This is a genomic window from Pseudomonas lurida, assembly GCF_002563895.1.
Lineage (GTDB): Bacteria > Pseudomonadota > Gammaproteobacteria > Pseudomonadales > Pseudomonadaceae > Aquipseudomonas > Aquipseudomonas lurida.
The window spans coordinates 3,423,922-3,480,460 of sequence record NZ_PDJB01000001.1; the positions used below are offsets into that span (position 1 = coordinate 3,423,922).

The following is a 56,539-nucleotide window of genomic DNA, read 5'->3' on the forward strand; positions in this document are numbered from 1 at the left end:
CGGCCTTGAGTATCTGCGCGCCCCTGCCACTTGCCGGCTCGCTTTGCATCAAGTCGAAAAATCGGAACATCGACCAGGCTCCGCGATCTTTTTCGATCCCCACTGGCCGCTCTGTACCGCGTTCCAGTACCAGGCTGCTGCGACCGTTGTCTGCCTCGGCCGGCCATTGGAAGGTCATCGGCACGATCGGGCCATGCCGGTATTCCAATTGCTGACCGCCCAGCTGCAGCGTTGCCCGGCTGACAGCCTGATCCAGGCTGTAGGGCGCCAGTGTGAATCGAACGGCCCAATCGCCCTGGTCCTCGGCAAAAAAGCCCTGGCGAATGGTCTGGGCCTTGGTCAGTTGGTCCAACAACGAACGTGAGACTGGCAAGCTGCGCCCGTCCAGGGCACGCAAGCGATAGCGGTTGCCCTCGACACTGACAAACGGCCGCAGGTAACCGTCATAAAAACGCTCCATGCTCCCGTGTGGTTTAAAGAACGCCTGAAAGTCACCAAGCGCAACATCGCTGCCGGCATGGGCGGTGAATGGGTAGCGGTTCTGGATCGCCTTCACATAAAAGCCATGGATCTCGCTTTGATAACGCTGGTTGATATACCCGTACGCGCCATCAAGCAGATGGCGCCAGTTTTGCTCGGCGACCCCCTCGAACCAGCCCTTGAGCGGCTGCGGCAAGCGCGCCGCCGCATCACGCAAGTTGCCCAATAGCGGTTGCTGCCCATCTATCCGTTGCCTGGCGAGCTTGAACGCTGCCTGCTCAGGTGAACTGTCGCGGTTCAGTGTCGACACTTGCAGGTTCAGCTCATCGAGCAAGCGCACCACCTGCGTCAACTCGCCCCCAGGTTGCTGCTCTTCATCGAGCAATTGGTGCAAAGGCTCAAAGCGGCGCTGCAATGCGCGTCGGGCATTATCGGGCAATGCCTTGGCGAGCACGCTGGATGCTGTCGCGACCGTCTCGGGGATCTTCGGGCTCACCGTACCCAGCAGTTCATGGGCCGGCATCAGCCGTGTGTTTTCACGCACCTGCCGCAACAACTGCACCAACGTCGACTGCGTGGAAGTCAGGCTCGCGAGCTGCTCCGCGCTATTCCGCAGGCTGTCACTTTCCAGCAGCCTGACTCGACCCAGCGCATCACTCCAGGCATCGGCGTATTCACTGAAATAGCGCTGCTCCAGCGCCAACATCAGCTTGCGCAGCTCCAGTACGCCGAGGTCGGTGGTTTCCCCTAGCACCCAGTTATCCTGGGCAATGGCATTGACCAACCGAGGGCCTTGCGCTTCGAAATACTGCAGGTATTTTTTGCTGTAGAAACCCGGAATAGGTGGCTCAAGCCTGGAAAATGCCGGACCCTCGGCCAGGCGGTAAGGATCCAGGTTCCGCGCTTGTTCCCGCAGCGTCCGGTACACCACGTCTGCCAGTGACTCTGCGCGTAATGCCAGCCGAGCCTGGGCGACCAGCTCATCGTTCAACGGCATTACAAACCCTTGCCCGATAAGGCGTGCAAAGTGCTCGTTGAGGCGTTTACGCTCCCCAGGGTCGGCCACGGCCCCGAGCGCCCATTGCCCAGCCACCTGCTCTGCCAGCCAAGCTTTATCACGGCGCTCCGGCAAGTTGAGCATCAGGTAGGCCCGCAGGTTGTCCAGCAACCGTTCACGGTCACCCAGGCTCGCTCGTACCTGCTCCTCGAACAGCGTGGTCACGTAGGGCAGCAATTGCTGATGCAAGGCGTGTTCGTAGGCATTGGTCAACGTTGGATGAATTACCTCACCCTGATACAAACCCACCCGATCAATCCACCGCGCCTCTGCCGTCAGAGGAAATACTTTTGTGGCCGCCAACCGACTGTCCAGCAGCGCCAATAACGCAACGCGTGCGTCCGGAGGGACCGGCGTGGGCTTGACCAATTCCAATAGCTGAACCAGCCGCTGATGGTTGAACGAGTAGCCGTGCGTCCACAACGCTCCCGCGCAAGCGATGACAATGGCTGCGGTAAGCGCCATTAAGCCGTGGCGTCGACGTATGCGTTGTCGCTCCGTGGTATGCAAACCGGCCAGATCGGCCTGCGCAAACACCACTCGATTGAACAGGCCCTGGACAAAATGGGGACGTACATCAACGGTACTCGCACAGGTCAAGTAGAACCCGCGCAGACCATTGATACGCTGATGGCGATGGACCGAAAACGCCGTCTCGATAAACAGCCACAGACAATCGCCGAGGTGGGCGACTTGCTGAGGGAAATCCAGCATCCGGCCTCGTCGCTCAGGGTTGCGTTCTTGATGCAAACGGGGGATCAGCTCGGCCCCCAGGCGTTGCAGCAGGACCTCGAAGGTTTCACGTACCTCGGCGATAGGCGTACCGGTCGTGTCTGTGACCAGGCGCTCGCCCAGCACATCCTCGGCGCTGTCGCCCTGTTGCGCATCGAAGAACTCGGCAAACCCCACCAGTCGGTCCGCCTGGGTCAACACCAGGTAAACCGGCACATCCACATGCAGTGTCTGCTGGATTTCCTGCAGGCGGGTGCGTACATGACGCGCGTGGAGTTCCAGGTCATGTTCATTGCTGCGCAAAAGCGTATTGACCGACAGCGTCACCACTACGCCGTCGAGCGGCCGTGTCCTGCGCCTTGATTTGAGCAGGCCGAGCATTGTCGACCACCCTGCCGCATCCACAGAAGTGTGCGGTTGGTCCAGGTATCGGCCAGCCATCTCGACCATCACCGCTTCATCCGCAAAATACCAGTCACAGTAAGCGGTGGAGCCCGGAAGTGCGGATTCAGCCCGGTCGTGGGGAGACTGCAACCCGCAAGCGTTCAACAAGGAGGTCTTGCCACTGGCGCGCTCACCGATCAACAAGTACCAGGGCAACTCATTGCGCCAACGTTCACTATGCTCGCCGTAGCGACGCGAGGTCTTCAACATCTGCAGAGCCTCCTTGAAGCGCCCTTGCACGTGTCTCACTTCGTCGCTGATCAACGCCTGCCGCTGATGACGCTCGTGAGCCTCGGGCTGATCCGAACGAACGGCGCGGCGTGCGCCCACCACTACCATCGCCAGGCCCCACAGCAACAGCAACCCGCTGATGGTCAGCAAGCGGGCGGTCGGGCTTTGCCAGAAACGATAGTCATCCACCGCTAGCAAAGGTCCTGCGAACCACACCAGCAATGTACTGCCGAGCACCAATAACAGGCTCCAGACCCACGTCTTGCGCAGCACCGTGCCCGCGCCCTTGAAGAATGCGTTCATACATGACTCCCAGCGTTACAAGGGCGTGCGAGACGGGCCCGGCATCGAAGATTGAAAAGGTTGCAGCGCTGTCATGCGCTCCTGGCCCAGCAGCCAGGCAAACCCCGAATACATCACCAGCAAGCAACCGAGTACGCAAAGAGCAACCCAGGTCGTGGAGACCAGGCGTATTCGTGCCTGAGGCGCCCTGCCCGTTTCTGGCGAACGGCATAGGGGCAATCGCTCACCTCGCACATGCCTGATCTGGCGGTAGACAGCATCATGCAGGGTTTCAAGCTGCACTCGTCCCCGCTCCATGACGCGATATTTGCCTTCGAACCCCAGCGAAAGGCACACGTACATAAGCTCAAGCAAGGCCACATGCTTGACGGGATCTCGGGACAAACGCTCCAGCAGTTGGAAAAACTTTTCACCGCCGAAGGTTTCGTTGTGGAAGCGGCTTAACAGGCTCGTCTTCGACCAATCACTACGGCTGCCCCAAGACGTGGTGACCACAGCCTCATCAATGACACTGCACAACACGTAGCGCGCCGACATCACCTGACTGTTCTCTGCACCCTGGTGCAGGGCTCGCGCCTCGAACGCGTTGACACCCAACGAAAGCTGGTCATTGAGCGCTTGCAAGCCTTCCCGCCCTGGACCGGCCTTGAGCCGGACAACCTGTAGCAACAGCTCCCAGGCAGCGGTCAACAGGATGTTGGAGCCCAGGTTGAAACGCGCCGCGCCCTGCAGGTGGGCGCTATAGATCATGCGGTCCTCCAACTGCTCAAAACGTGGGGGTGATGGGCAATCGGTCATTGCCCCCCGTGCCGGCCCCAGCCCCTCGCGGTCAAGCAGGACGGTTTTTTCGTCCTGCGGGTAATCACTGTCCATAGTCATGGTAGTCAGTTCCTGATAGCCCAGAAGTTGAGTTCCAGCTCGGCGAACTCGCCACTGGCGTGGAAAGCGAAACCACCCGATTGCTCCAGCTGCGTGATGTCGCGGGGACTGAGTTCGAGCATGAAATAGGTCTTGCCGGCGTGGAAAGGAATCTGCCGCGGCGCGACCGGCAAGGGCGTGACCTTGATACCTGCGAGGTGCAGGTTGACCAGCTCGCGGATGCGCTCGACCGGGCCAATCTTGAGGTGCGCCGGCAGGCGATGGCGCAGTTCTTCCGAGTCGCACTGGGCAGTGGCCGCCAGAATGAACGTGGCTGCGCCGAGTAGTTTGAGATCGCTGACCGGGCAGACCAGCACACCATACTGGCGCTGCTGCAGCGTCAGCTCGATGGCATGCTGTTCCAGTACCAGCGACAGCACTGTGCGAAGACCTTCCATAAGCCCGCGAAAGCTCGCCCCTTGATCTGCATGCTGGAAGTGCACCACCAGTTGCGCACGTTTGTTGTCAGTGGCGAACGTCGACAGTTCACCAAGAATCGCCAGCAACTCCCGATATAACGCTTCCGGGCGAACCTGGGCCTGGTTGAGGTAATGACGCAAGATCAACTCCGCACGATTGATCAACTGCAGCATCAGGAAGTCGCCGACCTGGGCTCCCGCCGACGTGCCTGCTCCCTGGATGCGTGCGGCGATCGCATCGCCACGGGTCGCCAGCAAGCTGATCACTTCCTTGAGGCATGACGACACATACCCCGAGCCCTGGAGATAGATGAACGTCGGTACAAAATCCGCATCCAGCCTCACGCCACCTTCTTGGGCGGAATCCAGCACCTGGGCGACCTGGAGTTTCACGTAGAACGGATCACTGGGCTGTTCCCCCAGCACCAAGCGCAAATCCGGGCGTGCACAATGGACCTGGCAACGGGAGTCGACGCCGGCATTGGAGTCCCCGATCTCCGTCTCACAAGCAACGTAGCGTGCCAGGACATCACCTTGCTCCTTGCTGCGCACTTCAACCTGATTATCAGTCGCCAGCGGCAACGCCAGGTACACCGCTTGCCTGCCTGCGTTGGCAGGTACTTGCAACACCAGGGGTTCCATTGCGCCGCTCAGTTCAAACAGGCTGCCATCCGGCAACACACCGCTGGCCTGGTTGACAACTATCTTGCCCAGGTTGAGGTACTGCACGTCGACGTCCAAGGTCAGGAAACCCCAGGCATCATTGCTCAGCAAGCGAGTACGGTTGAGTTGCCAATGGTAGTAGCGATCGTTGTGCTGCAAGTGCTGTGGCCTCAGCAGCATGCCTTCTTGCCAGATAACGTTGTGGACCTGCATCTCAATCCTCCTTTGCGTCGGTTTGAGGCGCCGCCATCCGGACACCCGTCTGGTCCAGCACCACCGCGGCACGGGTCAATTGACCAGGGGCCAGAGGCAGCACCAGCCGCCATTGCACGTGGGGCAAGTCGCGGTAGGCCGCCAGCACGCCGACATAACGGCTGCGCGGCTCGACACTGAGCTTGAGCGCCAGCTGTTCGCCGGGACGCAGCTCCAACTCCTCGCTGCTGACCCAGTCCTTGGGCAGTGTCTGCTCGGCGCGGTCGTACAGGCTGAAGAAGTCGGCGTTTTCAAATGCCACGGGGTGCCGCAGTTCAAGCAGGTGCACCACCACAGGCGAAGGACGGCGGTGAAGGTCGGGGTTGACCTCGTCGCCGGCCGTCAACTTCAGGTCCAGCTTGGTCAGGGTCGAATAAGGCGACAGGGTGCTGCAACCGGCCAGTAGGCCCAGCGCTAGCAACGTCGATGTCACGGCGACACGAGACATGAGCATCATCCCGGGCACCCGACGTGCAGAATGGAGACCAGGCGCACCTGCTCCTCATAGGCGTTGGAAAAGTCATTGCGCAACAACTGCTCGCCCAAGGGGTCTTCGAGAGTCAGTCGTCGGTAGTGGTGTTGATATGCCCGCCAATGGGCGCCATCGGTGCGAAACCTGGTGGACTTGTGCTCGCGCTCGAAGCAAAGCAACAGCTGCGCGGGCGCAAACGCCGCCAATGCACCGCGTACGGCGGCTCGGCAGGCAACGACCAGGGCCAGTTGATGAACCTGCAAGTCTCGACAGGCCTGGGCGACTGCTTGCCCGGCAGAGCGTTGGCCCGGCCCTTCGGCGCCCAGCAGCGACTTCATGGCTGCCTGGGCGTCGGCGCAGTCGTTCAATGGGTTGTGGGTTTTGAGCACCGGGGCAGCCAATGCCCCGTTGATCTCACAGTTCAGCTCATGGCAAGTTCTCAGGTTCTGCTGCAACCCTTCGATGGTTTGCTTGAACAAGCCCGCCACTTTGATCGCCAGGGCTTCTCGCCCCTGCGTATCAAGCGCGTCGACCTGCATGCCTAATGCCAGTGCGAACTGCGACCAGAATGTGTCCGAAGCCGGCGGCGCGGCCGTGACGGGATCAGGCGCTATGGTTTCCCTCGCCGGCTCAGCCCACTTCGGTACAACCAAATGATCGCGGTCCACCGTCCCCTGACATAGCGATTGCCGAGATACCTGCGTCGATGTGTCCAAGGCGTCCAGCTCTGCGGCTGAATCGCCACGCCGTTGCTCGCGATCCAATGCGTAGACCGGGTCAAGGCCCAGGAAAGCATCGTCTGGAATCGTGTCATCCCGAGTAAACGGCTGATGGGCATGCGTTATCAGGCGGGCGCGGATATCCAGTGTCCCCAGTTGGTACACCTCACCATCGCTGATGGGCCGTGCCTGCCCCTTGCACAAGCGCTCCATGCTGCCTGAGACACCGATACCGTTGCTGCTGATATCCGTTAGAAAGTAGCGGTCTTCTCGATAACTGACCAAGCCGTGATGACTGGAAATCAGGCGATTGGCGTCAGGGATGATCCAGTCACAGCCTGCCCCTCGGCCGATCACGCCACCGACGCGATCAAATGTCTTGCGAACAGGCGGCACACCGCTTGCGTGACTACAGACTTCAAACATCAATTGCATCCTAGCGCTCCCCTGCTCATTACCCACGACGGGCCGCCTGGGGATCACCCAACGGACGGTAGTCGGCATCATCAAAGACGTAATTGGCGTTACAGCCGCTCAACAAACACAAGGCAAGCACTACCGCTTGCCACGGATGAAAAGGCATCAGGTATCTCCCATGAAAATAAGGCGCCCGCACGTCACCATTCAGCACTCCTCACGAACATCCCCTACGGGGATTTTCAGGCGCGCCAGACGGTAGAGCAGCGTGCGGCGTGCGACGCCCAGTTCACGTGCAGTACGGGTTCGATTGCCGCGGTTCTTGTGCAAGCAATCGATCAGGAATACACGCTCTACTCGCTCCAGGCGTTGGCGCAACGTCGCATCGACGGGCTCCTGGGCAGGTAAGGAAGGCAAGGACAGGTGCGCAGGCAGGATCACGCCGTCATCACAGAGCAGCACAGCACGCTCCACGAGGCATTTGAGTTCGCGGACATTGCCGGGAAAGGCGTGACTCGAGAGTTGATCCATGGCTGCGCTGGACCATCCCACCGGCGCACGGCCAAGCGCAGCAGACGCCTTCTGCGCGAATTCCCGCGCCAACAGCAGTACATCGCCGTCGCGCTCACGCAGGGGCGGCAGCTCGATGGGAAACTGCGCGAGCCTGTAGTAAAGGTCCTCGCGAAAACTGCCTTGGGCGACCATCGCGGCAAGGTCACGGTGGGTCGCGGCGATGATGCGCACATCGACCTTGTGGGCCACACTGGCACCCAACGGACGGACTTCACCTTCCTGCAAGACCCGTAGCAACTTGGCCTGCAGCGACAGCGGCATATCGCCAATTTCGTCCAGCAGCAGGGTGCCTCCGTGAGCGGCGTCAAACAGGCCCGTGTGATTGCGCTCAGCCCCCGTGAATGCACCTTTGCGGTAGCCAAACAATTCACTTTCAAGCAGCCCTTCGGGAAACGCCGCGCAGTTTTGCACCACGAACGCGTTGCCCTTGCGCGGCCCCGCGGAATGGATCGCCCGCGCCACCACCTCTTTACCCGTACCGGTCTCGCCACGCAGCAAAACGGTGTAAGGGGTATTCAAGACCTTGCCGATCAAGCGATACGTTTCATCCATGGCCGTGCTACTGCCGATCAACCCGAATGCCGCACGCGGTGTTGGGGTGCGATCATTGTGCTGAGCGACACCGCCTCCCGAACGTTTGCACCGCAGCAAAGCCAGTTGCATCAGGGTAAAGCTGCCGAGTTGGCTCAAGGATACGGATTGACCCTCTAGGTTTTTCTCGCGCTGGCTGGCACACACCAATACGCCGTTGATGACCTGCGCTCGGTTGAACAACGGCACGCACGACAACGCTCGCCAGGGGCTTGCAATCACTGGCAGGAACCCGCACTCATACACGCTGCCAGTGAGATCTTCCAGGCTAAGGGCGGTCTGGTGGTTGAGCACATAGTGCAACACCTGCTCATGCCGAAAGTCCTGGTTGCCGGCCGGATCGTCGGGGACAAACATTCCAGGCAAGTGCTGGGCAATCCGCTCAAGTCGGTTGTTGGACTCGTCAAGCCAGTACAACTGGCTGAGTTCGCACTGGCTCAGTTGCGCCACCGCCGCGACGCACAAGCCGGGTAACGTCGCTTCGTCACCCTCGATGCCCAGGCGGATGAACCAGCCAAGCAACGCGTCGGTATAAGCCAGAGGATGAGGTATCTGAGTGAGCCGGGTATCCCTCATTGGCTGAACTCACAGGTTGGAGTGCCATTCCCTGCCAGGCAGGCATGGACATGTGCGAGGGGTTCGCCCTGAGCCATGGCCTCCAGCAACCGATCCACCACCAGCGGCAACAAGTGGCGTTCGATCCACTGATCGATGTACCGGGCACCGCTGTCACCGTGGGTACACCGCTCAGACATGTGTGAAACCAGCCCTGGCGAATAGGTGAATGCCAGCTTGCGCAGACGCAGCCGCTCACCCAAACGTTCCAGCTTGAGTCTAACCAGGTCGTGCAGAACCTCACCCGTGACCGGGTAGTACGGCACCACGCGCATGCGTGCCAGTAATGCGGGCTTGAAGTGGTCGCGCAGCAGCGGGCGGATTGCCTCCTCCAGCGCTTGTGCATCGGGTCGCTGGCCACCTGCGCATAATTGGTCGATGCGCTGACTGCCCAGGTTGGACGTCATCAGGATCAGCGTATTGCGAAAGTCGATCTCCCGGCCTTCCCCGTCATTGGCCAGGCCCTTGTCAAAGATCTGGTAAAACAGGTTCAACACTTCCGGGTCGGCCTTCTCGACTTCATCGAGCAGCACGACTGAATACGGGCGTTGGCGCACGGCTTCTGTCAGCACCCCGCCCTCGCCAAAACCGACGTAACCGGGTGGTGCGCCGATCAATCGGGACAGCGAGTGCTTCTCCTGGAACTCCGACATGTTGAGGGTGGTGACAAAACGCTCGCCGCCATACAACAGGTCGCCAAGGGCCAGCGCAGTCTCGGTCTTGCCTACGCCACTTGGGCCGACCAGCAGGAATACACCGACCGGCGCATCGGCCTTGCTAAGCCCCGCCGCAACCGCGCGCAGGTTGCGGTCCAGCGCGTGCACCGCTTGCTCCTGCCCGAGAATGCGCAAGCGCAGTGCCTCGGCAAAGCCCAGTACGCGGTCGTTGTGTTCGAACGCCAGTTGTTCGACCGGGATACCTGTCCAGGCACTGATGACTTGAGCCACCAGGCGCGGACACACCTGCCGAGCGGTGCCTTGCTGTTCAAGCCAGTGTTGCTCCAAATGCTGGCGTTCGTAGCCTACCGCTTCCATGCGCAAGTCCAGATCGTGCAAGGCCTTTTCGTCCACAGCGAACCCTGCGTCCCTGTCACGCCGCAATGCCTGCTGCTGCCGCGCACCTTCCGCCTGTTCGGCGCATAGGCGTTGCAAGGTGTCCGGTGCCGTCTCTGGACAGGCACGCAAGCGGGCACAGGCCGTGTCCAGCACATCCACCGCCTTGTCGGGCAACTGCCGACCCGCCAGGTAACGAGCGCTCATCTGCGCCGCCGCGACAACTGCGTCGTCTCGCACGTAGACACCGTGGCTGCGCTCGTACACCGGAACCAACCCGCGCAGTATCGAAATGGCTTGCTCGACGCTGGGCTCGCCGACCTGTACAGGTTGGAAGCGCCGCGCCAATGCCGGGTCCTTTTCGATGTATTTCCTGTATTCCGTCCAGGTGGTGGCGGCGATGGTGCGCAACTCGCCACGCGCCAGTGCCGGCTTGAGCAGATTGGCGGCATCGGAAGCGCCTGCCTGGGCGCCCGCCCCTACCAGCGTATGCGCTTCATCGATGAACAGGATGACCGGCTTTGCCGAGGCATTGACTTCATCGATCACGCCCTTGAGGCGCCGTTCAAACTCGCCCTTGATACCGGCACCGGCCTGGAGCAGCCCCATGTCCAGGGTCAGCACTCGGACATCCTTGAGAGGGCCTGGCACCTGTGCCGTAGCGACGCGCAGTGCAAGACCTTCGACAACGGCCGTCTTGCCGACCCCGGCTTCACCGACCAGGATGGGATTGTTCTTGCGCCGGCGCAGGAGTATGTCGATCAACTGGCCGATCTCGGCGTCGCGACACAGGACCGGGTCGATACGTCCTTCATGGGCCTGGCGTGTCAGGTCCTGAGTGAAGCGCTCCAGCAATGATTCGCCTTTTGGCGCAGCATCAGCTTCAGGTGCCTGACTCAACACAAACCCTTGCACACGCTGCGCATCCAATCGGCTCAGAAAGGCTTGATAGGCGCTGCCTGCGTGCTGCAGCGGATGGCGCAATAGCCCCAGCAACAGCGCACCGTGATCGACTTCAGTCTGTCGCAGTTCCAGATGGGCAATCATCAACGCTTGTTGCAGCCATTGCACCAGTGCCTGGGCAAACACCGGATTGCACGAAGCACTCGCCTCACCCCTGGGTTGCAGGGTGGCTTGCAGCTCTCCAGCGTCGATCCCCGCATCCGCCAGCGCCCTTGCCAGAAGGCCATCGTGGTGCTCCAACAGGGTCAACAGCAGGTCCTCCACCAACACTTCCCTGCCGCCACGCGTGACACAGCGTTCGGCCGAGCGCTCCAAGTCTCGACGAGCCTGGGAAGTCAATGTCCGGATCAGTCGTTGCAGGTCCACATTCATCATGATGATTCATTCCTATGAGCGTCGCTCGGCACGATGACCACTCCGTCAGCGCACTCATGTGCCAGCCAACTGGTCCAGCCGAGCCGGCAGACGTTATGTTCGCCAATGTGCAACGGCCTGATCTCGTCCTTGGCCAGCACAAGGCGCAGGTCATATTCCAATGGATCCCGAGCCGTCAGGCGTACCAACGCACAGAGCAGCGGGAAGTCCGAGCCCGTGGGCAGAAATCCGTGGAATTGATGCCAGCCCAAACCCTGCAGGTGCACCCTGAACTTGCCACTGCGATCAGCGACCTGGCTCCCAAGCACGTGGTCATGCCCGAGCACGCTGTTCGCAATGCCGAGCCGATTGCGCTGGGAATCGACGACGACAACGCTGCGCTGCACCCATTGCTCTATGAACAGGCGGTTGTGCTTGAAGTAGTAGCGCAGGACCGTCTCGATCAAGGCTGCCGAATGCGCCCTCAGGCTGAGCAACCCCAGATAGGGCAACAGTCGCTTGCAGTTCAATTGCGCGGTTCTGCGAATCTGCCGCCCCCTCAACCCGATCAGTGCAAACATCTGCTCGGAAAAGGCGTCACGTGCACCGGCCTGGAAACACGCCCGATAACGATATTTACGCCAGATCGGCAGCATCAGGCGTTGCAGGCGGTGGTGAAACACGTCGAGGAAATCTCGGGTAGCGTTGCCACCCTCGCCATCGGCACACGCCTGCTCACCATAAAACGCGGGCAGCGGCGACCCCGCACCACACATGCCCAGCACATTGAGGCGCAGGCACGCACGCAACTGGCCATGCTCGACAAAAAAAGCCACCCGGTCGATATCGTGGCCGGGGAAACCCAAACCCGGGTTGGCTTGAAACTCCACCAAGTCGTACAGCGCGTCGTCATCCAGCAACGGATGGGCATCGCGCAGACGCTTGATAACCTGCAGAACCGCCTGGAACAGCGAGTACTCGCGGATAACCTGGGACAGTTGCGTCAAAACAGGGGCTGCTGCCCCATCCGTGGTGGCCATAGGTACACGTCTCCTTGTGTGCTGATGACTCTTAGTTCGTGGTAGGCATTGAGGCTGGCGTAGAGCGCGAAGAATTCGTTGAGCACCGACGCGAATACAAAGACCTCGCCATGGCCCAGGAAGCCCTGGGGATCGATCGTCAGATCAATGCGTACCCCGCGAAACGGCAAGCCACGGTGCAATCGGTCGACGGCTACATGACTGACAGAACGCATAGCGCCCAACCGTCTCTCGCTGGCCTTCTGGGCTCGTCGGTCGTGGTAGCGCGGCAAGTCATAGGTCTCGAGAATGACCTTCAAGGCGTTGATGTCGCTCAATGACAGGTAGTTGAGCGACAGATTGCTGATAAGCCTCCAGAGAAAGTCCTGGTCGAGTGGCGGCGAGAAACTGGCGGTCGGCGCGCAGATGTTCCGGAAAGACACCCCCTGCGGCGTTTGCTCGCACGGCTGATTGATGTCGCCTACCTGCAACTGGCGTGGCAGGTCGTGATTGGTGCACGTGAGCTCGATCGACAGTGTCTGCTGATCCGATTCCAGCCCGCCGCCAAACCCAAGCCAGGTCTCTAGCCCCGCATGTTGTGCCGATGGCCGTTGGCGAATGCTGTAGCTCGGAGGGCTCTGTGAGGGACGGGTATCGCCATCATGCTCGAACGATTCGAAGGGTACGAAGGCCTGGTATCCAAGCCCTCCGGGCTGCCAGCCCGTGACACTGTCCACGGAAAATACACTGGCGTTCTCTCGCGAATACTCACCGGGAATCAGCAGGTATTCATCCTGCTTGCCGTCCAGGCGAATAGGCACCGCATCATGCTTGAACAGGTTGACGATGGGTGTGCAGTACAGCTTCACGTTATCCAGCGTGGGCTGTTGGGGTTCACGCCACGGATTATCCAACTCGAAGCGCACTACCACACCATGCACCTGTTTGAGCAACTCATCGGGCAGTCCGCGCAGTACACCCAGCCCCTTTACGTCGACGAACAGGTACTTGTCAGGAAAGGCAAAGTATTCCTGGAGATGGCGATACCCGGGGAAGGTATTCGGCGGATACGGAATCAACGCCTGCTCATCGCTGAACCCCACTGGCTGCACCTGATCACCTCCCAGCCGCAGCGACAGTACCTGCCCATCGGCCCCACTTACCGGCAGGCCATCGCGGCCCAAAGGCAGCAATTCGATCCCGCCAAGATGCCGCAACAGACTCAGATAAAGCGCCTGACTGATGTAGCGGTCTCCCGCCAGGTGCAGGCGCAATGAATCGAAGAGGCACTCACCCAAATGACCTTCGGCGCTTATCTCCAGGCGCAGGCTCAACATGCTTCGCCCGGCCTGTGCGCTGAACTCCAGGGCGCTCAGATGCAGCGGTAGAATCTGCGTGGCGTAACAGGTACGGAAGCGGCACCGCTCGTCGTTGATCGCGACACTTTCGATCGGTGTATCCCGCGCCACCCACACACCTGCGCCTGAGTGCTTCAACGGATCAAACTGAAGGATGCTGAACGCAGGCATCGGTCGCATATAATTGGGCCAGAGCAGATGCATCAACGAATGCGTCAGTTCTGGAAGCTCGTCATCCAGTTTCTGGCGCAAGCGGCCGGTGAGAAAGGCAAAGCCCTCCAGCAATCGCTCGACATCCGGGTCCTGGCCGGACTCAGCTAGAAAGGGCGCAAGCGCCGGGTTGCGTTCAGAGAATCGCCGTCCGAGCTGCCGTAACGCACTGAGTTCGCTTTGGTAATAACGGTTAAAGGACATCCGGCAAGACCTCAACCCGACCGGTCTCACACAACCGCGCGGTAAACATCACAGCCCGCTGAGTCCCCTTGGCCACCAGTGTGGCTTCGATAGCGAACGCCAGTGCCAACGGATCATGATCCCCTGGCAATGTCGTGACACGCACATGCTTCAAGCGCGGCTCGTAGGCGCGGATAAACCGTTCGATTAGAAGCCGCGACTGACTCAATGATTCATGCAGGCTCTGATTCATATCATTAAGGTCAGGCAAGCCGTAGTCCGGCAATGTCTGCACACTGCCTGCACGGATGCTGAGCATTTTGCCCAGGTGGGTGGCGACAGATGTCACGCCACATGCTGGGTTAGTCGCCGGACGTTCGAGCCGCTCGAAAAGGCTTTGGTGGTCGGACATTCCCTGGACCCTGCTCATTCTTTGTCGAGCTTGCCAACCAGGGACAGCGTGAAATCCGCCCCCATGTATTTGAAGTGCGGCCGTACGCTCAGGTTGACGCGGTACCAGCCGGGCTCACCCTCGACATCGCTGACAACGATGCGGGCTGCACGCAAGGGGCGCCGCCCACGCACTTCGGCACTTGGGTTTTCCTGGTCGGCAACGTATTGGCGGATCCACTTATTGAGTTCCAGCTCCAGGTCGGTACGTTCCTTCCACGAACCCAGCTGCTCGCGCTGAAGAACCTTGAGGTAATGGGCCAGGCGGTTGACCACCATCATGTAGGGCAACTGCGTACCCAAACGGTAATTCAGCTCGGCTTCCCTGCCCTCCGGGCTTTGGCCAAAGTGTTTCGGTTTTTGTACCGAGCTGGCGGAGAAGAACGCCGCATTGTCACTGCCCTTGCGCATCGTCAAGGCAATAAAGCCCTCTTGCGCCAGCTCGTATTCACGACGATCGGAAACCAGCACTTCGGTTGGGATCTTGGTCTCGATTTCCCCCATGCTATGGAAGTGATGCAACGGCAGGTCTTCAACCGCACCGCCGCTTTGCGGTCCAATGATGTTCGGGCACCAGCGGAACCGCGCGAAACTGTCGGTGAGGCGCGTGGCAAATGCGTAAGCCGTATTGCCCCACAGGTAGTGCTCATGGCTGTTGACCACGTTTTCCTGGTAGACGAAGGTCTTGACCGGACATTCAAGGGGGTCGTAGGGCGTCCGGAGCAAGAAACGCGGCACAGTCAACCCGACATAACGCGCGTCTTCGCTCTGGCGGAAACTTTGCCATTTGGCAAATTGCGGGCCTTCGAAATGGTCCTTGAGATCTTTGAGGTCCGGTAGGCCGGTGAAGCTTTCCAGCCCGAAGAATGCCGGGCCGGCAGCAGCGATAAAAGGTGCATGGGCCATGCAGGCCACGCTGGAAGCGTATTGCATCAGCTTGACGTCCGGCGCACTGGGGGACAGGAAGTAATTGGCAATGATCGCGCCCACAGGCTGGCCGCCAAACTGGCCGTACTCAGCACTGTAGATATGCTTGTAAAGCCCGGACTGGGTCACTTCCGGTGAGTCTTCAAAGTCTTCCAGCAGGTCTTGCCGGGAGACGTTCAGTAGTTCGATCTTGATGTTTTCGCGAAAGTTGGTGCGATCCACCAGTAACTGCAGCCCCTTCCAGGAAGCTTCCAGCGCCTGGAATTCCGGATGGTGCAGGATCTCGTCCATTTGCAGGCTAAGCGTCCTGTCAATCTCGGCAATCATCCGGTCAACCAGGCGCTTTTTTACCGGTTCACCTCGGTTGTGTGGCTTGATCAACTCTTCGATAAACGCCGAGACACCCCGTTTGGCAATGCCATAGGCGTCGTCGTCCGTACTGAGTAGCGTCTGGGCAACGATGTTGTCGAGGATGCTGTATTGATCAGCGGTTTGTGCCGGTTGCGAATGTTGTTGTGTGGTCATTCGGTCAGTGTCCTTTTACTGAGAAATGTCAGGCGCCGGCGCTGCTCAGGCCCAACTCCGCCAAAATTCGGGTGCGAGACTCATCATCGGCGAGGGCCTGCTCGATGGCCTTGCGAAAGCTCGGGGTGTTACCCAGTGGACCTTTGAGCGCCATCAGTGCCTCGCGCAGCGCCATCAGCTTGTGCAACGCGGGAACCTGCTCGACAAGGTTCGCGGGGTTGAAGTCCTGCATGGCGTTAATGCGTACCTGAACGGTCAACTCCTCCACATCCGCCTGCTCCTGCAGGCGATTAGGCACGCTCAGCGTCAGGCTCAATGACTGCTTGGCCAACACGTCATCAAGCGTGTTCTTGTCGATCGCGATGGGCTTGCGATCTTCAAGCTTGCGCACGTCCTCACGCTGGGTGAAATCTCCCAGCACCAACAACTTCAATGGCAGCTCGACTTCCTCCTGCGCCCCGCCGATGGCGGGCTTGAAAGTGATGTTGATACGCTCCTTGGGGGCTACCGAACCTTCTTTGGCCATGGTGTCTCTCCTTTTTCAAGTGGCTCGAAAGCCTATTCAAGTACCGCTTCCAGATCGAAGAGGCACAGCCTGCGATGGGTGTCTTCCTTGCGCTCGCGCACGGCGTGGTTTTGCGGCAACAGGTCGCAGCAGCGGTACAGGAGTTGTGTCACCTGAAGAGCCAACGCCGGCTCCCATCGCTCCAGGCCTGCGCGTTGCATTTCGTGGTCCAGCTGTTCGAGCTGGATCTTCGCCAGCTCATGCTTCCCCGCCTGCATGCACAGTCGCGCCTGTGCCAACCGCCAATGGAAGCGCGCACGGTCACCGCGAGCGGCATACATGCCTTGCTTGAGATCCTGGATAGCCGCCTTGAGCCCGTCCTTGTGGAGTCGGGGTGCCAGTGCTTGCAGGGCGATCTCCCAAGGTGAGGCTTCGGCATCAACCACCACTGCGGTTGATTCAGGATTTTGCAGATGACGGGCAACCTGCAGCGTTATCCAGTCACACGTGGCAGCATCGGCAAAAGGCGCGCCGTCGTGAAAACGAAACCCCGGCAGGTCCGGCAGGCGTTGCAGCAACAGGGCGAAGGTCACCTCCAGCTCGGTCATGGCCTGGTCGGCCTGCAAGACCTCCAGGCATTGCCAAAGCATGCGCAGTCCGTCGAACCAGAACATCGCACCGGCGAGACTGGCCTCGAGTTCGGGCACGAGGTCGGCGTGATGGCCTTGGGCAAAACGCTCCTGATAACGGTTGAGCTTGTCGGGGGAAGGTCCGCGCAAAGCCGTGACCCGCTCGCTGTCGGCATCCGGATAGCTGGCGAGTGCCAGCCACGTCAATGTTCGGCTCAGGCGCAGGGCGCGCAGGTCGGTGGCGTTCTGGCGTAACCACCAGGCACACAGCGTACGGGCCTGTTCCTGCACGGTGCGCAGTAGCCTATGGGCGTCTTTTTCGTTGTCCACCCGTGTTTCAGGCTTGAGCAATTGGGTAGTCGCCTGCTTGGCCTGCGCAATGGCCCCGCCCAACCCCGCTGCTGGCGCGTGCTCCTGCGAGGCACGCTCCAGTCGCTGAGCCAATTGCCTGCGAATCGGCAACAATAACGGCGCGGCATCGCCCAAGTGCCCGGACCACACTTCGTCAAGACGCACCAAGTGCTCATGCACGACGCGGAACAAGGGCTGTTGGTTCTGGAGCGGCAGGTTTTGCGTAAAGAGGGCCTCGAGGCGCACGACCAACCACCGGAAGGCGGCGCCGCGGGTGCGCAGCTTCGCAGGATGGACCACCGCCCACTGATGCTCGCAGAGTTCGCGCAGCAACCCGAGCCCGGCCAACAACCCCGAGTAGGATTCGCGCTGGTGCAACGCCCAGGTCAACCAGACGGCGACCCGCAGGTCCTTGGACTGCTGGCGCAGCAGGGTCTCGCTGATGTCCAGGACCTTGCCCCAATCGGGTTGGCCACAGGCATGGATCGATTGTGCCTTGGCAAGCTCGGACTCCAGGACTTCATATTCACTCGAAAAGCGCATATCACTGCCGGCAAAATTCATTGGCGCGCAGGGTGACCGTGCAACTTCAAGGTAATAATCATACAGCTTGTCCGGATAATCCATTTGGCACCGCGCACAACTAAACTCGTTAGTAAAGGCCAACTAAGCACATGTAAATTGCGCATCAGAACGCCCTCTCAACTTCGCCATGAAACCTGCGAAGTTCACGAACCTTAGCCATGCCTAAAATATTCAGCAAGCGACGGGACGACACTTAATCCTTTTCCTACAAACCCCTAAATCTTCGGGGGTGCGCAGTATTTTGCGCAATAATCCGTGCCCACTCACACGACTTTTTGGATAACTTCAAGATTTGCTCACTTTTTCATATGAGCAACTAAGTGCGCACCACTGCGCAATCAAAAACTTAAAAAACCCACCCAGCACCACGTAATTTTCTGAAGTTTATAGCCTGCCCAGTACGACACCCCTTACTTCATTAAGCCTCACACTTTCAGGCACGTTTCTTGTTATAGGTATCGGCCCAGCTGATGCAATTGTCGGCTCGGACTACCTCATCAATCAGGCAAGGAAACCCGTCATGCCAACACCCGCGTATCTCTCCATCACCGGTGTCAAACAAGGTTTGATTACGGCAGGCACATTTACCCAGGACTCGGTAGGTAATATTTATCAGGAGGGCCATGAGGATCAGATTCTGGTCCAGGCTTTTTCTCATCAGGTGATCATTCCGCGTGACCCACAATCTGGCCAACCAACGGGCCAGAGGGTCCACAAGCCGTTGATGATCAGCAAGGTGTTCGATAAGTCGTCGCCCCTGCTGTTCAGCGCGTTGACCAGCGGCGAAGAGGTCAAGTGCAGGCTTGAATGGCTGCGCACCTCGTCGGCGGGCACCCAGGAGCATTACTTCACAATCGAACTGGAAGGAGCGACCATCGTGGACATCCAGTCACGCATGCCAAATTGCCAAGACCCGGACAATGCCCATTTCACTCACCTGGAAGATGTGTACTTCACCTATCGCAAAATCGTGTGGACCCACGAAGTGGCCGGCACGTCCGGGTCGGATGACTGGCGCAGCCCGGTAGCGGGTTAAACCGGACTCGCTCGGGAGCGGCGCCAAGGCGGCGCCGCTCCTGCCATTCGGTTACACCATCGCTAAAGGGTGCTTGCGCTTGGGTGCACCAAACACGCGGTCGATAGCGTCCAGGTCGTGCTCATCCAGCACCAGCTTGGCTGCTGCTGCGTTGAGTCGCACGTGCTCCGGTGTGACTGCCTTGGGTATTGCAATCACGCCGTCCTGGCGCAGCACCCAGGCGAGGGAAACCTGCGCGGGGGTCACTTCGTGGCGACGGGCGATCTGCTTGAGGGTGGGGCTGGACAGCAGTTCGCCGCCTTGGGCGATCGGGCAGTACGCCATCAAGGGCAAGTGATGCTGTTGCCACCAGGGCAGCAGGTCGAATTCGATGCCGCGTTCTTCGATGTTGTAGAGCACCTGGTTGGTAGCACACGCCGGGGACGCGAGTGCCTGCAGGTCGGCTACGTCGAAATTGGAGACGCCCCAGCGGCCGATCTTGCCAGCTTCGCGCAGGCGTTCGAACGCTTCGACGGTCTCTTCTAGGGGAACCTGGCCGCGCCAGTGCAACAGATAAAGATCAATATAGTCCGTGCCCAGGCGCTGGAGGCTGGCTTCACAGGCACGGGGCACGCCTTTGTGGCTGGCGTTATGCGGATACACCTTGCTCACCAGGAATACGTGGTCGCGCCTGCCGCGAATGGCGTCGCCGACGACCGTCTCGGCGCCACCCTCACCGTACATTTCGGCGGTATCGATCAGGGTCATGCCCTCGTCGATGCCCAGTTGCAACGCCGCGACTTCAGCGCGGTGCTGGTCCGGGTTTTCGCCCATGCGCCAGGTTCCCTGGCCGATGACAGGAACGGGAACGCCCGCCAGATCAATGGTACGCATGACTACCTCCTGATGAATTCGCGGATTAACAGTGTGGCATTGGCCGGACAAAAGGGTTCAATCGAAGTATGGTTAGCCTCTGCCAAGTCGCCAGGAAGGACCTGCAATGCTGTTTGTCGTCATGCTCGGGGGTAAGCACCCTCGGGCGAAAATTGAAGTTCACGATGTGGTGTTTGTTGTCGCGGACACGTTGGAAGCGACCTACCCGCAACTGCGCGAAGACTGGTTTGGCAGCCCAAAGGGCGTACATATCGATTCATGGATGGCAGTGGATGGCGTCGACGGTTGGAAAGTCGAGTTCAGCCCGCTGGCGCCTGCTGCGGGTGCCCATCACCTGTATTTCATCAACCTTGGCGGTTATGAAGCCAACAGCTTTGGCGAAGCCCACCACTACCTGCTGGTGGTAGCCCGCACGAAGCAGGAGGCTAAGAGCAAGGGTAAGCACCAAATGCTGCGCCACTGGTCTCAGGCCCACACCGACGGCGTGCTGGATGTCGATGATTGCCTGCCGATCGACCTGGTGGACGGGCGCTATGTTCACTTGGTACAAGGCCCACACCGCCCGATCCGCCAGCAGAACGACTACATCGTCCTGAGCTGACCCCCTACCCGAACGGGGTGCGCAGGCGGCACAAGCATGTGTCCACCCAGCGGACGACTTCATGCCGACTTCAACTTCAAGGGGTGGGTTTGGCCACAAGCCACCCTGGCGGTTTTACCAACTGCCCGACGCGCCGCCGCCACCGCTGGAGCCGCCGCCCCCGGATGAGCTGCTGGAACTGGAGCTGCTGGAGCTCGAGCTTGACCCACCGCCCGAACTCGACCCCGACCCGCCGCCGGTCTTGCCGAAGATGAACAGCGCCGCAAATGAAGCGATGGGGAACGCAAACAACCAGCCGTTACGCCCCAGTTCCATCAGAAAACCGGCCGCCACATAAACCGCTGCAGCGGCCACCAGCCGTGCGACGAAGCCCACCCGACTTTGCTTCCAGGCATCCTTCATGATCACGAACAGGATCAGGTACAACCCCAGCACCACCAGCGCGCCCACTGGAAACGCCAGCCAGTGGATGAAGTTGACGTCTGCGTACCAGTGATCCACAGCCACCAACCCCAGGATGTAGACCAACAACCCGACCACGCCGTAAAACACCGTCCGCGCCATCCACAACGCGCCGAACGTTGCGCCGCCGATCAGCAGGATCAGTGGCATCACCAGCAGGAACATCAGCCAGTCGCGGCCACCGCCAAAGATCGCCAGCAGTACCGTGGCAGCCACCGCCGCCATCAACGCGCGGCGCCAGTGCAATGTGCCGGCGGCGATCAGCACACCGCCCACGGCGCCGAGGATAAATGCCAGCAGGACCGCAATGATCTGGGGGTTGACGCCGGGCGCCGCGACGCTGGGCAAATCACCGCCGTCCACCAGCACGACCAGGTCATTCACGCCCTGGGCAACACCGCCCGCATAGTCGCCCTGGCGAAACGCCGGGGTGATGTGTTCTTCAATGATGCGGTGCGCCAACAGATCGGTGACGGTGCCTTCCAGGCCATAACCCACCTCGATGCGCACCTTGCGATCGTCCTTGGCTACCACCAGCAGGATGCCGTCGTTGACATCCTTGCGGCCCAGTTTCCAGGCGCGGAACAGTTGGTTGGCGTAATCCTCGATACTCGCACCGCCGGTGGTGGGCACCATCAGCACGGCGACTTGTGAGCCTTTGCGCTGTTCCAGGTCGGCGAGCTGGTTTTTCAGACGAGTGGCGGTGTCGGCATCCAGCGTGTCGGTGAGGTCGATCACCCGTTGGTCGAGGGCTACGCCGATGGGCGAAGTGTCCGCCTGGGCGGTGGCAAACACGCTGGCGAATACCAGCACCAGCAGACTCAAGACGGATTGCCGCACGCGCCGCATCATGGTTTGTTACCTGAAGTTTCTTCCTGAAGGCGCCGACTTTACCTTATCAACGCTATAACACGTGACCCCGCGCCGTTGACTATCTAAACTCGGCGCATTCATAGCTATACGCCATTATCGAGACGCCCATGGATTTACTCCTCCGTAACAATGTCAGCGTGATGGGCTGCGGGATCTCGACCCTGGTGTTTTCCCACGGGTTCGGGTGCAACCAGGCCATGTGGAACTACCTGGCGCCGCATTTCCTCGAACGCTTTCGCGTGGTGATGTACGACCTAGTGGGTGCGGGGCTCTCCGACCTGAGCGCCTTCGACAAGGCCAAGTACGGCGCACTGGATGGCTACGCCCGGGACCTCAATGAAATCGTCGATGCCTATGCCGTCGGTCCCGTGATCCTGGTCGGGCATTCGGTCAGTGCAATGATCGGCGCCCTCGCCGACCGCTTCACCCCCGGCCGTATTGCGGCTCACGTCATGATCGGCCCGTCGCCACGCTATATCGATACAGACGACTACGTCGGTGGCTTCAAGCCCGCCGATATCCAGGACCTGCTCGACACCCTCGACAGCAACTACCTCGGCTGGTCCAGCGCCATGGCCCCGGTGATCATGGGCGCGCCTGAACAACCGGAGCTGAGCGAAGCGTTGACCGACAGTTTCTGCCGCACTGAGCCCGAGATCGCCAAGCAATTCGCGCGCGTGACCTTCACCTCGGACAACCGCCAGGACGTGATCGGCCTGGCCACCCCGGTGTTGATCCTGCAATCGAGCGACGACCTGATCGCCCCCGTGCCCGTGGGCGAATACCTGCACGGCGTATTGCCCAATAGCACCTATTGCCTGGTGGACAATGTCGGGCATTGCCCACACATGAGCGCGCCGCACGCCTGCGCGGCGGCCATGGACAGCTTCCTGGCCCCCTGGGCGGCTACCCGTGCAAGCTGACCTGTTTGACAACGCCGCCTGCGCGCTGGCCGTCACCGCGGAAGATGGCATGATCCTGCAAGCCAATGCCCGTTTCAGCGAATGGCTGGGGTTCAGCACGGCCGAGCTGTGCGGCAAGCGTTTTCAGGACCTGCTGACCATGGGCGGGCGCATCTTCCACCAGACCCACCTGGCCCCGAGGTTGCGCATGCATGGCAGCGTCACCGAGGTGAAGCTCGACATGCTGCACCACGATGGCCACAAGATCACCGTGCTGCTCAACGGCATCCAGCGTGAGCAAGCCGGCGCCGTGGTATACGACCTGGCCCTCTTCGGCACCACCGACCGCGACAAGTACGAGCGCGAGTTGCTCAACGCGCGCAACCTGGCCGAAGCCCTTGTGCAGGAAAAAACCGCCACCGAACGGGCGCTGCAGCAAGCCCAGGCCGAGTTGCGTGAGGCCTATGCCATCTCGCAGCGCCGCGCGCTGTTCGCCGAACAGATGGTGGCGATCGTCAGCCATGACCTGAAGAACCCGCTCACCGCGATTCGCATGGCGTCGGATTTTCTCACGCGGGGCGAACGCACAGCCAGGGAACGCCAACTGTTGGGGCATATCGGCCAGTCATCCGAACGTGCCCAACGCATGATCGCCGACCTGCTGGATTTCACCCAGGCCCGGGTCGGCCAGGGCATCACCATCAAGGCCGCCGCATTGGACCTGCACAGCGTGATTCATCACGCCGTGGATGAACTGCGTGTGGCATTCCCCGAGGCGACGTTGGTGCATCACGCCGAAGGCCGTGGCGAGGCCTGCCTGGATGCCGACCGCGTGCAGCAGATCATCGGCAACCTGGTGGCCAACAGCGTGGCCTATGGTGACCTGCGACAACCGATCACGGTGACGTCACGGTTGGGCGATAGCGCCTGCGAAGTGTCCGTGCACAATTACGGCGAGGCGATTCCCGACGTCTTGCTGGCCGGGCTGTTCGAGCCCATGACCCGTGGCACCGACCAGGGCAGCGATGTGCGCAGCGTCGGCCTGGGCCTGTACATCGTGCGCGAATTGGCCAAGGTGCATGGCGGCGATGTGGCGGTGAGCTCCTGTGCCACTGGAGGCACCACCTTCACCGTGACGTTTCAGGGCAGGTAGGCGCTGCCTTGCAGCACCGGCTCCACACTGCCGGTCAGCACCACACCGCCCTCGCCCGCCCAGTGCACGGTCACCGTGCCACCGTCGCAGTGCACGTGCACCGTGGCATCGAGCAGCCCGCGCCGGATCCCGTTGACCACCGCCCCACAACAGCACGAACCCGAACCCAGCGGCACCCCGCCGCCGCGCTCCCAGATGCGCAAGCGGATATGACCGCGGTCGAGTACCTGGACGAAATGCACGTTGGTCCTGGCCGGGAACAACGGATGAACCTCCAGCGCCGGGCCCAGGGCTTCTACGTCGACAGCGGCAATGTCTTGCACGAAAAACGTGCAATGGGGGTTGCCCATGCTGCACGCCGCCGGGTGGCCTTCTATGGGCAAGGTCTGTGTGTCCATGGCTTTGGATAGGGGAACCGCCGCCCAATCCAACGACGGCTCGCCCATGTTCACGGCGACCTGCCGCCCCGCTGCGCGCACGCACGTGAGCAGGCCGCGCTCGGTACGCAACACAATCGAATCCATTCCGGTTTCATGCATCAAGCGGTCGGCCACGCCACGGGTGGCGCTACCGCAGGTGGCCAACGGCGTACCGTTGGGGTTCCAGAACTTGATACGCGCGGCGGCATCGTCACAGTCGAGCACCACGGCCAATTGGTTGAAGCCGATACCCGTGTGGCGATTGCCCAGCTGACAGGCGATTCGTGCGGTGATGGGATCGTCCAGGCCACGGCGATCGACGATGATGAAATCGTCGCCATGGGCGTGCATTTTCACGAACGGCAACAGCATCGGTTGTCCTGTGGTCGACCTGTGGGGGAACTGAAGGATACTCTGAACCGGCCCAACCTTATGAGACCCACCCATGCTAATTGTCTTCAGCGGACTGCCCGGCACTGGCAAGACGACAATCGCCCGCGAACTGGCGCGCCGGACCGGTGCGGTTTACCTGCGTATCGACGTGATCGAACAGGCGATCCGCGATGCCGATGTACTGGCGGGCGATGTCGCTGCCAGCGGGTACAGCGTGGCGAATGCGTTGGCGTTGAGTAACCTGCAGCTGGGCAACACCGTGGTGGCGGACTGCGTGAACCCGGTCAGGGAAAGCCGGGACGCGTGGAAGGCGGTGGCAACAATAGCAGAGGTTGAGCTGATCAATATTCGCGTGGTGTGCTCTGACCACCAGGCACATCAACGGCGGGTGGAAAGCCGCGTGGGGGATATTCCCGGCCTGACGCCCCCCACTTGGCACTCTGTATTGGCGCACGAATACGAGCCATGGGATGAGGCGTCGGTGACGATCGACACCGCGCTCCTGACCCCGGATCAAGCCGTCGCGATGGCTTTGAAGCGCCTCTCAGGTATGGAGTAGCAAGCCCCCCTGGCCAAGGCAAGGGTTTTTGCCCCTATGCCACAACCCGCAGCCTGGCTGCACAGTGAGTGTGGCCTCAAAGCACACTGCCCATCGCCTTCATCAACACCAGGTCGCGTGCGTAGATATCCGGCGCGTACACCAAGCCGCCCTCGCGGTCGACCTCGACCGTCCAGTAGCCCAACAGCACCGGCACCGGCGTGGCCAGCCTGAATTCATGGGTGACGCCGGTGGCCAGCAATTCATCGGTACGGGCGCGTTCGGCCGGGCTCACCAGCAGGTCCCGCAGCAACAAGGGTTGCTCGACCCTCACACAGCCCGAGCTGAACGCCCGCGGCCCCTTGGTGAACAGCGGCTGGCTCGGCGTGTCGTGCAGGTACACCGAGTACGGGTTGGGAAAGCGCATCACGATCTTGCCCAGCGGGTTGCGCGGGCCGGCTTCCTGGCGCAGCAGGATATTGCCGGGGCGCGCCCAGTCGACCTGTTCCGGCGCCAGCGGATGGCCCTCGGCGTCGAGCACTTGCAGGTTTTGCTGGCGCAGGTATTCGGGGTTGAGGCGGATGGCCGGGAGTTTGTCCTCGCGCATGATGGTGGGCGGGATGGTCCAGGTGGGGTTGAGCGTCAGCCGGGTGATGCGCGATTTGAGCAACGGCGTCTGGCGTTCGGCGCGGCCGACTTGCAGGCGGGTTTGCCACACGGGGATGCCGCTCTGGTACACGCTCAGTTGCGCAGCGGCAACGTTGACCAGCACGCCTTCGGGTTCCAGGTCCTGGGCCAGCCAGCGGAAACGTTCAAGGTTGATGCGCAGTTGCTCGCGGCGAACCGCCGGGCTGATATTGAGCTCGGCCACCGTGCCGGCACCGATCACGCCGTCGGCTTGCAGTGAATGGCTGAGCTGGAACGCCTTGACCGCCTTGACCAGTTCATCGCGGTATTGCTTGCCGCTGGGCGCCTTGGCCAGGTAACCACCACTGATCAGCCGCCGCGCCAGTTCAGGGACGCGCGGGTCTTCCATGCCGGGGCGCAACAGAGGGCCGGTGGCGACCGGGTCCCAATGGGGCAGCGGCTGTTGGCGCACAGTGGAGTAGGCATTGCGCAGGCTACGGTATAAATCGGCGCTGGGGCGTGCCTGGTCGAACGCCTGGGCCATGTCTTGCAAGCCGGTGGCGGCAAAGGCCAGCACTTCAACGTTGGGGTCGCGGGTGGGCGGCTGGGAATGCCACAGCGGTTCGAAGCGCGATTGCTGCAGGCGCCCATAGTGCAAGTCCTGCAGGGCTTGCAGGTAGTGCTGGCTGGTGTCGATATCGCTGCACAGCACGTTGGCCGTGGCATCCACCGCCGGCAGGCTATAGTGGGTGGGGTCCAGGCCGTCATCGGCGAGCAGCAGCAACTGAGCGTGCAGGGCTTGGCGGCGCTCATCGCCAGACCACAGGGGCGTGTTGCCCTGTTGCTGGTAGAAGGCTTGCAGGCGCGACAGGGCGGCCGCATCGATCAGCGGTGCCAGGCTGGGGCACACGCTGGGGAGTTGCGCCAGCGCCTGTTGTACCGGTGCCAGTTCAACCGGAGCCGGGGTTGTCACCGGCAACGGCTCGACCGGCAGCGCATCGGCTGTCGCGACCAATGGTGCAACGAGCAGGCAAATGCTCAAGTAACATGCGTGTTTTTTGAACAATTGGCTTTGCTCCAATCCACAGTGGGGGGATGTACTGTAGATGCTGACTTTTATGTGCCGCCTCGGGATGACTACCCTGGGCTTGATCACCGTGAGCCTGGCCGCTCTGAGCAATACTGCGCTCGCTGCCAATGGCACCCCTCCTTCCTTGTATAGCAGCCTGGCGCGCTCGGCTCCAGAACTCAATCCCACTGTGCTCAAAAGCGCCCTGAACGCCGTGCAGTGCGCGGTCAATAACGGCGAGGAACGATCCGAGCGCCTAGCGGTTATTGACTACTCGCAGCCTTCGACCGCCCGTCGGCTGTGGATCTTCGATTTACGCAAGAAGACCCTGGTGCTGCGCGACCTGGTCGCCCATGGCGCCAAGTCCGGGGAAAACTTCGCCACCCAGTTCTCCAATCTGGAAGGCAGCCACCAGTCCAGCCTGGGCCTGTTCCGTACCCAGGAAAGTTACCTGGGCACCCACGGCTACTCGCTGCGCATGGACGGGCTTGAGCCAGGCTTCAATGACCAGGCCCGCGACCGCGCGATCGTGATTCATGCCGCCGACTACGTCAGCCCCTTGTGGAGCAAGCGCGAAGGTCGTATCGGCCGCAGCCAGGGCTGCCCGGCCGTGCGCCCGCAGGTGGCGCGCCAGGTAGTGGACAAGCTCAAGGATGGGCAATTCATGTTTTCGTGGTACCCCGACCAGCGCTGGCTGAAGTCCTCGACGTACCTCAATTGCAAACCCCAACAAGTGGCGAGTAGTCGTACAATCCGTGGCGGATAGCCTGTCCCCATCGATAAAAAAGAGAGCCACGCATGCTTCTACACCAATCCACCTGGATCGAGATCGGCCAGTTTCTGGAACGCAGCCGCACGGTGGTGATACCCATCGGCTCCAATGAGCAACACGGCCCTACCGGGCTGTTGGGCACCGACTGGATGTGCCCGGAAATCATCGCCCATGAGGCGCAGAAGAACGCCGACATCCTGATCGGCCCGACCTTCAACATCGGTATGGCCCAGCATCACCTGGGTTTTCCGGGCACCATTTCGCTGCGCCCTTCCACGTTTATCGCTGCGATCGGCGACTGGGTGCGTTCGCTGGCCGGGCATGGTTTCGAGAAGATTCTGTTTCTGAACGGCCATGGCGGCAATATTGCCACCATTGAAGCAGCGTTTTCCGAGCTGTATGCCGAAGCCAGTTTCGCCCGCCGTCCGGCCGGGTTCGCACTCAAGCTGGTGAACTGGTGGGACCTGGAAGGCGTGACCGACATGGCCCAACGCCAATTCCCGGTGGGCCACGGCAGCCATGCCACACCCTCGGAGATTGCGGTAACGCAGTGGGCGTACCCGGAATCGATCAAGACGGCCGACTACTCGCCACAGATCGCCAACACCGGGCCAATCCGCGAAGCGCTGGACTTTCGCGCGCGCTTCCCCGATGGGCGCATGGGCTCGGACCCCGCGCTGGCGACGGTAGAGAAAGGTGGGGAATTGGTGGCGCTGGCAGCGCAAGGGCTGGTCAAGACCGTCAATAACTTCAGTAACGAAGCCAAACCCTGAGCCGTACCTGAACCAAAATGTGGGAGGGAGCTTGCTCCCGACTGCAGTGTGTCCGTCCACGATGTCCTGGCTGATTCGCTGCCATCGGGGGCAATCCCCCTCCCACATTGACTATGTATGGCTTGGAATTATTTGCATTCTTGTGCGGCCAACTCCAACCGTGACGGCGTAATCGTCGACGCCAGCGGCTTGCGCTCATACAAGAACACCTTGCCACCGTCCTGGGACTTGTAGGCTTCCAGTACGTCATCGGCGGCGATCTTGCTGGTCAACACCACTCTGGCGTGGCGCGAGTTCTGCGTGACGGTCGAAGTGATCCCGTGCTTCTCCAGCTTGGGCAATACACATTGCACATAAGCCTCTGGGGACTTGCTGGTTTGCAGGGTGAGCGTCGGGGCATTGGGGGCAGAAACACAGCCGGCCAGCAACAGGGAAGCAAAGGCCAAGGCCGGTACGAACAAAGCGCGCATGAAAAATTCCTGACTGTAAAAATAAAGGTTCACATCAACCCGCACGAACCAGAGCCTTTAGCGACACATCGAACTGCTTCAACGCATCGAGCTGTACATCCCGTTGCTGCTCGATCTGCGCGGCAATTTCCGGTGCGGCCTTGTCATGCACCCACACCGACGGCACCCGCTTGTGCACCGAGCCTTCGGCTTTGGCGATGTATTGCAGGTTCGCATCATAGAACCGCGCAACAAAACGCGCCTCGACCCGATCGTTACGCTGGGTCAGCAGTTGGTTATGGGTATCGAGCATCACCACCACATCGGGGTGAGCCTGCACCAGGGCATCCAGGTTGTCGTAGACGGTCACCGAGATAAAAGTGCCCTGCAGCGAGCTCATCAACCAATCAATGGCCAGCTCCGGATCGGAACTGTTGACGAACGCCTGGCGGATACGCCCATCGAGGGCATCCTTGGCGCCATTCAAGGCCATGTCGTGGTAGCGTTCAAGGTAGCTGAGGTTGTCGCGGGTGTTTTCGCTCAGCAATACACCCACTGACTGCGCGTGCTGCAGGGATTCTACGCTAGCGTTGATGGGTAGCAAATGGCCCGTACGCAGGTCATCGGCGATTGCCGCGTTGTTGATCGCGACCGTGCCAAGCATCAACATCATTAAAACCAGCTGAATCATCGTCCTCATCGCGCATTTCCTTGAACAGCGTCTCGATGGGGCTGATTTTGCGCTTTTCCTGCAAAAACAGAACTTGCGATCCGTGATGGTGACTATTATCTGAACCGATAGTGCACCCATAAAACCTATAAGGACCACGCTATGAAGCCCCACCAGAAAACCTTCGACCGCATCCGCGAAGCCGTCCTTCCTGAGTTTCGCGAGCGGATCGCCGATTACCTGGTCGACTATGAACATGTGCTGCAGGACGAGGCAGCAAGCGCTGACCAGGTCAGCGCCAGCGCCCATCAATTGCGCGGTTACCTGCGTGGCTTGAACACTACGCGGGTGCTGGGCATGGCGGATTGGGAGGACCTGGATCGCCGCGTGGAAGAGGCTTGGCTAAGGGCTGTGGAAGCCGAATAGCTGGCGCGGTGTATCGATCAGCAACGCCTGCTCGACCGGTGCCGACCAGCCCAGGGCCTGGCGTTGCTCGATCACACCGGCGTAGCCGATGGACGTCTCATGCTGGGTATGGGGCCAGTCACTGCCCCACACCAGCCGTCGCAGGCCAAAGCTCTGTTGCAGCAAGGGCATGGCCTGGCAGGCAAACTCAAGGTTCTGTGCCGGGGTGCCCGCCAAGCGATAGATACCCGAGACCTTCAGCCACAGTTGGCCGCTGAGGCCCAACTCCAGCAATTGGGCAAAGCCACGCTGCTCCACACCCAGTCGCGCATCCGGGCGCCCGAAATGGTCGACCACCAGCTTGACCCCGAAGGGCATCAATTCACGCACCAACGTCGGCAGGGCTTCGACCTCGCGGTGTAACTCCACATGCCAGCCCAGCGCGACGATGTGCTCGAAAAACGCTTTCCAGCCGTGCTCGGAAAAATCCGGCAACGCCCGGCCCACCAGGTTCAACCGCACGCCGACGACGCCCGAGCGGGCCATGGCCTGTAACGTGTCGCGCGGAGTATCGCGCGCCACGACTGCCACGCCGCGCAACTGATCGGGCGCCTGCTGCAACGCGGCCAGCAGGTAGTGGTTATCGGTGCCCAAAAAGCTGGGTTGCACCAGTACCCCGTGGCTCAAACCATGGGCGCGCAAGTGGCCAAGGTAGTCCGCCAGCGTGGCGTCATAGCCAGGGGTGTAGCGGCGCTCACCGCTCAGGGTCAGCGCCTGGCTGAACACGTGGGCGTGGGCGTCGATGCCGGAGATGGAGCGGTTATCAAGCATTGGGGTTCGTCTTTCAAGAGTAAAAAGGTATCAAGCCTGGGCGCGCTGGCCCGTCACTACGCTGTCGACGGGAGCCGCTTCCAACACTCGCCCACGGGTTTCCGGCAGGCACAGCGCAGCGATCACGGCGACGCCGTAGGCAATCCCGGCGTCGATGCCGATGGCCGAGCCGAGGGACATGGAGTCGCTCATATGCCCTACCAGGAACGGAAACACTGCCGAGAGCACGCGCCCGAAGTTGTAGCAAAAGCCCACGCCAGCACCGCGCACGTCGGCCGGGTACAGTTCGTTGAACAACGCCCCCAGGCTGGCCGGGATACCGGCCGCGAAGAAGCCCAGCGGAAAACCCAGGAACAGCATCTGGGTATTGGTCAGCGGCAGGAACACGTAGGCCTGCACGGTGATGACGCAGCACAGCGCGAACAGCACGATGTTCTTGCGCCGCCCGATGCGGTCGATCAGCCAACCACTCGCGATGCAACCACACCAGAAGGCAAAGATAATCACCGCCAGGTAACCGCCGGAGTTGAGCACCGACAGGTTGCGCTCAGTCTTGAGAAAGGTCGGCAACCAGGTCATCACCGCGTGGTAACCCCCGTGGGCACCCAGGCCCAGCAGCCCCCCGAACAACGTGACGCGGATCAGTTCCGGACGGAAGATGCCCGCCAGGGACTTGAAGAAACTCTGCGGGATCGCCTGCTCTTTTTGCAAACGCTGGAAGCTGTCGGGCTCTTCGACATTGCGACGCACCCAGATAATCAGGAACGACGGCAGCAAGCCCACCACAAACATCACACGCCAGGCCATGTCCTGTGGCACAAACGAATAGATCAGCGCGAACACGCCGACCGCCACGCCCCAGCCCACGGCCCAGGCGCTTTGCACGGTGCCCATGACCTTGCCACGGTACTTGGGGTTGATGGTCTCGGCCATCAACACCGCGCCCGCCGCCCACTCACCGCCGATACCAAAGCCTTGCAGCGCCTTGACGATCAGTAACTGATGGAAACCGGTGACGAACGCCGACAGGAATGTGAAGAACGAGAACCACAGGATCATCCATTGCAGGGTCCGCACCCGCCCGTAGCGATCGGACAAGGTTCCGCCGACCCAGCCTCCGATGGCTGATGTAACCAACGTGACTCCACTGATGAGCCCCGCATCGCCCTTGCTCAAGGCGAAGGCGGCGATCAGTGCCGGGATCGCCAGGCCGAACATCTGTACTTCCAGTGCGTCGAGGGACCATCCACCGAAGCAGGCCCAGAACGTTTTGCGCTCCCGAGGAGTGACTTGGCGATACCAACTGAACATGATTTTTATCCTTATAGGTCAAACGCAAGGCGGCCGGGCGCGAACCGCGCCAGAGCCAGGCCGGTGTTGGGCAAACACTCAGAAATACGGGTAGGGGGTCAGCGAATATCCACGCGGTACCGGAAGTGCTCGGCATGCCCACGGGAGCGTCGCCACTCCAGGGGTTGGCCGGCGTAATCGCGGGCCAGGCGCTCGATCACCACCACAGGGCTGTTGACCGGCACCTGCAGCAATCGCGCGTACACCGCGCTGACCGACTCTGCGGTGAGGGTTTCCTCGGCCGAGGCCACCACCTGCCCGCAGGCACTTTCGTACACCGGGTAGAGCAGCGGGCCTTGCTGGGACAGGTCGATGTCCAGCAACGCCTGGAAACGCGCGCGCGGCAGCCAGATCTCTTCAGCCAGCAGCGGCTGCACATCCAGCAAACGGGTCCGCATGATGCGAATCACCTGGGCCCCGGGCGCCAGGCCTAGCGCTTCGCTGACCGCCGACGGCGCGGCCACCGACTCGACGCTCAGGATGCGGCTTTGCGGCACCTGGCGTTCGCCCGAGGGACCTTGGAAACGGAAAAAGCGAAACAGGGAAGACTGGAATTGCGGACGGCGCACAAAGGTGCCACGGCCCTGCTGGCGTTCAAGAATGCCTTCGCTCACCAGCGCGTCGACGGCCTTGCGCACGGTGCCGGTAGACAGCGCGTACTCGGCGGACAGCACCGCCTCGGTGGGGATGGCTTCGCCGGGCCGCCAGCGATTGTTGGCGATCTGCTCGACCAAATGGTCGCGCAAGCGTTGGTAAAGCGGCAGGCGGGCATCACTGGACAGCGTATTCATGGGCCACATTCACTTTGTTATTTAGTCATATATATGAATATGGGCAGAGTATTCTGCCGCAGGGTGACGCCTGTCAAGAGCGCCCCCCCACGCGCAGGATGAATGGTCGGTTACAGCGCCGGGCGTTGCTGCTGCACCCACGCTTGCACCGAGGGGCGCTGCCACTGGCGTTGTGCGTATTCCACCAACGCCGCAGGCACGCTGTCGCCGTTGAGAATCAAACGATTGAGCATCACGGCCAAGTCCACATCGGCAATCGACCACTCACCGAACAAGTACGGCGAATTGCCCGCCAAGAGGGTGTGCGCCGCGCTGATCAATTTGGCCGCCGCCGCTTCGGCGTCAGGCGACAGTGGCGGCATCTTCTGCCCGTAGAACACCACCATCGTCGAACGTTCCTGACGGATCGGCAGCAAGTCGCTGCGTAACCACGCCTGCACCTGGCGCGCCCTCGCCCGCAGCTTGGGGTCAGCCGGGTAAACGGGTGTCTGGGGGTAGGCCTGCTCCAGGTACTCGGTGATCGCTGAAGACTCCGACAAGGCAAAGTCGCCTTCCACCAACGTCGGCACGCGTTGGGTCAGGGACAGTTGGGCAAAGTCGGCCGCATGCTGTTGCGCGGCATCCAGGTCCACGGTCAGCGTGTCGAACGCCAGGCTTTTTTCGCGCAGGGTGACGAACACCGACATGGCATAGGGGCTGGTGTACAGATGATCCACATACAGGCGCATAGCGATTCTCCTTGAGGGGAGCACCACGCTACGAGATGTGCCGCCAGAAAGACAATGCGCTGTTTTTATGGGGGCATTCCTTGGCGGAATACTGCACTAACCGGCAAACCCACCCTCTTCCAGGAATACGCGTTCTGCCTCCGTGGTCTGCCGAGCCAACACCTGATTACGATGAGGAAAGCGCCCGAACCTTTCGATGATCCGGGCATGTTCCTTGGCCCAATGGTAGGTGCTGGCGTCCAGTGCCTGGTTGAGGCTCAGGGAGCGCTGCTGGTCCGCCGGGTCTTCCGAATGCTCGAACGGCAGATAACAGAATGCGCGCAATGCCGGTTCCACCTGATGATCGAGCCCCGCGTCCACCATGCGAGCGGCATACAGGCGCGCCAGCGGGTCGGTTGCAAACATATGGGCGGTGCCACGAAAGGCATTGCGGGGGTATTGGTCCAGCAGGATCAGCAACGCCAGGGCTCCTTCGGCAGAGTCCAGCCAGTGTTCCAGTTCGCGCCGGGCCGCTTGCAGGTGGGTACCGTGGAAAGTCTCGCGGAACACCGCGTCGAAGGCCTCGTCCTTGGCGAACCAGCGTTTGGGGCCGGCGTGCTTCCAGAAGTCGATGACGGATTGCGCTGTATGGTTGCTCATTGTCACTGCCTACTCCCAATCGAACGCCTCGACGTTAGCAGAAACCCGAGCTCGATGGTGGTGATCGGTCGATGCCGAAGGTATCCAGAACCGCGGTGTTCGCAGTACAGCGCCTGGACGGGCAGATTGAGGGAAGACGACATGCGAATCACCGGCGCAGGGGCCAAGGAGTAACTAAACATTGATAGCAATCTAATCCGAGCAAGGAATCGCGGCAACGCGCAAATTAATGTTATAGGATAACACCCCACTCCCGTCCTACCCTGTGATGTTCGCCCATGACTGACGCTGTTCCTCTGCGCCAACGCCTGCTTTCCATCGACGCCCTGCGCGGGCTGGTGATCCTGTTCATGCTACTGGACCACGTGCGCGAAACCTTCCTGCTGCACCGCCAGGTCAGCGACCCGATGACCATCGACAGCACCGAGCCTGCACTGTTTGCCAGCCGCACCCTCGCCCACCTGTGCGCGCCGGTGTTTGTACTGCTCACGGGGTTATCCGCGTGGCTGTACGGCCAGAAGTACCAAGGCCGACGCGATGTGTCGGCGTTCCTGTTCAAGCGCGGGTTGTTCCTGATAGTGCTGGAATTTACCTGGGTGAACTTCGCCTGGACCTTCCAACTGCCACCCAGCGTGATCTATATGCAGGTGATCTGGGCCATTGGCGTCAGCATGCTCGCCCTGGCGTTGCTCGTGTGGTTGCCGCGTGCCGTGCTGATCGCCTTGGCGCTGGTGATCATGGGCGGGCACAACGTGCTGGACGGGCTGCACGTCGAGGCCAGTTCAGCCTTGCAGATTCCGTGGACGATCCTGCATGAGCGCAGTTGGATCGACGTCGGTGATTCGCTGCGGCTGCGGACCACCTACCCGGTGCTGCCATGGATCGGCGTGATTGCGTTGGGGTACGGCCTGGGCCCGTGGTTCGCCAAAGGCATTCAGCCGACAGTGCGTCAGTGGTACCTGTTGCTGGCGGGAGTGGGCGCGCTGGTAGGATTCGTGGTGTTGCGGGCAGCCAACGGGTATGGCGAGAAACCCTGGCAGGCGTATGAAAACGGCGTGCAGACGCTCATGAGCTTTTTCAACATCACCAAATATCCACCGTCGCTGCTGTTCCTGGCGTTGACCCTGGGGATTGGGTTGCTGCTGTTGCTGGCGTTTGAACGTGCGGGGCAAAAACGCTGGATTGGCATCCTGGCCACGTTCGGGGCGGCGCCGATGTTCTTTTATTTACTGCACCTGTATGTACTGAAAATCCTCTACGTCGCCTGTGTGGCGCTGTTTGGCCTCAACCACGGCAATTACTTCGGTTTCGACAGCATCGGCGCCATCTGGCTGGTGGCGCTGCTGCTGCCCCTGGTGCTGTACCCACCGGTACGCTGGTTCGCAGGTCTCAAGGCTCGGCGCCGCGACCTGGCCTGGCTCAAATACCTGTAGCACCCCGATTGCTTTTCTGTGGGAGCTGGCTTGCCTGCGATGCGTGCGCCTCGGTCTTGAGTGAGACTGCGGTGATGCAATCGCAGGCAAGCCAGAGCCCACCTTTGCTAACAGTGTCAGGCCAGTTCGGCGCGCAGTTGACGGGCCGCCGTCACCATGTGGATCAGCGCCGCTTCCGTCTCCGCCCAGCCACGGGTTTTCAGGCCGCAATCCGGGTTCACCCACAGGCGCTCAGCCGGGATCCGCTTCGCTGCCTTGCGCAGCAGGTTGGCCATCTCCGATGCATCCGGCACGCGTGGCGAATGGATGTCGTAGACGCCCGGGCCGATTTCGTTCGGATAAGCGAAGGCTTCGAACGCGTCCAGCAACTCCATGTCCGAACGTGACGTCTCGATGGTGATCACATCGGCATCCATCGCCGCGATGGACTCGATCACGTCGTTGAACTCGCTGTAGCACATGTGCGTGTGGATCTGGGTTTCGTCACGCACACCCGAGGCACACAGGCGGAACACTTCGGTGGCCCAGTCCAGGTAGTGCTGCCACTGTGCCTGGCGCAATGGGAGGCCTTCACGGAAAGCGGCTTCGTCGATCTGCACGATCTTGATGCCGGCGGCTTCCAGGTCCACCACTTCGTCACGAATCGCCAGGGCCAGTTGACGCGCCTGCACTTCGCGGCTCACGTCTTCGCGCGGGAATGACCACATCAGCATGGTCACCGGGCCGGTCAGCATGCCCTTCACGACCTTGCTGGTCAGGCCTTGGGCGTAGCGGATCCACTCCACAGTCATCGCCTTCGGGCGGCTCAGGTCACCAAAGATCACCGCCGGTTTCACGCAGCGCGAACCGTAGCTCTGTACCCAGCCGAAGCGGGTGAATACATAGCCGTCGAGTTGCTCGGCGAAGTACTCGACCATGTCGTTACGTTCCGCCTCTCCGTGTACCAACACGTCCAGGCCGAGGTTTTCCTGCACTTCAACGGCGTGCTTGATCTCGCTGTGCATCGCTTCGACGTAGAGCGCTTCGCTCAGCTTGCCGGCCTTGTAGGACTGGCGCGCCAGGCGGATCGACGCGGTTTGCGGGAACGAACCGATGGTGGTGGTCGGGAACAGCGGCAGGTCGAGGCCAGCACGTTGCTTCTCGATACGCTGGGCAAACAGCGACTGGCGCTGGCTGTCCTTGGCGGTGATCGCAGCGACACGGGCCTGCACGACGGGTTTATGGATACGCGCAGAGGCGGCGCGGGCTGCCTGCACAGCGCGGCTCTCGGCCAGGGCCGCAACTACGTTTGGCGCTTCAGGTGCGTTGACCGCGCGAGCCAACACAGCCACCTCAGCGCACTTTTGTACGGCGAATGCCAGCCAGCTCTTCAGTTCAGCATCCAGTTTGTCTTCACGGCCCAGGTCTACCGGGCTATGCAGCAAAGAGCAGGATGGCGCCACCCACAGGCGATCACCGAGCTTTTCATGGGCATGCTGCAACGTGGCCAGGGCCTTTTCAAGGTCGCAACGCCAGACGTTGCGCCCATTGACCACGCCCAGGGACAACACTTTATAAGCCGGCAGGCGATCAAGGATGGTCGGGTACTGGTCGGGTGCACGCACCAGGTCGATGTGCAGGCCATCAACCGGCAGGTTGGCGGCCAGGCCGAGGTTTTCTTCCAGCCCACCAAAGTAGGTAGCCACCAGCTTTTTCAGGGGGTCGCGCTGGATCAGGTTGTAGGCGCGCTCAAACGCGTTTTTCCATTCCTGCGGCAGGTCGAGCACCAGGATGGGCTCGTCGATCTGTACCCACTCCACACCCAGGTCAGCCAGGCGCTGGAAGATCTGCCCGTACAACGGCAACAGGCGTTCCAGCAAGTCAAGCTTGTCGAAGTCGCCACCCTTGGCCTTGCCCAGCCACAGGTAGGTCAATGGACCAATGATGACGGGCTTGACGTCATGCCCCAGGTCGCGGGCTTCCTGCACTTCTTCGAACAACTGGTCCCACCCCAGGTGGAAGTGCTGGTCAGCGCTGAATTCGGGCACCAGGTAGTGGTAGTTGGTATCGAACCACTTGGTCATTTCCTGTGCGTGGGCACCACCGCAGCAGCTGTCGCTGACGCCGCGCGCCATGCCGAACAGCGTGTGCAGGGTGGCGTTGCCATCGGCTGGACGGAAACGCTCAGGAATCACGCCGAACATCAGCGAGTGGGTAAGCACCTGGTCGTACCAGGCAAAATCACCGGCAGGCAGCAGTTCGATACCCGCGTCCTTCTGCAGCGCCCAATGGGTCTTGCGCAATTCACGGCCAACGGCACGCAGACCGGCTTCGTCGAGCTCGCCCTTCCAGAAAGCCTCCTGCGCTTTTTTCAGTTCGCGATCGCGTCCAATGCGCGGAAATCCGAGGGAATGAGCGACTGCCATGACTTACAACTCCAATGTCGATAGATATGGCAGCTATTGTCGACAGGCAGGCATCGTGAGACAAACTCATTATATTCTAGATGATCACAAGATTTGCTCATGTTAATGCGTGGAATATGCGCATCCATCACTGGCCGCGCCCCATTCAATACACATACCATGGGTCGTAACACCCACCCCCGATGAGCCCCCATGATCAAAGCCAGCCTACGCAGCCACCTGACCCTATGGTTCGCCGGTTTATCGTTGCTCACGTTGTTGAGCGTGGGCTTTTATGTGGGTCATATCGCCACCGAGCAGATGAAACAGGCCAGCGGCAATGCGCTGCTGAGTACGGCGCGCTCTACCGCTGCGCTGTTGGCCGTGCAACTGCGCGAACGTCAGTTGGAGGTGTCCTTGCTGAGCAAGGCACCGATCATGCGCAAGGGCGATCTTGACGCGCCGGACATCCTGACCTTGATGGAACTGCGCACCCAATCGCGCGCCGAGTATGCCTGGATGGGTGTGGCCGACGCCGAGGGCAAGGTACGCCAGGCGGTCAATGGTTTGCTGGTCAATCAGTCGGTGCAGCAACGACCATGGTTCCAGGCGGGCATGCGCGGCGAGTACACCGGTGATCCCCATGAAGCCGTGCTGCTGGCCAAGCTGCTGCCGGGGGCCGCTAACGGTGAGCCGCTGCGCTTTATCGATTTCGCCGCACCAATTCGCAACGCCCAGGGAGAGACCATCGGCGTACTGGGCGCGCACGCGCATTGGCGCTGGGTGACGCAGATTGTCGACTCTGCCTTGATGCAGAAGGATGCGGTGCCAGACCTGGAAGCCCTGATTGTCGACTTCGACGGCAAAGTGCTCTACCCGGAAGCGTTGGCGGGTGAGCGGATGCCACCGGCCAACCTGGGCAAGCCGTCGGGCTGGTCCAGCGGCAATGGCTACGTCACCGCATCGGTGGCAGTGCCCAGCCCGTCGAATGCAAACGTGAGCTGGTACATCATGGTGCGCCAACCCTTGGATGTCGCGCTGCAACCGGCGCGCGTGCTGCTGTACAGGTTGTTGCTGCTGGGCCTTATCGCGGCAGTGGTGTTCGGGCTCGTCGCCTACTACCTGGCGTCCACCCTCAGCCGCCCGATCGAACGCCTGGCCCGGTCCGCCAAGCAGGTGCAAGACCATCAACCCGGCGCGGTCTTCCCCCAGGAACACCCGGTGCTGGAAATCGCCCAGTTGGGACGCTCGCTCACCGGCATGACCCAGTCCCTGCTGTCCAAGGAACGCGAACTGCAAGACGCCAACGCCTCCCTGGAAGCCACTGTCGCGCAACGTACCGCCGACCTTACCCAAGCCAATGCCGACCTGCTCAAGCTTGCTACCCACGATGCTTTGACCGGTGTCTTCAACCGCCGCCGCTTCGACGAAAAACTCGCCGAAAACAGCCTGCTGTTCCAACGCACCGGCCGCACCTTCGCCCTGCTGCTGATCGACGCCGACTACTTCAAGCGCGTCAACGACACCTACGGCCACGCCATCGGCGACGACGTACTGTGCCAGTTGGCCGTCCTGATTGAAAACACCACCCGCGCCACCGACTTTGTCGCACGTTACGGCGGTGAGGAATTCGCGGTGCTGCTGCCCGAAATCGAAGAACCTGACAGCCCCGAAGTGGTTGCGGAAAAAATCCGCAAGGCCGTGGAAACGGCGGTGTTCCCAACCGTGGGCCATGTGACCGTGAGTATTGGCGTGAGCGTGGCCGAGCCTTCGGACCGAGACACCTCGGCGCTGCTCAAGCGCGCGGACATGCAATTGTACGAGGCCAAGGCCGGAGGCAGGAACCGCGTGGCCTGAACACGCCCCCCCTATGGCAGGTGAATCGATTGCGAGCGAGCCTGTTGTGGCTAGAGCGCTCGCCACAGGTAAAGTGTCTACTGTTTCATTCAGGATATGACCTCACATGGACGCATTCACCCAAGGCAGCTGCCTCTGCGGCGCCGTCACCTATCTAGTCTCGACCCCGCTCAAGGCTATCACCCACTGCCACTGCAAAAAATGCCAGAAAAGCCATGGCGCCGCGTTTGCCACTTACGCCAGCGCCCCCCTGTCAGCGATCACTGTGCAGGCCACGCCGGCTGCGCTGAAAAGCTATGAGTCATCGCCGGGCGTCACTCGGCAATTCTGCTCGCAGTGCGGGTCTTCACTGTTCTGGAGCGACGCCAGGGGCCGCTATCCCGAGTGGATCTCGATTGCGCTCGGCACGCTCGACACGACTGTTAACGCGCAGAAACAGACTCACAGCTGTGTGGAATCCAAGGCAGCCTGGTTTGACGGAGAGTCGCCGTGACCCAACTGCTTTCGATACGTCCGATCAAAGAACTGCCGGAACAAATCGTTGAGCTGGAAGCGCAAGCGGTCAGTGAAGGATTCAGATTCGTGACGCGACTGATTACAGAGTGGCAAGACCACTCCAATCGATTCGATCAACCGGGCGAGTGCCTTTTGGGCGTCTTCTGCAACGAGCAGTTAGTCGCTATCGGCGGAGTGTCCTCTGACCCGTATGCCGGCCCGACGGTAGGTCGATTGCGACGGGTATTCGTTGCGCCTGCAATGCGCGGGCGTCACGTGGGCAAGGACCTGGTACAGGCGCTGCTGAAACACGCCGAGTTGGCATTCGAGGCCGTACATGTCTTCACCGATACGCCCAAAGCCGCAGCGTTTTATCTACGATGTGGCTTTGATCAGGTGGCTGATAGCACTGCAACGCATGTCAGGACGAGCAGGCGCCGCTGAGGCGCTCATCGCTCACTCGGCAACACGGATCCCATGTGGGCGTTCTCGCCCCCCACATGGGGTCCTTGGGGTGAGAGGTGTCGTTACAGCAACGGAATCGAATAACTCACAAACACCCGATTCTGATCCTGGTCCCGCGCCACTTCACTGCGCGACACACCGTTGCGCCAGCCGAACCCGACGTTCTTGAACGTGCCGCTCTGCACCACGTAGTCCAGGGAAATATCGCGCTCCCACTCACTGGCATCGTTGCCGCTGGCGGTGAGGATGTGGTCGCCCTTCAAGTACATCACCGAGGCCTTCAGGCCCGGCACGCCGAGCGATGCAAAGTCATAGGCGTATTGGGCAAAGGCGGTGCGCTCACCGGCCTGGATGAAGGTCTGCACGGTACGGTCGGTGTAGAGGTACAGGCTGGAACCGCCCTCCCCTTTGTTCACCAGGCCGCCCTGGTTGAGTTGCGCGAAGTTACTGTCGTCCGAGACCTGCTGGTAGCCGGCGGTGATCGCGTGGGGCCCCAGTGAGTAGATGAACGCCGCGCTCCAGGTGTTATTGTCGATTTCACCGTTGCCGTTCTTGGTGTAGCCGCCAAGCTTGTAGCCTTCGGCACGGCCGGCGGCGCTGCTGTTCTTGCCGTCGGCGGTGGTCTTGAAGTAACGCAGGTCGGTTTTCAATGAGCCGTAGTCGCCCAGTGGCAATACATGGATGAGGCCGGCGAAGTGCTGTTGGTAATAGTCTTCGAGGTTCGCGTAGTAATACTGGACCATCAGGTCCTTGGTCACTTGGTAGTCGGCACCCGCGTAGTTGAATTTGTTGCTTTCCTGAGTGCCACCCGCTGCCGCCAGGCCGCTGTGGTCGCTGGAACCACGACCGGTGGTGTGCTGCAGTTGACCGCCGATCAGGGTCAGGTTGTCGATGTCCTTGCTGGTGACTTGCCCGCCTTCGAAAGACTGCGGCAACAGGCGGCCGTCGTTGCTCACCAGGATCGGCAGGTTCGGCCGCAGGTAGCCGTAGCGCAACTCGCTCTTGGCGAAACGTGCCTTGGCCGTCGCGCCGCCACGGGCCCAGTTGTCGGCAGCCTTGCCATCGTCGTTAGGGATCATCGAGCTGCCCACATGGCGACCGGCACCGCTGTCGAGGGTGATACCGAGCATGCCCACTGCATCCAGACCGAACCCGACAGTGCCATCGGTAAAGCCCGATTGATAGTTGAGGATAAACGCCTGGCCCCACTCTTCGGTCTTGGACGGCGCGGCGGTGCCGTCACGGTTGTCGTTGTTGAAGTAGAAGTTGCGCATGCTCACGTTGGCTTTGCTGTCACTCAGGAAATCAGCCGAGGCCAAGGGGCTCAGGGCAATGCCCAGGCCGCCGGTCAATACGCTTAATACATTCAAAGTGGCTTTCATCAGGACGAGCTCCGGCGCGGAATCCAAGTTCCGGGCGCAAAAAATAGGCAGCAGGAAGCACACGGCCAAACTCGGGTTGGCCGGTGCGTGAACTAACGTCTAACGGCTTAGTTGAGCGAATGAACCTCCGTACAACCTCAGTCAATCAATCCATGAGCGTCATAAAACGGATACGGCCCCGGGTAGTCCCCGAACACGCCGTTGTGGCTGATCAAACCTTGTTGCGCCTCCCAGCGATGCAACAAATAGCCCGCCGGCTCCAGGTTGAAATGCGCGGGCGCCGCTTCTTGCAAATCCAGCACGATCTGGTGGGAGGTGCCGGGGCACACACAACTCAGGCTGCCGCCGAAACGTCGTTGCATCGGCCGGTGCAGGTGGCCGCACAGTAGGCGCTCCACCTGCGGATGGCGAGCAACCACGCGCTCCAGTGCAGCGGCATTGATGAACGGTTCACGGTCCATATGGCCGATACCGCTGATGAACGGCGGGTGATGCAGGATCAACAGCGTCGGCACATCAGGACGCAGTGCCAGTTGTGCATCCAGCCACTGCAATTGGCTGTCGAGCAGTTGGCCGCCGTGACCGCCAGGAATGGTGGAGTCGAGGCCGATCAAACGCAGGGGATGCTCGTCCACCACCCAGTCCAATGGGCCCTGCGCCGAGGCAGGCAAATAGTGGTGATCACGGAACGCATCCAGCAACGGCTCGCGGCTGTCGTGGTTACCCGGCACCAGGTAGCACGGCATGTGCAGTCGAGCGAGTTCGGGATGCAACACGGCGTATTCATCGGCGCGGCCGAAGTCCACGAGGTCACCGCTGATGACCACGATATCGGGGCGCGGGTGGCTGGCGTTCAGGTGGTCGACGGCACGGCGCAGTGCGCCCAGGGTATCGACAACGCCATAGGTAAGGCGCTGGCCGGCTTTAAGATGCAGGTCGCTGATCTGCGCGACGAGGAACGGACGATTCACAATAGATTCTCAGGCATTCAGGGTGAACAACATGTGCGGCGCGACGGCCAGGGCAATCGGCGCGCCGACGGCGTACATCTGGTTGTCGCTGCTGTCGACGAGCAGCGGTTGCGGGCCGCCCACATCCACCAGCAGGCGGCTCTGCGCGCCCTGGAAAAACTGCGCCAGCAGGCGCCCGTGCAGGTGCCCCTCGCTCTCCATCACCCGCAGGTGTTCGGGGCGGCAGTACAGGGTGCTGGGCAGATCGGTGCCGTGCCACGGCAACTCGCCGCCACAGACTTTCAAGCCACGGGCCGACGGCTCGATCACGGCGAAGGCATTGAGGTTGCCGACAAACCCCGCGACGAAGGCGTTGGCCGGTTTCTGGTAGATGTCCCGTGGGCTGGCCAACTGGGCGACACGGCCGTGTTCCATCACCAGGATGCGATCGCCCAGGGCCATGGCTTCGCCCTGGTCGTGGGTGACGAATACCGAGGTGATACCGAGGCCGCGCAGCAGTTCATTCAGCTCGCTGCGCAGGCGTTCGCGCAGTTGCGCATCGAGCGCTGCCAATGGCTCATCGAGCAATAACACCTTGGGGCGCGGCGCCAAGGCACGGGCCAGGGCTACGCGCTGGCGCTGGCCGCCGGAGAGTTCGTGGATGCTGCGCTTGCCGTGATTCTGCAAGCCCACCAGTTCCAGCAACTCGTCGCATCGCTCGTTGCGCTCTGGCACCGACATACCGCGAATCTTCAAGCCGTAGACGATGTTCCCGGCCACATCCAGGTTGGGGAACAGCGCGTAGTTCTGGAACACCATGCCCACATCGCGGCGTTCGATCGGCAGGCGGGTTACGTCCTGATCTGCGAAAAACACCTGGCCCACGTCCGGGCGCTCGAGGCCGGCGATCAGGCGCAAGGTCGTGGTCTTGCCACAACCGGAGGGGCCAAGGATCGCCAGGGTTTCACCGCCTTCGACGGTCAGGTTCAAGTCATGCACGGCCACGGTGCCGTCGGCGAACGCCTTGCGACAGCCCTGCAGGCGAATAGTGATAGCGGTCATCGACGCTCTCCACGGGACAAACGGGCGCTGATGGCCTGCAGCGCAATCAGCAGCGGCACGATCATCAGCAAAAAGATAAGGGTGTAGGCGCTGGCGATTTCCAGGCGCGCCGAGGCGTAGCTGTCCGCCAGGCCCACGGGCAGCGTCTTGGTCATCGGCGTGTGGAGCATCCAGGTCAGGTTGAACTCACCCAGGGACAAGGTGACCACCATCAACACACCCGCCAGGATCCCCGCGCGGCAGTTGGGCACCACCACGCTGAAAAAACGCTTGATCGGCCCGGCGCCCAGGCTCGCAGCGGCCTCCTCCAGCACTGGCAGTTGCTGGCGCTGCATCACCGCCATCACCGGGCGCACCAGGAACGGCAAGGTGAACAGCACATGGCCGACCAGGATGAACAACCAACTGCTACGGAAGCTGCCGAACTGGCCATAGGTGAGCAGCAAGGCCAGCGCACTGGCCAACCCCGGCATCGCCACCGGCAGTACCATCAGTTCTTCGAACGCGCGACTGAAGCGGTTGTTCATGCGTACCAAGGCATAGGCCGCCGGTACGCCAACCACACAGACGCATACCGCGCAGGCCAGCGCCAGTTGCAGGGACAGCCACACGGTGGGCGAATAGGCCTGCCACACCTGGACCAACCAGTCGACGGTCAAGCCACTGGACAAGCCGACGAAGAAATTACGCGTCAGTCCGGCCAACAGCGACATCACCACCGGCACGAGCATGAATGCACACACCAGCAGGGTGAACAACAGTTGCATCACAAACAGCGATGAGCGTTTCACAGCACAGTCCCCGCGTTTTTCACCAGCCGTCGCGTGAGCAGCAACACGGCCCAGGTCACCGCGCCGAGGACCACGGACAGCGCAGCCGCCACGGCGAAGTTGGCGTAGTTGGTAAACACGTTGTAGATCGCCACCGGGGTGACATTCAGCCGCGTGCCTAACGTAAAGGCGGTACCGAAGGCGCCCATGGAGGTGGCAAAACAGATCGCCCCGCAGGACGCCAGCGCGGGTGCCAGGCCAGGCACAATCACATCGCACACCACCCGCCAATGTCCGGCACCCAGCGAGTGCGCGGCTTCCTCCAGGCTGCGGTCGAGGCTCTCGCACGCGGCCATCACCGTGAGGATTACCCGTGGAATCGAGAAGTACAGGTAGCCCACGAACAACCCCGCCAGCGAGTAGGCAAAAATCCAGCGCTCACCGGCCAGTTGCAGGCCCAGGGCAGCGAACAGGCCCTGGCGCCCGGCCAGCAGGATCACCAGGAAGCCCACCACGACGCCGGGAAACGCCAGCGGAAACGTCAACAACGCCACCAGCGCCGAGCGCCCGAAGAACTGCTGCCGGGCGAGGAACACGCCGCTGATGCCGCCGATCACCAACGCCACCAGCGTCACCACCATCGCCAGCACCAGGGTTTGCCCCAGGCTGCCCAGGTACTGGGCGCTGCTGAGCACCTGCCAGTAACCGCTGCCGTTGCTGTCGCGGCTCTCGGCACCCAGCACCACCAAGTGCGCCAGCGGCAACAGCCAGAACGCGAGCAGCACTGCAAAGGCCGGGGCCAGCGCCCAGGCCGCCTGTCTTGCCGATGCAGCCACTTACTTGACCTCGTTCAGGTAACGGGCGGCGAAGGCTTCCTGCACAGCGGCCATTTTTTCGTAGTCCACCACGCCGGCACGCGCATAGTCGCTGTCGGGCAGGAACTGTGCGGCCACGTCCGCGGGCATTTTCATCGGGCGCACAGGACGCAGGTAAGCCTTGGCCCAGAGTGCCTGGCCTTCGTCAGACAGCACGAAGTCGAGGACTTTTTCCGCGTTGGCGCGGTGGGGTGCGTTGGCGACCAGGCTCATCACGTAAGGCACGCTGATGCTGCCTTCCTTGGGGATCACGAAGGCGACGTTGGCCTTGTCTTTGTAACGCGCACGGTAGGCGTTGAAGTCATAGTCCACCAAAATCGGCAACTCACCGGACAGCACCCGCGCATACGCCGTCTGCTTGGGCACGATGGGGGCGTTTTTCGCCAGTTTCTGGAAGTAGTCGATAGCCGGGGCGAAGTTGTCCAGGTCGCCGCCCATGGCGCGGTTGATCGCCACTGCCGAGACGTAGCCGACGAAGGCGCTGGAGGGATCGAGGTAACCGACCATGCCTTTGTACTCAGGCTTGAGCAGGTCGGACCAGCTTTGCGGCACCGGCAAGCCACCGAGCGCGTCGACGTTGACCATGATGCCCAAGGTGCCGGAGTGAATCGCGAACCAATGGCCGGCCGGGTCTTTCAGGCCCGTGGGAATCTGTTCCCAGGCCTTGGGTTTGTAGGTGCCGACCACATCGGCCTTTTGCGCCTGCAGGCCGAACGTCACGCCGTAGTACACGACGTCGGCGACCGGTGCGGCTTTTTCCGCCACCAACTGTGCCAGGGACTGGCCGGAGTTCTTGTTGTCCAGCGGCACCTGCACGCCGGTGCTGGCGGCGATGGCCTTGAGCTGGGTGCCCCAGTCGGCCCAGTCCGGCGGGCAGTTGTAGCAAATCGCGGTGTCGGCGGCCTGGGCCAGGCTGGCCGCACCGCACAGCAGCACGGCTGCCAGGGTTTTACTGAGTGCGCGCATCAAGGGTCTCCTCATGGGGTTGGGTACTGTCGCCGGGGCGGATGTGGCACGGCAGGCAATGGGAAATCGGGGCGTTGCCGGCGATCTGCGCCAGCAACTGGTCAATCACGGTGCTGGCGAGCAGCGCGATGGGCTGCACCACGCTGCACAGGGTCGGGTGTATCTGGGTGCCGAGGCTGATACCGTCAAAGCCCATCACCGAGAGTTGTTGGGGCACGTTCCAGGCGTTGCGGCGCAATTCGGCGATCAGGCTGATTGCGAGGAAGTCGTTGGAACACACCAGCGCGGTGGGCGCGCCAGGGCCTTGGAGGAACGGCTCGATGGCCGCGAATTCGGCCTGGGTATGGGCCGGCATTTCGATCACCGGGCGGCAGTCCAAGCCCACTTCCTTCATCGCATCGCAATAGCCGGCGTAACGCAGGCGGGCACGGTCGGACTGCAACGCGGGGCCGGCGACCATGCTGATGCGTCGGTGGCCCGCCTCCAACAGATACCGGGTCGCCAATGCCATGCCGGCGCGGTTGTCGACTGACACGGCGCTGTAGTTGGGGTTGCTCGGTTGATGGTAGGCCAGCACGAACGGGGTCTGTTCGGTGTTGAGGCTGCTGAGCACGCTGTTGCTCTCGGCATCGGTGACCGTCAGCACCAGGCCGTCGACGCGCTGGCGCAGCAGTTCTTCCACCACGCTGCTTTCGCGTTCGCTGTCGTAGTCGGTGGTCGCCAGCAACAAGCTGTAGCCGCGCGCCCGAGCGGCGCGCTCCATGGCCTGGAATTGTTCGGCGAAGACCGGGTTGAGCAGGTTTGGCACCACCACACCGATCAACTGGGTGGTTTGCAGGCGCAACTGGCGACCCAACAGGTTGGGGCGAAACCCCAACTCGCGGGCGGCGGCGAACACCTGCTCACGGGTGGCCGGGCGCACCTGCTCGGGGGAAGCGAAGGTACGGGCGGCGGTGGCGCGGGATACGCCGGCCAGCCTTGCTACGTCTTTGAGGTCAGTCATTGTCACTCGCTTGAGATCGATCTCATTGGCGAGGACAGTAGCGGTGGAATATGGCAGTCAAGTGGTGGGGAGATGACAATTTGATGTCACTGAAGGCCCACTGCCCTGTCGTGACGGGTGGCGTTCAAAGGCAAGCCAGCTTCCACGGGGGATCGGCGGCGGTCATGAGGCTTGCTTCAGCCGCGCGTCACCAGTCCCTGCCCGGCCGCAATCGCCAGGATGTCTTGGGCAGGCACGTTAACCCAGCTCGTCGCGTCAGGCGTACCTGCGGTTGCCAACCATTGTCCGACCATCTGATACCCCAGCGCATACCCCAGCCACTTCGGCTTATCACCGGTGCCGAAGAACCAGGCGCTGTGATCGTAGTACGTCGCTGCCAGCTCACTCATATTCACCGGAGCGGCCTGCAAGGTTTCAAGGCCCAGCGCACGCTCCCATGGCTCCGGCTCGCTGCCGAGCAGGTGCCGTACGAACTGGCCGGCCAGGCCCTCACTGACCAGCGCTTCGCCCAGTGTCCAACCGTATCCCGGCCCGGCCATGCGCAGGCAATGATGCACCTCGTGCACGATATGCCGGTGCACCGCTCCGCCCTCAAGGCTTGCGGCGAAGTTCGGGTTATCGGGGTCCAGGGTCATGGAGAACATCGTGCTGCGAAAGGCACGCCCGACCAGGCCAAGTTCGGCGAGGGTCTCGCCGGGCAGGCGTTGGATCAACACATCCAGGCGCGGTGCGGGCAGGCATCGGGCAATGGCCTGGTAGGCGATGTCGAATTCCTGCGTCAATGCCTGGCGAAACTCGGCCAGGGAGCCCGAAGCCTCCAGCCAGTGCAGCGTCCATGCGTCCATTCTCACCTCTCGTCGTCCAAACCTGATTCCGTCACTGCAGCGGCTCATCATACCGTTGAGCTGTCATGTGCATGCTTCAGTTTAAAAGCAGCGCAGCAAAATCCGCCCACTAACCTTTCGATCTGATCCAAGTGCGGGCACAATGCGTGTCCTTTTTTGGCAGGCACCGCCGCAGGCTCTCAAAAATGATCAAAACGCCGTACTACCTCATCGATAAACAGAAGCTTCTGGTCAACATGCAGAAGATCGCCTACGTGCGCGAGCAGTCCGGCGCCAAGGCCCTGCTGGCGCTCAAGTGCTTTGCCACCTGGTCGGTGTTCGACCTGATGCAGCAATACATGGACGGCACCACCTCGTCGTCGCTGTACGAGCTCAAGCTCGGTCGCCAGAAGTTCGAAGGCGAGGCGCACGCCTACAGCGTGGCCTGGGCCGACGATGAAATCGAAGAGATGCTGGAGAACTGCGACAAGATCATCTTCAACTCCATCAGCCAGCTGCAGCGTTTTGCCGAACGCTCCGAAGGCAAGACCCGCGGCCTGCGCGTCAACCCTCAAGTGAGCAGTTCCGACTACCTGCTGGCCGACCCGGCGCGTCCGTTCAGCCGCCTGGGCGAATGGGACCCGGTGAAGATCGAAGGCGTGATCGAGCAGATCTCCGGCTTCATGTTCCACAACAACTGCGAGAACGGCGACTTCAGCCTGTTCGACAAGATGCTCGGCACCATTGAAGAGCGCTTCGGCGCGCTGCTGCACAAGGTCGAGTGGGTCAGCCTCGGCGGCGGCATCCACTTCACCGGTGAAGACTATGCCGTGGACGCTTTCTGCGCGCGCCTGAAGGCGTTCTCCGAAAAGTACGGCGTGCAGGTGTACCTGGAACCCGGCGAAGCGGCGATCACCAACAGCGCCTCCCTGGAAGTCACCGTGCTCGACACCCTCTACAACGGCAAGAACCTGGCCGTGGTAGATAGCTCCATCGAGGCTCACCTGCTGGACCTGCTGATCTACCGCCTCAACGCCAAGCTGGCGCCTAGCGATGGCGAACACACGGTCATGGTATGCGGTAAATCCTGCCTGGCCGGGGACATCTTCGGCGAGTATCAATTTGATCGTCCGCTGGCCATCGGCGATCGGCTGTCGTTCATCGACACCGCAGGCTACACCATGGTCAAGAAAAACTGGTTCAACGGCCTGAAAATGCCGTCCATCGTAGTGAAACAACTCGACGGTACAGTCGAAGTGGTTCGTGAATTTGGTTACGACGACTACCTGTCCAGCCTTTCGTAAGCTGGCGGATAAAGGAGAGATAAAGCAATTGAAAAAGAACGTTCTTATCATTGGTGCAGGAGGTGTCGCCAAGGTGGTGGCCCACAAGTGCGCGCAGCACAACGACGAACTCGGTCGTATTGCTATCGCGTCGCGCAACATCTCCAAATGCCAGGCCATCATCGACAGCGTCAAGGCCAAGGGTAGCCTCAAGGTTCCCGCCGACATCCAGGCCTTCGCGCTGAACGCTTTGGACGTGGAAGCGACCAAGGCCCTGATCCGCGAGACCGAATCGCAGATCGTCATCAACGTTGGTTCCGCATTCCTCAACATGTCGGTCCTGCGGGCCTGCATCGATACCGGCGTTGCGTACCTCGACACCGCCATCCACGAAGAGCCGGGCAAGGTCTGCGAGACCCCGCCGTGGTACGGCAACTACGAGTGGAACCACCTGGAAGAGTGCAAGCAGAAGAACATCACCGCCATCCTTGGCGTGGGCTTCGACCCGGGTGTCGTCAACGCGTATGCCGCGCTGGCGCAGCAACAGCATTTCGACCGCATTGATTCGATCGACATTCTCGACGTCAATGCCGGCTCCCATGGCAAATACTTCGCCACCAATTTCGACCCGGAAATCAACTTCCGCGAATTCACCGGACAGGTGTGGAGCTGGCAGAACAGCCAGTGGACCAGCAACACCATGTTCGAAGTCAAACGCACCGACGACCTGCCAGTCGTGGGTTCGCAGAACCTTTACCTCACCGGCCACGATGAAGTGCACTCGCTGTCGAAAAACCTCGACGTGCCCAACGTGCGTTTCTGGATGAGCTTCGGCGAACACTACATCAACGTGTTCACCGTGCTGAAAAACCTCGGCCTGCTCTCCGAAAAACCGGTCACCACCGCCGAAGGCCTGGAAGTCGTGCCGCTGAAACTGGTCAAGGCCGTGCTGCCCGACCCGTCTTCGCTCGCACCTGGCTACACCGGCAAGACCTGCATCGGCGACCTGGTCAAAGGCACCAAGAATGGCCAGCCACATGAGATGTTCATCTACAACGTGGCGTGCCATGAAGAAGCCTTTGCCGAGACTGACAGCCAGGGCATCTCCTACACCGCAGGCGTTCCGCCAGTTGCCGCTGCGCTGCTGGTTGCCCGTGGCGAATGGGACGTGAAGCACATGGCCAACGTCGAGGAGCTGCCGGCTGAGCCGTTCCTGAAGGCGCTGGACGTGATGGGCTTGCCGACGCGGATCAAAGACGAGCACGGTGATCGGGCTTGGGATGCGATTGCCTGAAGAGGCGATAGCTGACCGAACAAAAAAATGCGCCCCCAGGGGCGCATTTTTTGTTGGGGCTTACCTCAACCTCAAAGAAGAATGACGCTCACACTGTGGGAGCTGGCTTGCCGCCTCCCACAATAGCGCTCCAGTGGATTGGCGCGCGCGGATTACTCCAGGTTGCGGGCCGAGTTGCTCAGCGCCCGTGAGCATTGCAAAAGCGCCGGCGCCAACTGTTTCTCCGCATCCGCCCTGCTCCACCGACTGGTCGGCGCCACCACATGCACCGCCGCCACTGGCCGGCCATGGGCGCCCAGTACCGGCGCGCCGATAGTCATGTCGCCCAGGAACAGTTCCTGGCCGTTCACCGCATACCCCTGCTCGCGCACCTGTTGCAGCGACGCCAGAATCTGGTCGACTTCAGTCAATGTCTGGCTGGTATGCGCCACGCGCTGGCTGTTCTCGATCAACACCAGCGCCTCATCCTGTGGCAACGCGCTCAAATACGCCCGCCCCGATGCCGTGCAGTACATCGGCACCCGTGAGCCAATCGGCATATGCACGGGCACGAAGCCCGCGCTGACGAACCGTGCGATATAGGTCATGTCGTAGCCCGCAGGCTCGGTGAGGCACGACGTCTCGCCGGTCAATCGGGTCAATTCCGACAGAAACGGGTTGGCCACCTCGATCAACGAGTGCGCGTCCAGGTAACTGAAGCCCAGCTCCAGCACCCGAGGTGTGAGTTGGTAATGCCGGGTGCGGGAGTGTTTCCGAAGGTAACCCAGGCTCTCGAGGGTAAACACCATGCGCTGGGCCGAGCTTTTGGTCATGCCGGCCGCCTCGGCCACCTCTGCAAGGCTCATGCTGCGGCGCTGGGCGCTGAATGCCTTGAGCACCGACAGGCCTTTTTCCAGGGATTGGTTGTGCAGACTGTTGCGTTCTTCGGACATGGCGGGCTCGCGGTCAGGTCGATCAGGCGTGGCGATATTTCTACCTCAAATCACAAAAACAGACCACAAAATATCGCATATCGATACGAATGGTTCATTTTGTCGAATTTCTATACCGACATACGATTTTAAACAATCGAAATGGCACAGAGCTTGCGATTTCATCGGCAGCCGCTCGCGGTACTGACTTTCCGTTTTCCTTCTGGAGTAACCCGATGAACAGTCTTTCGCCCTTGTTTCGCCGCCTTGCCTTCGGCCTTTGCGCCACGCTCTGCGTCAGCGTCGTGCACGCCGAGAGTGCGTCCTCGTACAAAGTCGGTGCAACGGCCAGTGGTTCGCCGTTTACCTTCCTCGACATCAAGAGCAACAGCATCCAGGGCGTGATGGTTGATGTGGCCGAGGCCGTGGGCAAGGCCGGCAGTTTCACCAGCCAGATCGAGCAGACCAACTTCGCCGCGCTGATCCCCTCCCTCACGTCCGGCAAGCTCGACTTCATTTCCGCCGGCATGCTCAAGACCGAAGAACGCACCAAGGTCGTCGACTTCAGCGCCCCGGTGTACGCCTACGGCGAGGGCCTGATCATCAATGCCGACGACAACGCCGCCTACCCCGACCTCACGCCCCTCAAGGGCCAGGTCGTCGGCGTGCAGGCTGGCACGGTCTTCTACGACCAGTTGAACAGACTCGGGATCTTCAAGGAGATCCGCACCTACGACTCCATCGGCGAGATGGTCCGCGACCTGTCCCTGGGCCGCATCAAGGCGGCCGTGGGTGACCAGCCGGTGGTGGCCTACCAAATCCGCCAGAAACTGTTCAAAGGCGTGAAACTGGCCCCCGACTACACGCCCACCAACGTCGGCGAAGTGTGCCTGGTGGTGCGCAAGGGCGATGCACAAACCCTCGAACGCTTGAATACAGCCATCGCCAGCATCAAGGCCGATGGCACCCTCGACAGCATCCTCAAGAAGTGGGGGCTTGATACCCAGGTGCGCCCATGAACCCGGCTGAGTTCCTGCAAAACGCCCAGGACTTTTTGCCGATACTGCTGCAAGGCGCCTGGGTGACGATCCAGATCACCGTGCTGTCGTTCCTGCTCAGCAGCGCCATCGGCCTGGTGCTGGCGTTGCTCAAGCTGTCGCCGATCCGCGCGCTGTCGTGGACGGCGAGCACCATCATCAACGTGATCCGTGGCCTGCCGATCATCGTGCAGCTGTTCTACATCTACTTTGTGCTGCCGGACATGGGGGTGCACCTCACCGCGTTCTATGCCGGTGTGATTGGCATGGGCATCGCCTACTCGGCGTACCAGGCCGAGAACTTCCGCACCGGCATCATCGCCGTCGAACAAGGCCAGCGAGAAGCCGCCGAAGCCTTAGGGATGCGTTCGGCGCTGATGATGCGCCGGGTCATCCTGCCGCAAGCGTTTCGCATCGCCCTGCCGCCGTATGGCAACACCCTGGTAATGATGCTCAAGGACTCGTCCCTGGTATCGACCATCACCGTCGCCGAAATGACCCGCCAGGGCCAACTGATCGCTTCGTCGACCTTCCAGAACATGACCGTCTACACCCTGGTCGCCCTGCTCTACCTGCTGATGAGCCTGCCGCTGGTGTATGGCCTGCGTCGCATGGAACAGCACTTGGGCCGGAGGAAAAAAGCATGATTGAGATTCGCCAATTGCAAAAGCACTACGGCAGCCACCGCGTGTTGCACGGTGTCGACCTGGACGTGGCCAAGGGTGAAGTGGTGTGCCTGATCGGCCCCTCGGGCTCGGGCAAATCCACCCTGCTGCGCTGCATCAATGCACTGGAAGCCTATGACGGCGGGCAGATCAATGTGTTCGGTGAACCCGTGCAGCGCGGCAGCAAGACCGTACACGCCCTGCGCAGCCGCATGGGCATGGTGTTCCAGCGCTTCAACCTGTTCCCGCACCGTACGGTGCTGGAAAATGTGATGGAAGGTCCGGTGTACGTGAAAGGCGAACCACCCCAGCAGGTGCGCGAAGAAGCCGTGGTGCTGCTGGAAAAAGTCGGCCTTTCGGCAAAAGCCGATGCCTACCCGGAACAGCTCTCCGGCGGCCAGCAACAGCGCGTGGCTATCGCCCGCGCCCTGGCGATGAAACCTGACGCCATGCTGTTCGACGAACCGACCTCGGCCCTAGACCCGGAACTGGTCGGCGATGTACTGGCGGTGATGCGCACCCTCGCCGACGAAGGCATGACGATGATCGTGGTCACCCACGAGATGGGCTTTGCGCGGGAAGTGGCCGACCGCGTGTGCTTCCTGCATGGCGGCTACATCGTTGAAAGCGGCGCCGCCGAACAGGTACTGGGCCACCCGCAACATCCGCGGACCCAGGACTTTTTGCGGCGGGTGCTGCACCCCACGGGCGATACGCGGAGCCTGTCATGAAGTCATTGTGGTCGGCGACTGCGCCCTCGGTGGTGCCGACGCCTGCGTTGGGCGAGTCGGTGAAGGTGGATGTGGCGATTGTCGGTGCCGGCTATACGGGCCTATCGACGGCGCTGCACCTGGCCGAACGCGGCGTGAGCGTGTGCGTGCTGGAGGCCAATGACCCCGGCTGGGGCGCGTCGGGGCGCAACGGCGGGCAGGTCAACCCCACCCTCAAATACGACCCGGAGCAACTGGTGCGGCTGTTCGGGCCGGAGCGCGCCGAACCGTTGATCTCGACCGTATCGAGTTCAGCTGACCTGGTGTTCGAGCTGATCGAAAAGCATGGCATTGATTGCGCGCCGGTACGCAAGGGCTGGATGCAGGTGTCATATACCGAAAAAGGTGTCGCCGGGCTGCACGCACGCGCGGACCAGTGGGCCAGGCGCGGTGTGCCGGTGCAGCGCCTGGATGCGGCGGCGGTGGCCTCGCGCATGGGTAGCGATGCGTTTGCCGGCGGCTGGCTCGACGGCCGCGCGGGGGCGATCCAACCGCTGGCATACACCCGTGGGTTGGTGGGCGCTGCGCTGGCAGCCGGCGTACGGATTCATGGGCAAAGCGCGGTGACAGGCTTGCAGCGCCAGGGCGCTGGCTGGCAATTGCAAACGGCTTCGGGTGCACAGGTAACGGCCGAGCAAGTCGTGCTGGCCACCAATGGCTACAGCGGCAACCTGTGGCCGGGCATGGCGCAGAGCATCCTCGCGGCGAACAGTTTTATCGTCGCCACCAAACCCTTGAGCGGACGCGCGGCGGACAGCATCCTGCCGGGCCAGGAGACCGTCTCCACCGCACAAAGGCTGCTGCTGTACTTTCGCAAGGACAGCCATGGCCGTTTGCTGATGGGCGGACGCGGGCTGTTCAACGACCCCACTTCGCCCACCGATTTCGCCCATCTGGAGCGCTCGTTGGCGTTGTTGTTCCCGCAGTTGGGGCCATTGGAATTTGAATACCGTTGGGCGGGCCGCATCGCGATTACACGGGACTTCATGCCCCACGTTCACCAGCCCGCGCCAGGGCTGACCTTGGCGCTGGGTTGCAATGGCCGAGGGATCGCGTTGTGTACCAGCCTGGGGCAGCAACTGGCGGGCAAGCTGTGTGACAGCAACGCGGACTTCGCCTACCCGGTGACGCCGTTGCAGCGCTTGCCGATGCATGGGTTGCAGCGGTTTTACATTGGGGCGGGTGTTGCGTGGTATAGCCTGCTGGACCGACTCAATGTGAGCTGAACACGCCCTGACTCACACCACAAACGCATGTGTGTGTGGAGGGGGGCTTGCTCGGGAATGCGGTGTGTCAGTCACTAGGGTACTGATCCAACGTTTTCGCGAGCAAGCTCGCTCCTACAAGGGTGTTGTCAAAACACCGACCACCCAATGCGCTCACTCAACAACTCCAACGCCTTCATCCCCGCCAGCGAGTTCCCCGCTGCATTCAACTCCGGCGACCATACGCACACCGTGAATTGGCCCGGCACCACTGCAACGATCCCGCCGCCAACCCCACTCTTGCCCGGCAAGCCCACGCGGTAGGCAAAATTCCCCGCCTCGTCATACAGCCCGCTGGTGGCCATGATCGAATTGACTTGCTTGGTTTGGCGCGCGGTGAGGACCTGTTCGCCGCTGTGGGCGCTCACGCCTTCGTTGGCCAGGAAGCTGAAGGCCCGGGCCAAGTCCAGGCAGCTCATCTGCAACGCGCAGTAGTTGAAGTAGCTGTGTAGCACCGCATCCACATCGTTGTGGAAATTGCCGAACGACTTCATCAG

At 61.3% G+C, this 56,539-nt stretch carries 54 protein-coding genes (2 of these 54 running past the window's edge); 18 read left to right on the plus strand and 36 right to left on the minus strand.

Annotation, left to right across the window (positions count from 1 at the left end; genetic code table 11):
- The 14 genes in view from tssM to tssA are tightly spaced (at most 41 nt apart) and all read right to left on the minus strand, a layout consistent with a single transcriptional unit that may run on beyond the window.
- Positions 1-3,247 carry the 5' portion of a type VI secretion system membrane subunit TssM gene (gene tssM / locus ATH90_RS15320; protein ID WP_098466666.1) on the minus strand. 104 nt of this gene lie to the left of the window's left edge, so only the first 3,247 of its 3,351 coding nucleotides appear in the window; its start codon is at positions 3,245-3,247; its stop codon lies beyond the left edge, outside the window.
- A 15-nt stretch (positions 3,248-3,262) separates the two neighbouring features.
- Entirely contained in the window at positions 3,263-4,126 is an 864-nt protein-coding gene (gene icmH, locus ATH90_RS15325; protein WP_098466667.1) for a type IVB secretion system protein IcmH/DotU, read from the minus strand.
- A 5-nt stretch (positions 4,127-4,131) separates the two neighbouring features.
- Positions 4,132-5,460 (minus strand): type VI secretion system baseplate subunit TssK, encoded by a 1,329-nt coding sequence (gene tssK, locus ATH90_RS15330; RefSeq protein ID WP_098466668.1) that lies wholly within the window; start codon positions 5,458-5,460, stop codon positions 4,132-4,134.
- A 1-nt stretch (position 5,461) separates the two neighbouring features.
- A complete protein-coding gene (gene tssJ / locus ATH90_RS15335; protein WP_098467684.1) occupies positions 5,462-5,947 on the minus strand; it encodes a type VI secretion system lipoprotein TssJ in 486 nt (161 codons plus the stop codon).
- A 5-nt stretch (positions 5,948-5,952) separates the two neighbouring features.
- Positions 5,953-7,125 carry a type VI secretion system-associated FHA domain protein TagH gene (gene tagH, locus ATH90_RS15340; protein ID WP_098467685.1) on the minus strand — a complete coding sequence of 391 codons (1,173 nt, stop codon included), beginning with the start codon at positions 7,123-7,125 and terminating at the stop codon, positions 5,953-5,955.
- A 19-nt stretch (positions 7,126-7,144) separates the two neighbouring features.
- Positions 7,145-7,273, minus strand: a complete 129-nt coding sequence (locus ATH90_RS29600; protein ID WP_081327116.1) for a type VI secretion protein — start codon at positions 7,271-7,273, stop codon at positions 7,145-7,147.
- A 41-nt stretch (positions 7,274-7,314) separates the two neighbouring features.
- Positions 7,315-8,847 carry a sigma-54 interaction domain-containing protein gene (locus tag ATH90_RS15350; RefSeq protein ID WP_098466669.1) on the minus strand — a complete coding sequence of 511 codons (1,533 nt, stop codon included), beginning with the start codon at positions 8,845-8,847 and terminating at the stop codon, positions 7,315-7,317.
- Positions 8,844-11,276 carry an AAA family ATPase gene (locus ATH90_RS15355; RefSeq protein WP_098466670.1) on the minus strand — a complete coding sequence of 811 codons (2,433 nt, stop codon included), beginning with the start codon at positions 11,274-11,276 and terminating at the stop codon, positions 8,844-8,846. The genes ATH90_RS15350 and ATH90_RS15355 overlap by 4 nt, the downstream gene beginning before the upstream one ends.
- A complete protein-coding gene (gene tssG, locus ATH90_RS15360) occupies positions 11,273-12,295 on the minus strand; it encodes a type VI secretion system baseplate subunit TssG (protein WP_098466671.1) in 1,023 nt (340 codons plus the stop codon). The genes ATH90_RS15355 and tssG overlap by 4 nt, the downstream gene beginning before the upstream one ends.
- Positions 12,259-14,046: a type VI secretion system baseplate subunit TssF gene (gene tssF, locus ATH90_RS15365; protein ID WP_098466672.1), complete on the minus strand. Its 1,788-nt coding sequence runs from the start codon at positions 14,044-14,046 to the stop codon at positions 12,259-12,261. Before tssF ends, tssG begins: the two co-directional genes overlap by 37 nt.
- Positions 14,036-14,437 carry a type VI secretion system baseplate subunit TssE gene (gene tssE / locus ATH90_RS15370; RefSeq protein ID WP_098466673.1) on the minus strand — a complete coding sequence of 134 codons (402 nt, stop codon included), beginning with the start codon at positions 14,435-14,437 and terminating at the stop codon, positions 14,036-14,038. The genes tssF and tssE overlap by 11 nt, the downstream gene beginning before the upstream one ends.
- A gap of 14 nt (positions 14,438-14,451) precedes the next feature.
- Positions 14,452-15,927 carry a type VI secretion system contractile sheath large subunit gene (gene tssC / locus ATH90_RS15375; RefSeq protein ID WP_098466674.1) on the minus strand — a complete coding sequence of 492 codons (1,476 nt, stop codon included), beginning with the start codon at positions 15,925-15,927 and terminating at the stop codon, positions 14,452-14,454.
- Positions 15,928-15,955: 28 nt separating this feature from the next.
- Positions 15,956-16,453: a type VI secretion system contractile sheath small subunit gene (gene tssB, locus ATH90_RS15380; RefSeq protein WP_098466675.1), complete on the minus strand. Its 498-nt coding sequence runs from the start codon at positions 16,451-16,453 to the stop codon at positions 15,956-15,958.
- Positions 16,454-16,485: 32 nt separating this feature from the next.
- Positions 16,486-18,039 carry a type VI secretion system protein TssA gene (gene tssA, locus ATH90_RS15385; protein ID WP_098466676.1) on the minus strand — a complete coding sequence of 518 codons (1,554 nt, stop codon included), beginning with the start codon at positions 18,037-18,039 and terminating at the stop codon, positions 16,486-16,488.
- A gap of 478 nt (positions 18,040-18,517) precedes the next feature.
- Between tssA and ATH90_RS15390 the strand changes: the two genes are divergently transcribed.
- Entirely contained in the window at positions 18,518-19,033 is a 516-nt protein-coding gene (locus tag ATH90_RS15390) for an Hcp family type VI secretion system effector (protein ID WP_069077485.1), read from the plus strand.
- Between the two features lie 51 nt (positions 19,034-19,084).
- Here the strand turns inward: ATH90_RS15390 and ATH90_RS15395 are convergent, their stop codons facing one another.
- Positions 19,085-19,906 carry an aldo/keto reductase gene (locus ATH90_RS15395; protein WP_034106191.1) on the minus strand — a complete coding sequence of 274 codons (822 nt, stop codon included), beginning with the start codon at positions 19,904-19,906 and terminating at the stop codon, positions 19,085-19,087.
- A 106-nt stretch (positions 19,907-20,012) separates the two neighbouring features.
- On the opposite strand from ATH90_RS15395, the gene ATH90_RS15400 reads away from it, so the two are divergent.
- Complete coding sequence (locus ATH90_RS15400) at positions 20,013-20,507, plus strand: DUF1543 domain-containing protein (RefSeq protein WP_034106194.1); 495 nt, start codon at positions 20,013-20,015, stop codon at positions 20,505-20,507.
- 114 nt (positions 20,508-20,621) lie between these two features.
- Here the strand turns inward: ATH90_RS15400 and ATH90_RS15405 are convergent, their stop codons facing one another.
- Entirely contained in the window at positions 20,622-21,821 is a 1,200-nt protein-coding gene (locus ATH90_RS15405; RefSeq protein WP_034106197.1) for a TPM domain-containing protein, read from the minus strand.
- Positions 21,822-21,949: 128 nt separating this feature from the next.
- Between ATH90_RS15405 and ATH90_RS15410 the strand changes: the two genes are divergently transcribed.
- On the plus strand, positions 21,950-22,765 hold the full coding sequence (locus ATH90_RS15410) for an alpha/beta fold hydrolase (protein ID WP_034106200.1): 816 nt from the start codon (positions 21,950-21,952) through the stop codon (positions 22,763-22,765).
- On the plus strand, positions 22,755-23,897 hold the full coding sequence (locus ATH90_RS15415) for a PAS domain-containing sensor histidine kinase (protein ID WP_098466677.1): 1,143 nt from the start codon (positions 22,755-22,757) through the stop codon (positions 23,895-23,897). Before ATH90_RS15410 ends, ATH90_RS15415 begins: the two co-directional genes overlap by 11 nt.
- On the opposite strand, the gene dapF is transcribed toward ATH90_RS15415, so the two are convergent.
- Positions 23,885-24,688, minus strand: coding sequence for a diaminopimelate epimerase (gene dapF / locus ATH90_RS15420; RefSeq protein WP_098466678.1), 804 nt, complete (start codon positions 24,686-24,688; stop codon positions 23,885-23,887). The two genes, ATH90_RS15415 and dapF, sit on opposite strands and share 13 nt — an antisense overlap.
- Before the next feature lie 73 nt (positions 24,689-24,761).
- Between dapF and ATH90_RS15425 the strand changes: the two genes are divergently transcribed.
- Positions 24,762-25,268, plus strand: coding sequence for a P-loop nucleotide/nucleoside kinase family protein (locus ATH90_RS15425; RefSeq protein WP_098466679.1), 507 nt, complete (start codon positions 24,762-24,764; stop codon positions 25,266-25,268).
- 76 nt (positions 25,269-25,344) lie between these two features.
- Here ATH90_RS15425 and ATH90_RS15430 read toward each other — a convergent pair whose 3' ends face one another.
- Positions 25,345-26,940, minus strand: a complete 1,596-nt coding sequence (locus ATH90_RS15430) for a L,D-transpeptidase family protein (protein ID WP_098466680.1) — start codon at positions 26,938-26,940, stop codon at positions 25,345-25,347.
- 40 nt (positions 26,941-26,980) lie between these two features.
- Between ATH90_RS15430 and ATH90_RS15435 the strand changes: the two genes are divergently transcribed.
- On the plus strand, positions 26,981-27,709 hold the full coding sequence (locus ATH90_RS15435; RefSeq protein ID WP_069077478.1) for a murein L,D-transpeptidase catalytic domain family protein: 729 nt from the start codon (positions 26,981-26,983) through the stop codon (positions 27,707-27,709).
- Positions 27,710-27,741: 32 nt separating this feature from the next.
- A complete protein-coding gene (locus ATH90_RS15440; protein ID WP_098466681.1) occupies positions 27,742-28,488 on the plus strand; it encodes a creatininase family protein in 747 nt (248 codons plus the stop codon).
- 128 nt (positions 28,489-28,616) lie between these two features.
- Here the strand turns inward: ATH90_RS15440 and ATH90_RS15445 are convergent, their stop codons facing one another.
- Both ATH90_RS15445 and ATH90_RS15450 read right to left on the minus strand, forming a co-directional pair.
- Positions 28,617-28,958, minus strand: a complete 342-nt coding sequence (locus tag ATH90_RS15445) for a hypothetical protein (protein ID WP_034106210.1) — start codon at positions 28,956-28,958, stop codon at positions 28,617-28,619.
- 34 nt (positions 28,959-28,992) lie between these two features.
- A complete protein-coding gene (locus ATH90_RS15450; RefSeq protein WP_098466682.1) occupies positions 28,993-29,637 on the minus strand; it encodes an ATPase in 645 nt (214 codons plus the stop codon).
- 132 nt (positions 29,638-29,769) lie between these two features.
- On the opposite strand from ATH90_RS15450, the gene ATH90_RS15455 reads away from it, so the two are divergent.
- Complete coding sequence (locus tag ATH90_RS15455; RefSeq protein WP_069077475.1) at positions 29,770-30,033, plus strand: hypothetical protein; 264 nt, start codon at positions 29,770-29,772, stop codon at positions 30,031-30,033.
- Here the strand turns inward: ATH90_RS15455 and ATH90_RS15460 are convergent.
- The 5 genes from ATH90_RS15460 to ATH90_RS15480 form a co-directional block, all read right to left on the minus strand.
- The gene (locus ATH90_RS15460) at positions 30,010-30,843 is read right to left on the minus strand and encodes an amidohydrolase family protein (RefSeq protein WP_069077474.1); all 834 of its coding nucleotides are present in this window, start codon (positions 30,841-30,843) and stop codon (positions 30,010-30,012) included. The two genes, ATH90_RS15455 and ATH90_RS15460, sit on opposite strands and share 24 nt — an antisense overlap.
- Before the next feature lie 30 nt (positions 30,844-30,873).
- On the minus strand, positions 30,874-32,154 hold the full coding sequence (locus tag ATH90_RS15465) for an MFS transporter (protein ID WP_098466683.1): 1,281 nt from the start codon (positions 32,152-32,154) through the stop codon (positions 30,874-30,876).
- Positions 32,155-32,252: 98 nt separating this feature from the next.
- Entirely contained in the window at positions 32,253-32,984 is a 732-nt protein-coding gene (locus tag ATH90_RS15470; protein ID WP_098466684.1) for a GntR family transcriptional regulator, read from the minus strand.
- A 110-nt stretch (positions 32,985-33,094) separates the two neighbouring features.
- Positions 33,095-33,712, minus strand: a complete 618-nt coding sequence (gene yfcF / locus ATH90_RS15475) for a glutathione transferase (protein ID WP_098466685.1) — start codon at positions 33,710-33,712, stop codon at positions 33,095-33,097.
- 96 nt (positions 33,713-33,808) lie between these two features.
- Entirely contained in the window at positions 33,809-34,351 is a 543-nt protein-coding gene (locus ATH90_RS15480; protein WP_098466686.1) for a DUF924 family protein, read from the minus strand.
- A 278-nt stretch (positions 34,352-34,629) separates the two neighbouring features.
- On the opposite strand from ATH90_RS15480, the gene ATH90_RS15485 reads away from it, so the two are divergent.
- Complete coding sequence (locus ATH90_RS15485; protein ID WP_098466687.1) at positions 34,630-35,784, plus strand: acetyltransferase domain-containing protein; 1,155 nt, start codon at positions 34,630-34,632, stop codon at positions 35,782-35,784.
- Positions 35,785-35,900: 116 nt separating this feature from the next.
- On the opposite strand, the gene metE is transcribed toward ATH90_RS15485, so the two are convergent.
- The gene (gene metE, locus ATH90_RS15490; protein ID WP_098466688.1) at positions 35,901-38,189 is read right to left on the minus strand and encodes a 5-methyltetrahydropteroyltriglutamate--homocysteine S-methyltransferase; all 2,289 of its coding nucleotides are present in this window, start codon (positions 38,187-38,189) and stop codon (positions 35,901-35,903) included.
- Positions 38,190-38,381: 192 nt separating this feature from the next.
- On the opposite strand from metE, the gene ATH90_RS15495 reads away from it, so the two are divergent.
- From ATH90_RS15495 to ATH90_RS15505, 3 genes are all read left to right on the plus strand, one after another.
- Entirely contained in the window at positions 38,382-40,025 is a 1,644-nt protein-coding gene (locus ATH90_RS15495; protein WP_098466689.1) for a sensor domain-containing diguanylate cyclase, read from the plus strand.
- A gap of 106 nt (positions 40,026-40,131) precedes the next feature.
- Positions 40,132-40,518 (plus strand): GFA family protein, encoded by a 387-nt coding sequence (locus ATH90_RS15500; protein ID WP_034106233.1) that lies wholly within the window; start codon positions 40,132-40,134, stop codon positions 40,516-40,518.
- Positions 40,515-40,964 (plus strand): GNAT family N-acetyltransferase, encoded by a 450-nt coding sequence (locus tag ATH90_RS15505; RefSeq protein WP_098466690.1) that lies wholly within the window; start codon positions 40,515-40,517, stop codon positions 40,962-40,964. Before ATH90_RS15500 ends, ATH90_RS15505 begins: the two co-directional genes overlap by 4 nt.
- An 83-nt stretch (positions 40,965-41,047) precedes the next feature.
- On the opposite strand, the gene ATH90_RS15510 is transcribed toward ATH90_RS15505, so the two are convergent.
- From ATH90_RS15510 to ATH90_RS15545, 8 genes are all read right to left on the minus strand, one after another.
- Positions 41,048-42,367 (minus strand): OprD family porin, encoded by a 1,320-nt coding sequence (locus ATH90_RS15510; protein ID WP_098466691.1) that lies wholly within the window; start codon positions 42,365-42,367, stop codon positions 41,048-41,050.
- 137 nt (positions 42,368-42,504) lie between these two features.
- Positions 42,505-43,338: a phosphodiesterase gene (locus ATH90_RS15515; RefSeq protein WP_098466692.1), complete on the minus strand. Its 834-nt coding sequence runs from the start codon at positions 43,336-43,338 to the stop codon at positions 42,505-42,507.
- A gap of 9 nt (positions 43,339-43,347) precedes the next feature.
- Positions 43,348-44,379 (minus strand): ABC transporter ATP-binding protein, encoded by a 1,032-nt coding sequence (locus tag ATH90_RS15520; protein WP_098466693.1) that lies wholly within the window; start codon positions 44,377-44,379, stop codon positions 43,348-43,350.
- On the minus strand, positions 44,376-45,170 hold the full coding sequence (locus tag ATH90_RS15525) for an ABC transporter permease (RefSeq protein WP_034106244.1): 795 nt from the start codon (positions 45,168-45,170) through the stop codon (positions 44,376-44,378). Before ATH90_RS15525 ends, ATH90_RS15520 begins: the two co-directional genes overlap by 4 nt.
- Entirely contained in the window at positions 45,167-45,985 is an 819-nt protein-coding gene (locus ATH90_RS15530; RefSeq protein ID WP_098466694.1) for an ABC transporter permease, read from the minus strand. The genes ATH90_RS15525 and ATH90_RS15530 overlap by 4 nt, the downstream gene beginning before the upstream one ends.
- Positions 45,986-46,990 carry an ABC transporter substrate-binding protein gene (locus tag ATH90_RS15535; protein ID WP_098466695.1) on the minus strand — a complete coding sequence of 335 codons (1,005 nt, stop codon included), beginning with the start codon at positions 46,988-46,990 and terminating at the stop codon, positions 45,986-45,988.
- Positions 46,974-47,993 (minus strand): LacI family DNA-binding transcriptional regulator, encoded by a 1,020-nt coding sequence (locus tag ATH90_RS15540; protein WP_034106250.1) that lies wholly within the window; start codon positions 47,991-47,993, stop codon positions 46,974-46,976. Before ATH90_RS15540 ends, ATH90_RS15535 begins: the two co-directional genes overlap by 17 nt.
- A 176-nt stretch (positions 47,994-48,169) precedes the next feature.
- Positions 48,170-48,838, minus strand: coding sequence for a DUF2268 domain-containing putative Zn-dependent protease (locus ATH90_RS15545; protein ID WP_098466696.1), 669 nt, complete (start codon positions 48,836-48,838; stop codon positions 48,170-48,172).
- Positions 48,839-49,023: 185 nt separating this feature from the next.
- On the opposite strand from ATH90_RS15545, the gene ATH90_RS15550 reads away from it, so the two are divergent.
- Both ATH90_RS15550 and ATH90_RS15555 read left to right on the plus strand, forming a co-directional pair.
- Positions 49,024-50,121 (plus strand): carboxynorspermidine decarboxylase, encoded by a 1,098-nt coding sequence (locus ATH90_RS15550; protein WP_034106254.1) that lies wholly within the window; start codon positions 49,024-49,026, stop codon positions 50,119-50,121.
- 28 nt (positions 50,122-50,149) lie between these two features.
- Positions 50,150-51,394: a saccharopine dehydrogenase family protein gene (locus ATH90_RS15555; RefSeq protein ID WP_012724728.1), complete on the plus strand. Its 1,245-nt coding sequence runs from the start codon at positions 50,150-50,152 to the stop codon at positions 51,392-51,394.
- A gap of 152 nt (positions 51,395-51,546) precedes the next feature.
- On the opposite strand, the gene ATH90_RS15560 is transcribed toward ATH90_RS15555, so the two are convergent.
- The gene (locus ATH90_RS15560) at positions 51,547-52,326 is read right to left on the minus strand and encodes an IclR family transcriptional regulator (protein WP_034106256.1); all 780 of its coding nucleotides are present in this window, start codon (positions 52,324-52,326) and stop codon (positions 51,547-51,549) included.
- 215 nt (positions 52,327-52,541) lie between these two features.
- Here ATH90_RS15560 and ATH90_RS15565 point away from each other — a divergent pair, with 215 nt between their 5' ends.
- Genes ATH90_RS15565 through ATH90_RS15580 form a run of 4 tightly spaced genes read left to right on the plus strand, consistent with a single transcriptional unit; the run spans position 52,542 to position 56,003 of the window.
- A complete protein-coding gene (locus ATH90_RS15565; RefSeq protein WP_098466697.1) occupies positions 52,542-53,324 on the plus strand; it encodes an ABC transporter substrate-binding protein in 783 nt (260 codons plus the stop codon).
- Complete coding sequence (locus ATH90_RS15570; RefSeq protein ID WP_034106261.1) at positions 53,321-53,989, plus strand: amino acid ABC transporter permease; 669 nt, start codon at positions 53,321-53,323, stop codon at positions 53,987-53,989. The genes ATH90_RS15565 and ATH90_RS15570 overlap by 4 nt, the downstream gene beginning before the upstream one ends.
- Positions 53,986-54,738 carry an amino acid ABC transporter ATP-binding protein gene (locus ATH90_RS15575; protein ID WP_069024233.1) on the plus strand — a complete coding sequence of 251 codons (753 nt, stop codon included), beginning with the start codon at positions 53,986-53,988 and terminating at the stop codon, positions 54,736-54,738. Before ATH90_RS15570 ends, ATH90_RS15575 begins: the two co-directional genes overlap by 4 nt.
- A complete protein-coding gene (locus tag ATH90_RS15580) occupies positions 54,735-56,003 on the plus strand; it encodes an NAD(P)/FAD-dependent oxidoreductase (RefSeq protein WP_098466698.1) in 1,269 nt (422 codons plus the stop codon). Before ATH90_RS15575 ends, ATH90_RS15580 begins: the two co-directional genes overlap by 4 nt.
- Positions 56,004-56,131: 128 nt before the next feature.
- On the opposite strand, the gene glsB is transcribed toward ATH90_RS15580, so the two are convergent.
- A protein-coding gene (gene glsB / locus ATH90_RS15585) for a glutaminase B (protein ID WP_025856146.1) crosses the window boundary here: on the minus strand, positions 56,132-56,539 show its end. The gene runs 501 nt beyond the window's last position; the window shows 408 of its 909 coding nt (coding positions 502-909); the start codon falls outside the window, past its right edge — the gene reads right to left on this strand; the stop codon is at positions 56,132-56,134.

What these genes read in the sequence shown, in the direction of transcription:
- icmH (WP_098466667.1), bottom strand. Translation starts at nt 4,126, where the DNA reads ATGACTATGGACAGTGATTACCCGCAGGACGAAAAAACCGTCCTGCTT.
- tssK (WP_098466668.1), bottom strand. Translation starts at nt 5,460, where the DNA reads ATGCAGGTCCACAACGTTATCTGGCAAGAAGGCATGCTGCTGAGGCCA.
- tssJ (WP_098467684.1), bottom strand. Translation starts at nt 5,947, where the DNA reads ATGTCTCGTGTCGCCGTGACATCGACGTTGCTAGCGCTGGGCCTACTG.
- tagH (WP_098467685.1), bottom strand. Translation starts at nt 7,125, where the DNA reads ATGCAATTGATGTTTGAAGTCTGTAGTCACGCAAGCGGTGTGCCGCCT.
- ATH90_RS29600 (WP_081327116.1), bottom strand. Translation starts at nt 7,273, where the DNA reads ATGCCTTTTCATCCGTGGCAAGCGGTAGTGCTTGCCTTGTGTTTGTTG.
- ATH90_RS15350 (WP_098466669.1), bottom strand. Translation starts at nt 8,847, where the DNA reads ATGAGGGATACCCGGCTCACTCAGATACCTCATCCTCTGGCTTATACC.
- ATH90_RS15355 (WP_098466670.1), bottom strand. Translation starts at nt 11,276, where the DNA reads ATGATGAATGTGGACCTGCAACGACTGATCCGGACATTGACTTCCCAG.
- tssG (WP_098466671.1), bottom strand. Translation starts at nt 12,295, where the DNA reads ATGGCCACCACGGATGGGGCAGCAGCCCCTGTTTTGACGCAACTGTCC.
- tssF (WP_098466672.1), bottom strand. Translation starts at nt 14,046, where the DNA reads ATGTCCTTTAACCGTTATTACCAAAGCGAACTCAGTGCGTTACGGCAG.
- tssE (WP_098466673.1), bottom strand. Translation starts at nt 14,437, where the DNA reads ATGTCCGACCACCAAAGCCTTTTCGAGCGGCTCGAACGTCCGGCGACT.
- tssC (WP_098466674.1), bottom strand. Translation starts at nt 15,927, where the DNA reads ATGACCACACAACAACATTCGCAACCGGCACAAACCGCTGATCAATAC.
- tssB (WP_098466675.1), bottom strand. Translation starts at nt 16,453, where the DNA reads ATGGCCAAAGAAGGTTCGGTAGCCCCCAAGGAGCGTATCAACATCACT.
- tssA (WP_098466676.1), bottom strand. Translation starts at nt 18,039, where the DNA reads ATGGATTATCCGGACAAGCTGTATGATTATTACCTTGAAGTTGCACGG.
- ATH90_RS15390 (WP_069077485.1), top strand. Translation starts at nt 18,518, where the DNA reads ATGCCAACACCCGCGTATCTCTCCATCACCGGTGTCAAACAAGGTTTG.
- ATH90_RS15395 (WP_034106191.1), bottom strand. Translation starts at nt 19,906, where the DNA reads ATGCGTACCATTGATCTGGCGGGCGTTCCCGTTCCTGTCATCGGCCAG.
- ATH90_RS15400 (WP_034106194.1), top strand. Translation starts at nt 20,013, where the DNA reads ATGCTGTTTGTCGTCATGCTCGGGGGTAAGCACCCTCGGGCGAAAATT.
- ATH90_RS15405 (WP_034106197.1), bottom strand. Translation starts at nt 21,821, where the DNA reads ATGATGCGGCGCGTGCGGCAATCCGTCTTGAGTCTGCTGGTGCTGGTA.
- ATH90_RS15410 (WP_034106200.1), top strand. Translation starts at nt 21,950, where the DNA reads ATGGATTTACTCCTCCGTAACAATGTCAGCGTGATGGGCTGCGGGATC.
- dapF (WP_098466678.1), bottom strand. Translation starts at nt 24,688, where the DNA reads ATGCTGTTGCCGTTCGTGAAAATGCACGCCCATGGCGACGATTTCATC.
- ATH90_RS15425 (WP_098466679.1), top strand. Translation starts at nt 24,762, where the DNA reads ATGCTAATTGTCTTCAGCGGACTGCCCGGCACTGGCAAGACGACAATC.
- ATH90_RS15435 (WP_069077478.1), top strand. Translation starts at nt 26,981, where the DNA reads ATGCTGACTTTTATGTGCCGCCTCGGGATGACTACCCTGGGCTTGATC.
- ATH90_RS15440 (WP_098466681.1), top strand. Translation starts at nt 27,742, where the DNA reads ATGCTTCTACACCAATCCACCTGGATCGAGATCGGCCAGTTTCTGGAA.
- ATH90_RS15445 (WP_034106210.1), bottom strand. Translation starts at nt 28,958, where the DNA reads ATGCGCGCTTTGTTCGTACCGGCCTTGGCCTTTGCTTCCCTGTTGCTG.
- ATH90_RS15450 (WP_098466682.1), bottom strand. Translation starts at nt 29,637, where the DNA reads ATGAGGACGATGATTCAGCTGGTTTTAATGATGTTGATGCTTGGCACG.
- ATH90_RS15455 (WP_069077475.1), top strand. Translation starts at nt 29,770, where the DNA reads ATGAAGCCCCACCAGAAAACCTTCGACCGCATCCGCGAAGCCGTCCTT.
- ATH90_RS15460 (WP_069077474.1), bottom strand. Translation starts at nt 30,843, where the DNA reads ATGCTTGATAACCGCTCCATCTCCGGCATCGACGCCCACGCCCACGTG.
- ATH90_RS15465 (WP_098466683.1), bottom strand. Translation starts at nt 32,154, where the DNA reads ATGTTCAGTTGGTATCGCCAAGTCACTCCTCGGGAGCGCAAAACGTTC.
- ATH90_RS15470 (WP_098466684.1), bottom strand. Translation starts at nt 32,984, where the DNA reads ATGAATACGCTGTCCAGTGATGCCCGCCTGCCGCTTTACCAACGCTTG.
- yfcF (WP_098466685.1), bottom strand. Translation starts at nt 33,712, where the DNA reads ATGCGCCTGTATGTGGATCATCTGTACACCAGCCCCTATGCCATGTCG.
- ATH90_RS15480 (WP_098466686.1), bottom strand. Translation starts at nt 34,351, where the DNA reads ATGAGCAACCATACAGCGCAATCCGTCATCGACTTCTGGAAGCACGCC.
- ATH90_RS15485 (WP_098466687.1), top strand. Translation starts at nt 34,630, where the DNA reads ATGACTGACGCTGTTCCTCTGCGCCAACGCCTGCTTTCCATCGACGCC.
- metE (WP_098466688.1), bottom strand. Translation starts at nt 38,189, where the DNA reads ATGGCAGTCGCTCATTCCCTCGGATTTCCGCGCATTGGACGCGATCGC.
- ATH90_RS15495 (WP_098466689.1), top strand. Translation starts at nt 38,382, where the DNA reads ATGATCAAAGCCAGCCTACGCAGCCACCTGACCCTATGGTTCGCCGGT.
- ATH90_RS15500 (WP_034106233.1), top strand. Translation starts at nt 40,132, where the DNA reads ATGGACGCATTCACCCAAGGCAGCTGCCTCTGCGGCGCCGTCACCTAT.
- ATH90_RS15510 (WP_098466691.1), bottom strand. Translation starts at nt 42,367, where the DNA reads ATGAAAGCCACTTTGAATGTATTAAGCGTATTGACCGGCGGCCTGGGC.
- ATH90_RS15520 (WP_098466693.1), bottom strand. Translation starts at nt 44,379, where the DNA reads ATGACCGCTATCACTATTCGCCTGCAGGGCTGTCGCAAGGCGTTCGCC.
- ATH90_RS15535 (WP_098466695.1), bottom strand. Translation starts at nt 46,990, where the DNA reads ATGCGCGCACTCAGTAAAACCCTGGCAGCCGTGCTGCTGTGCGGTGCG.
- ATH90_RS15540 (WP_034106250.1), bottom strand. Translation starts at nt 47,993, where the DNA reads ATGACTGACCTCAAAGACGTAGCAAGGCTGGCCGGCGTATCCCGCGCC.
- ATH90_RS15545 (WP_098466696.1), bottom strand. Translation starts at nt 48,838, where the DNA reads ATGGACGCATGGACGCTGCACTGGCTGGAGGCTTCGGGCTCCCTGGCC.
- ATH90_RS15550 (WP_034106254.1), top strand. Translation starts at nt 49,024, where the DNA reads ATGATCAAAACGCCGTACTACCTCATCGATAAACAGAAGCTTCTGGTC.
- ATH90_RS15560 (WP_034106256.1), bottom strand. Translation starts at nt 52,326, where the DNA reads ATGTCCGAAGAACGCAACAGTCTGCACAACCAATCCCTGGAAAAAGGC.
- ATH90_RS15565 (WP_098466697.1), top strand. Translation starts at nt 52,542, where the DNA reads ATGAACAGTCTTTCGCCCTTGTTTCGCCGCCTTGCCTTCGGCCTTTGC.
- ATH90_RS15570 (WP_034106261.1), top strand. Translation starts at nt 53,321, where the DNA reads ATGAACCCGGCTGAGTTCCTGCAAAACGCCCAGGACTTTTTGCCGATA.
- ATH90_RS15575 (WP_069024233.1), top strand. Translation starts at nt 53,986, where the DNA reads ATGATTGAGATTCGCCAATTGCAAAAGCACTACGGCAGCCACCGCGTG.
- ATH90_RS15580 (WP_098466698.1), top strand. Translation starts at nt 54,735, where the DNA reads ATGAAGTCATTGTGGTCGGCGACTGCGCCCTCGGTGGTGCCGACGCCT.